The sequence below is a fragment of the Stagnihabitans lacustris genome, from assembly GCF_025950525.1.
Lineage (GTDB): Bacteria > Pseudomonadota > Alphaproteobacteria > Rhodobacterales > Rhodobacteraceae > Stagnihabitans.
The window spans coordinates 1-54955 of record NZ_JAPDGS010000007.1 but is presented as its reverse complement, the minus strand read 5'-3'; the positions used below and the strand labels follow the sequence as shown (position 1 = coordinate 54955).

Annotated in this window: 58 protein-coding genes (1 of these 58 cut by a window edge); 26 read left to right on the top strand and 32 right to left on the bottom strand. The window is 65.0% G+C overall.

Annotated features, from left to right (window positions below; all coding sequences use genetic code 11):
* The 7 genes from puhB to NX862_RS15560 all read left to right on the top strand — a co-directional run.
* On the top strand, window positions 1-330 hold the 3' portion of the coding sequence (puhB, locus tag NX862_RS15590; RefSeq protein ID WP_264494858.1) for a photosynthetic complex putative assembly protein PuhB. The gene continues 288 nt to the left of window position 1, outside the view; the window shows 330 of its 618 coding nt (coding positions 289-618); the start codon falls outside the window, past its left edge; its stop codon occupies window positions 328-330.
* A 4-nt stretch (window positions 331-334) separates the two neighbouring features.
* A complete protein-coding gene (gene puhC, locus NX862_RS15585; RefSeq protein WP_264494857.1) occupies window positions 335-793 on the top strand; it encodes a photosynthetic complex assembly protein PuhC in 459 nt (152 codons plus the stop codon).
* Between the two features lie 11 nt (window positions 794-804).
* The gene (locus tag NX862_RS15580; protein WP_264494856.1) at window positions 805-1101 is read left to right on the top strand and encodes an O2-dependent cyclase accessory protein; all 297 of its coding nucleotides are present in this window, start codon (window positions 805-807) and stop codon (window positions 1099-1101) included.
* A gap of 38 nt (window positions 1102-1139) precedes the next feature.
* Window positions 1140-2192: a magnesium-protoporphyrin IX monomethyl ester (oxidative) cyclase gene (gene acsF / locus NX862_RS15575; protein WP_264494954.1), complete on the top strand. Its 1053-nt coding sequence runs from the start codon at window positions 1140-1142 to the stop codon at window positions 2190-2192.
* 142 nt (window positions 2193-2334) lie between these two features.
* The gene (gene puhE / locus NX862_RS15570; RefSeq protein WP_264494855.1) at window positions 2335-3144 is read left to right on the top strand and encodes a putative photosynthetic complex assembly protein PuhE; all 810 of its coding nucleotides are present in this window, start codon (window positions 2335-2337) and stop codon (window positions 3142-3144) included.
* Window positions 3145-3146: 2 nt separating this feature from the next.
* A complete protein-coding gene (gene hemA / locus NX862_RS15565) occupies window positions 3147-4349 on the top strand; it encodes a 5-aminolevulinate synthase (protein ID WP_264494854.1) in 1203 nt (400 codons plus the stop codon).
* Between the two features lie 81 nt (window positions 4350-4430).
* Window positions 4431-4865, top strand: coding sequence for a c-type cytochrome (locus tag NX862_RS15560; protein WP_264494853.1), 435 nt, complete (start codon window positions 4431-4433; stop codon window positions 4863-4865).
* 101 nt (window positions 4866-4966) lie between these two features.
* Here NX862_RS15560 and NX862_RS15555 read toward each other — a convergent pair whose 3' ends face one another.
* From NX862_RS15555 to NX862_RS15545, 3 genes are all read right to left on the bottom strand, one after another.
* The gene (locus NX862_RS15555; protein ID WP_264494852.1) at window positions 4967-5218 is read right to left on the bottom strand and encodes a hypothetical protein; all 252 of its coding nucleotides are present in this window, start codon (window positions 5216-5218) and stop codon (window positions 4967-4969) included.
* Window positions 5219-5693: 475 nt separating this feature from the next.
* The gene (locus NX862_RS15550) at window positions 5694-9344 is read right to left on the bottom strand and encodes a vitamin B12-dependent ribonucleotide reductase (protein WP_264494851.1); all 3651 of its coding nucleotides are present in this window, start codon (window positions 9342-9344) and stop codon (window positions 5694-5696) included.
* A gap of 420 nt (window positions 9345-9764) precedes the next feature.
* Window positions 9765-10646: a DMT family transporter gene (locus NX862_RS15545; RefSeq protein WP_264494850.1), complete on the bottom strand. Its 882-nt coding sequence runs from the start codon at window positions 10644-10646 to the stop codon at window positions 9765-9767.
* 99 nt (window positions 10647-10745) lie between these two features.
* On the opposite strand from NX862_RS15545, the gene NX862_RS15540 reads away from it, so the two are divergent.
* The 4 genes from NX862_RS15540 (at window position 10746) to eno (ending at window position 14815) form a co-directional block, all read left to right on the top strand.
* Entirely contained in the window at window positions 10746-11744 is a 999-nt protein-coding gene (locus NX862_RS15540) for an alpha/beta hydrolase (protein ID WP_264494849.1), read from the top strand.
* Window positions 11745-11932: 188 nt separating this feature from the next.
* Window positions 11933-12340, top strand: a complete 408-nt coding sequence (locus NX862_RS15535; RefSeq protein ID WP_264494848.1) for a Fur family transcriptional regulator — start codon at window positions 11933-11935, stop codon at window positions 12338-12340.
* Window positions 12341-12584: 244 nt separating this feature from the next.
* Window positions 12585-13442, top strand: coding sequence for a DMT family transporter (locus tag NX862_RS15530; RefSeq protein WP_264494847.1), 858 nt, complete (start codon window positions 12585-12587; stop codon window positions 13440-13442).
* Window positions 13443-13537: 95 nt separating this feature from the next.
* Entirely contained in the window at window positions 13538-14815 is a 1278-nt protein-coding gene (eno, locus tag NX862_RS15525) for a phosphopyruvate hydratase (RefSeq protein WP_264494846.1), read from the top strand.
* A 211-nt stretch (window positions 14816-15026) separates the two neighbouring features.
* On the opposite strand, the gene NX862_RS15520 is transcribed toward eno, so the two are convergent.
* Window positions 15027-15608: a transglycosylase SLT domain-containing protein gene (locus tag NX862_RS15520; RefSeq protein ID WP_264494845.1), complete on the bottom strand. Its 582-nt coding sequence runs from the start codon at window positions 15606-15608 to the stop codon at window positions 15027-15029.
* Between the two features lie 194 nt (window positions 15609-15802).
* On the opposite strand from NX862_RS15520, the gene gatB reads away from it, so the two are divergent.
* On the top strand, window positions 15803-17314 hold the full coding sequence (gene gatB, locus NX862_RS15515) for an Asp-tRNA(Asn)/Glu-tRNA(Gln) amidotransferase subunit GatB (RefSeq protein ID WP_264494844.1): 1512 nt from the start codon (window positions 15803-15805) through the stop codon (window positions 17312-17314).
* A 138-nt stretch (window positions 17315-17452) separates the two neighbouring features.
* Complete coding sequence (locus NX862_RS15510) at window positions 17453-18118, top strand: glutathione S-transferase family protein (RefSeq protein WP_264494843.1); 666 nt, start codon at window positions 17453-17455, stop codon at window positions 18116-18118.
* Here the strand turns inward: NX862_RS15510 and rarD are convergent.
* Window positions 18091-18999: an EamA family transporter RarD gene (gene rarD / locus NX862_RS15505; protein ID WP_264494842.1), complete on the bottom strand. Its 909-nt coding sequence runs from the start codon at window positions 18997-18999 to the stop codon at window positions 18091-18093. The two genes, NX862_RS15510 and rarD, sit on opposite strands and share 28 nt — an antisense overlap.
* A 60-nt stretch (window positions 19000-19059) precedes the next feature.
* Window positions 19060-19926 carry a fatty acid desaturase gene (locus NX862_RS15500; RefSeq protein WP_264494841.1) on the bottom strand — a complete coding sequence of 289 codons (867 nt, stop codon included), beginning with the start codon at window positions 19924-19926 and terminating at the stop codon, window positions 19060-19062.
* Between the two features lie 146 nt (window positions 19927-20072).
* Between NX862_RS15500 and NX862_RS15495 the strand changes: the two genes are divergently transcribed.
* Complete coding sequence (locus tag NX862_RS15495; protein WP_264494840.1) at window positions 20073-21068, top strand: NAD(P)/FAD-dependent oxidoreductase; 996 nt, start codon at window positions 20073-20075, stop codon at window positions 21066-21068.
* Here NX862_RS15495 and NX862_RS15490 read toward each other — a convergent pair.
* The 8 genes from NX862_RS15490 to NX862_RS15450 form a co-directional block, all read right to left on the bottom strand.
* Window positions 21040-21468: a cupin domain-containing protein gene (locus NX862_RS15490; protein ID WP_264494839.1), complete on the bottom strand. Its 429-nt coding sequence runs from the start codon at window positions 21466-21468 to the stop codon at window positions 21040-21042. The two genes, NX862_RS15495 and NX862_RS15490, sit on opposite strands and share 29 nt — an antisense overlap.
* Window positions 21469-21473: 5 nt before the next feature.
* Window positions 21474-22058 carry a pseudouridine synthase gene (locus NX862_RS15485; protein WP_264494838.1) on the bottom strand — a complete coding sequence of 195 codons (585 nt, stop codon included), beginning with the start codon at window positions 22056-22058 and terminating at the stop codon, window positions 21474-21476.
* A 121-nt stretch (window positions 22059-22179) separates the two neighbouring features.
* Window positions 22180-24729, bottom strand: coding sequence for an aminopeptidase N (pepN, locus tag NX862_RS15480; RefSeq protein ID WP_264494837.1), 2550 nt, complete (start codon window positions 24727-24729; stop codon window positions 22180-22182).
* A gap of 267 nt (window positions 24730-24996) precedes the next feature.
* The gene (locus NX862_RS19395) at window positions 24997-25884 is read right to left on the bottom strand and encodes an SRPBCC domain-containing protein (protein WP_319800889.1); all 888 of its coding nucleotides are present in this window, start codon (window positions 25882-25884) and stop codon (window positions 24997-24999) included.
* Window positions 25884-26351 carry an SRPBCC domain-containing protein gene (locus tag NX862_RS15465; RefSeq protein ID WP_264494836.1) on the bottom strand — a complete coding sequence of 156 codons (468 nt, stop codon included), beginning with the start codon at window positions 26349-26351 and terminating at the stop codon, window positions 25884-25886. The genes NX862_RS19395 and NX862_RS15465 overlap by 1 nt, the downstream gene beginning before the upstream one ends.
* Complete coding sequence (locus NX862_RS15460) at window positions 26341-26691, bottom strand: ArsR/SmtB family transcription factor (protein ID WP_264494835.1); 351 nt, start codon at window positions 26689-26691, stop codon at window positions 26341-26343. Before NX862_RS15460 ends, NX862_RS15465 begins: the two co-directional genes overlap by 11 nt.
* Window positions 26692-26907: 216 nt before the next feature.
* The gene (locus NX862_RS15455; RefSeq protein WP_264494834.1) at window positions 26908-27651 is read right to left on the bottom strand and encodes an EcsC family protein; all 744 of its coding nucleotides are present in this window, start codon (window positions 27649-27651) and stop codon (window positions 26908-26910) included.
* Window positions 27652-27880: 229 nt separating this feature from the next.
* On the bottom strand, window positions 27881-28369 hold the full coding sequence (locus NX862_RS15450; protein ID WP_264494833.1) for a GNAT family N-acetyltransferase: 489 nt from the start codon (window positions 28367-28369) through the stop codon (window positions 27881-27883).
* A gap of 144 nt (window positions 28370-28513) precedes the next feature.
* Between NX862_RS15450 and NX862_RS15445 the strand changes: the two genes are divergently transcribed.
* The 3 genes from NX862_RS15445 (at window position 28514) to NX862_RS15435 (ending at window position 31296) form a co-directional block, all read left to right on the top strand.
* A complete protein-coding gene (locus tag NX862_RS15445) occupies window positions 28514-29089 on the top strand; it encodes a flavin reductase family protein (RefSeq protein ID WP_264494832.1) in 576 nt (191 codons plus the stop codon).
* Window positions 29090-29363: 274 nt separating this feature from the next.
* Window positions 29364-30149, top strand: a complete 786-nt coding sequence (locus tag NX862_RS15440) for a hypothetical protein (RefSeq protein WP_264494831.1) — start codon at window positions 29364-29366, stop codon at window positions 30147-30149.
* A gap of 280 nt (window positions 30150-30429) precedes the next feature.
* Window positions 30430-31296, top strand: coding sequence for an S-methyl-5'-thioadenosine phosphorylase (locus NX862_RS15435; RefSeq protein WP_264494830.1), 867 nt, complete (start codon window positions 30430-30432; stop codon window positions 31294-31296).
* 194 nt (window positions 31297-31490) lie between these two features.
* Here NX862_RS15435 and NX862_RS15430 read toward each other — a convergent pair whose 3' ends face one another.
* Together NX862_RS15430 and NX862_RS15425 are read right to left on the bottom strand one after the other, a co-directional pair.
* A complete protein-coding gene (locus NX862_RS15430; RefSeq protein ID WP_264494829.1) occupies window positions 31491-32144 on the bottom strand; it encodes an MT-A70 family methyltransferase in 654 nt (217 codons plus the stop codon).
* A complete protein-coding gene (locus NX862_RS15425) occupies window positions 32141-32755 on the bottom strand; it encodes a BglII/BstYI family type II restriction endonuclease (protein WP_264494828.1) in 615 nt (204 codons plus the stop codon). The genes NX862_RS15430 and NX862_RS15425 overlap by 4 nt, the downstream gene beginning before the upstream one ends.
* A 199-nt stretch (window positions 32756-32954) precedes the next feature.
* Here NX862_RS15425 and NX862_RS15420 point away from each other — a divergent pair, with 199 nt between their 5' ends.
* Window positions 32955-33485 (top strand): adenine phosphoribosyltransferase, encoded by a 531-nt coding sequence (locus tag NX862_RS15420; RefSeq protein WP_264494827.1) that lies wholly within the window; start codon window positions 32955-32957, stop codon window positions 33483-33485.
* Window positions 33486-33977: 492 nt separating this feature from the next.
* Here NX862_RS15420 and NX862_RS15415 read toward each other — a convergent pair whose 3' ends face one another.
* The 13 genes from NX862_RS15415 to coxB form a co-directional block, all read right to left on the bottom strand.
* The gene (locus NX862_RS15415; protein WP_264494826.1) at window positions 33978-34526 is read right to left on the bottom strand and encodes a hypothetical protein; all 549 of its coding nucleotides are present in this window, start codon (window positions 34524-34526) and stop codon (window positions 33978-33980) included.
* Entirely contained in the window at window positions 34523-35926 is a 1404-nt protein-coding gene (locus NX862_RS15410; RefSeq protein WP_264494825.1) for an FAD-binding oxidoreductase, read from the bottom strand. The genes NX862_RS15415 and NX862_RS15410 overlap by 4 nt, the downstream gene beginning before the upstream one ends.
* Before the next feature lie 14 nt (window positions 35927-35940).
* Window positions 35941-36717 (bottom strand): MBL fold metallo-hydrolase, encoded by a 777-nt coding sequence (locus NX862_RS15405; RefSeq protein WP_264494824.1) that lies wholly within the window; start codon window positions 36715-36717, stop codon window positions 35941-35943.
* A gap of 34 nt (window positions 36718-36751) precedes the next feature.
* Window positions 36752-37327, bottom strand: a complete 576-nt coding sequence (locus NX862_RS15400) for a DUF1697 domain-containing protein (RefSeq protein WP_264494823.1) — start codon at window positions 37325-37327, stop codon at window positions 36752-36754.
* 235 nt (window positions 37328-37562) lie between these two features.
* Window positions 37563-38147, bottom strand: coding sequence for a GNAT family N-acetyltransferase (locus NX862_RS15395; protein WP_264494822.1), 585 nt, complete (start codon window positions 38145-38147; stop codon window positions 37563-37565).
* A complete protein-coding gene (locus NX862_RS15390) occupies window positions 38147-39406 on the bottom strand; it encodes a M16 family metallopeptidase (protein ID WP_264494821.1) in 1260 nt (419 codons plus the stop codon). The genes NX862_RS15395 and NX862_RS15390 overlap by 1 nt, the downstream gene beginning before the upstream one ends.
* Entirely contained in the window at window positions 39403-40803 is a 1401-nt protein-coding gene (thrC, locus tag NX862_RS15385) for a threonine synthase (RefSeq protein WP_264494820.1), read from the bottom strand. Before thrC ends, NX862_RS15390 begins: the two co-directional genes overlap by 4 nt.
* A complete protein-coding gene (locus tag NX862_RS15380; protein ID WP_264494819.1) occupies window positions 40803-41462 on the bottom strand; it encodes an SURF1 family protein in 660 nt (219 codons plus the stop codon). Before NX862_RS15380 ends, thrC begins: the two co-directional genes overlap by 1 nt.
* 158 nt (window positions 41463-41620) lie before the next feature.
* A complete protein-coding gene (locus tag NX862_RS15375) occupies window positions 41621-42475 on the bottom strand; it encodes a cytochrome c oxidase subunit 3 (RefSeq protein ID WP_264494818.1) in 855 nt (284 codons plus the stop codon).
* 30 nt (window positions 42476-42505) lie between these two features.
* On the bottom strand, window positions 42506-43075 hold the full coding sequence (locus NX862_RS15370) for a cytochrome c oxidase assembly protein (RefSeq protein ID WP_264494817.1): 570 nt from the start codon (window positions 43073-43075) through the stop codon (window positions 42506-42508).
* Window positions 43075-43278, bottom strand: a complete 204-nt coding sequence (locus tag NX862_RS15365; protein WP_264494816.1) for a cytochrome c oxidase system small membrane protein — start codon at window positions 43276-43278, stop codon at window positions 43075-43077. The genes NX862_RS15370 and NX862_RS15365 overlap by 1 nt, the downstream gene beginning before the upstream one ends.
* Window positions 43275-44192 carry a heme o synthase gene (gene cyoE / locus NX862_RS15360; RefSeq protein WP_264494815.1) on the bottom strand — a complete coding sequence of 306 codons (918 nt, stop codon included), beginning with the start codon at window positions 44190-44192 and terminating at the stop codon, window positions 43275-43277. The genes NX862_RS15365 and cyoE overlap by 4 nt, the downstream gene beginning before the upstream one ends.
* A gap of 64 nt (window positions 44193-44256) precedes the next feature.
* A complete protein-coding gene (gene coxB, locus NX862_RS15355; RefSeq protein WP_264494814.1) occupies window positions 44257-45114 on the bottom strand; it encodes a cytochrome c oxidase subunit II in 858 nt (285 codons plus the stop codon).
* A 241-nt stretch (window positions 45115-45355) separates the two neighbouring features.
* Between coxB and tldD the strand changes: the two genes are divergently transcribed.
* Window positions 45356-46777 (top strand): metalloprotease TldD, encoded by a 1422-nt coding sequence (gene tldD, locus NX862_RS15350; RefSeq protein ID WP_264494813.1) that lies wholly within the window; start codon window positions 45356-45358, stop codon window positions 46775-46777.
* A 48-nt stretch (window positions 46778-46825) separates the two neighbouring features.
* On the opposite strand, the gene NX862_RS15345 is transcribed toward tldD, so the two are convergent.
* The gene (locus tag NX862_RS15345; protein ID WP_264494812.1) at window positions 46826-47683 is read right to left on the bottom strand and encodes a hypothetical protein; all 858 of its coding nucleotides are present in this window, start codon (window positions 47681-47683) and stop codon (window positions 46826-46828) included.
* A 121-nt stretch (window positions 47684-47804) separates the two neighbouring features.
* The gene (gene ychF / locus NX862_RS15340; RefSeq protein ID WP_264494811.1) at window positions 47805-48902 is read right to left on the bottom strand and encodes a redox-regulated ATPase YchF; all 1098 of its coding nucleotides are present in this window, start codon (window positions 48900-48902) and stop codon (window positions 47805-47807) included.
* A 132-nt stretch (window positions 48903-49034) separates the two neighbouring features.
* On the opposite strand from ychF, the gene trpA reads away from it, so the two are divergent.
* Genes trpA through NX862_RS15315 form a run of 5 tightly spaced genes read left to right on the top strand, consistent with a single transcriptional unit; the run spans window position 49035 to window position 52846 of the window.
* Window positions 49035-49826 carry a tryptophan synthase subunit alpha gene (gene trpA / locus NX862_RS15335; RefSeq protein ID WP_264494810.1) on the top strand — a complete coding sequence of 264 codons (792 nt, stop codon included), beginning with the start codon at window positions 49035-49037 and terminating at the stop codon, window positions 49824-49826.
* Window positions 49807-50247 (top strand): MEKHLA domain-containing protein, encoded by a 441-nt coding sequence (locus tag NX862_RS15330; RefSeq protein ID WP_264494809.1) that lies wholly within the window; start codon window positions 49807-49809, stop codon window positions 50245-50247. Before trpA ends, NX862_RS15330 begins: the two co-directional genes overlap by 20 nt.
* 39 nt (window positions 50248-50286) lie before the next feature.
* Entirely contained in the window at window positions 50287-50856 is a 570-nt protein-coding gene (locus tag NX862_RS15325) for a TMEM175 family protein (RefSeq protein WP_264494808.1), read from the top strand.
* A complete protein-coding gene (locus NX862_RS15320) occupies window positions 50856-52019 on the top strand; it encodes an alpha-hydroxy acid oxidase (RefSeq protein ID WP_264494807.1) in 1164 nt (387 codons plus the stop codon). Before NX862_RS15325 ends, NX862_RS15320 begins: the two co-directional genes overlap by 1 nt.
* A complete protein-coding gene (locus tag NX862_RS15315; RefSeq protein ID WP_264494806.1) occupies window positions 52016-52846 on the top strand; it encodes an alpha/beta hydrolase family protein in 831 nt (276 codons plus the stop codon). Before NX862_RS15320 ends, NX862_RS15315 begins: the two co-directional genes overlap by 4 nt.
* 194 nt (window positions 52847-53040) lie before the next feature.
* On the opposite strand, the gene NX862_RS15310 is transcribed toward NX862_RS15315, so the two are convergent.
* Complete coding sequence (locus NX862_RS15310) at window positions 53041-53502, bottom strand: Lrp/AsnC family transcriptional regulator (protein WP_264494805.1); 462 nt, start codon at window positions 53500-53502, stop codon at window positions 53041-53043.
* Window positions 53503-53652: 150 nt separating this feature from the next.
* Here NX862_RS15310 and cobA point away from each other — a divergent pair, with 150 nt between their 5' ends.
* A complete protein-coding gene (gene cobA, locus NX862_RS15305; protein ID WP_264494804.1) occupies window positions 53653-54414 on the top strand; it encodes a uroporphyrinogen-III C-methyltransferase in 762 nt (253 codons plus the stop codon).
* Window positions 54411-54713, top strand: coding sequence for a DUF2849 domain-containing protein (locus tag NX862_RS15300; protein ID WP_264494803.1), 303 nt, complete (start codon window positions 54411-54413; stop codon window positions 54711-54713). Before cobA ends, NX862_RS15300 begins: the two co-directional genes overlap by 4 nt.
* Window positions 54714-54955 lie beyond the last annotated feature (242 nt).

The following is a 54955-nucleotide window of genomic DNA, read 5'->3' as shown; positions in this document are numbered from 1 at the left end:
GCCTCGATCTATACGATCACCACGGAGCGCGTCATCCTGCGCATCGGTGCCGCGCTGCCGATCACCTTTACCATCCCCTTCCGCCGCATAGGCTCTGCTGCGCTGACCGTCGATGCCCAGGGGACCGGCACCATCGCGCTGGACCTGACGGGGGATGTGCAAATGTCGGCGCTGATCTTGTGGCCGCATCTGCGCCCGGGGTTCGTCAAAAAGACCCAAGCCGCGCTGCGCTGCATCCCCGAGGCCACCGCCGTCGGTCGCCTTTTGTCGGATGCCGCCCAGACCAGCCTTGCGACGCCGGAAATCTCTTTGGCCCTTGCGGCGGAGTAGTCCCATGGCAACCCTCTCTCCGCCCCGCCGCCTCGACCGCGAGATGATCCCCAAGGGCCTGCTTTATGCGATGTTCGCCCTGGTTCTGGCCGCCCTGGCCCTGACGACCTTTGCCGTGGCAACCAAGCGCCCGCATGAAGGCACGCCCGCGGCCAGCACCGTGCAGAAAGAAACCTGGCTGATCTTGGAAGGCCAATCCGCCCAGTCCGTCACCGTGCGCGACCGCGATGGCAAGCTGTTGGCCGACCTGCCCCATGGCGGCTTCATCACGGTCATCCAGAACGCCATGACCCGCGCCCGCACGGTCGCAGGCGTCACCGGCAACCCGCCCATGAAAGTGGTGCGCTATGAGAACGGTCGCCTTGTGGCCGAAGACCCCGCAAGTGGATGGAGCGCAGAACTCTACGCTTTCGGGCAAGACAACAAAGCCGCGTTCGAACGGCTGCTGTCCTCACAAGAATAGGGAAATCAGAGATGCCACTTTTCACCAAGCAAACCGAACAGGTCCCCTGCACCGTCGAGGTCAGCCATCTGTTCGAAAGCCTTCACGCCCATGTCCGCTTTGACAACGGCGCCGTGATCCACCCCGGCGACGAAGTCCAGGTCCATGGCGCGCCGATCCTGGCCGCCTATGGCGAGGTCATCATCGAAAGCCGTCAGGCGACGATCACCCGCGCCTCGCGGTTGGAACGGCTGTGGACGCGCATGACCGGCGATTTCGACTTCATGGAACTGTGCGAGTTCTCGTTTTCAGAGGAGATCGCGTTGTGAAGGACCATGCAACCACCCATGACGAGCTGCACGCCGAAATGTCGGACGCTTTCGACACGACGGCCATGGCCACGCAAACCACCCTGCTGAACCCGCGCTTTTACACCACCGATTTCGACGAGATGGACCGCATCGACGTCACCCCGGTGCGCGAGGACTGGGACAAGCTGTTGGCCCAGATGAAATCCGACCCGAACAAGGGGCATTTCAAGAAAAATGCCGATTGGGACACGGTCGATTGGGCGGGGATGGACCCGGCCTTGCGGGTCGAGTTCATCGACTTTCTGGTGTCAAGCTGCACGGCCGAATTCTCGGGCTGCGTGCTGTATAAGGAAATGAAGCGCCGCGGCACGAACCCCGACATCTGCGAGCTTTTTTCCTATATGTCGCGCGACGAGGCCCGGCACGCCGGCTTCATCAACGACGCCCTGCGTGAGGCGGGCGTTGCGGTGAACCTGGGCTTTCTGACCAAGGCCAAGAAATACACCTACTTCCGGCCGAAGTTCATCTATTACGCCACCTATCTGTCCGAAAAGATCGGCTACGCGCGGTATATCACGATCTATCGCCACCTGGAGGCGCATCCCGAACAGCGCTTCCACCCGATCTTCAAGTGGTTCCGCGAATGGTGCAACGACGAGTTCTCTCATGGCGAGGCCTTTGCCCTTTTGATGCGGACCGATCCCAAGATCACCGGGACCTGGGCGGCACGGATGTGGATCAGGTTCTTTCTGACCGCGGTGTATTCGACCATGTGGGTGCGCGACCATGCGCGCCACGACTTCCACAAGGCCCTGGGCGTCAACATCGACGACTATGACCAAGAGGTCTACCGCAAGACCTCGGCCATCGCGCGGCAGGTCTTTCCGGTGGAATTGGACATCGACCACCCGCGCTGGTTGCCGGGCCTGCGGGCGATGAATTCCGCGATGATCGACATGGAGCGCGCCAAGAAGAAGGGCGGGCTTGGCGGCTGGACCCTGCACAAACTTGCTGCCGCCCGCGCCCTGACGGCCTTTGCCGGCCTTTATCTGATCCCGGTCAAGCGCAACACCCCCCCGGCGTCCTGCCGGATGGAGCCGTCGTATTGACCGATGCACCCCATACCGCTGTTCCGGCAGCGGGTTGGGCCCTGGGATGGGCGCGTCCCGGGGCCCCTCTGCGGCCCCCCGTCAAACGGGGGCCGCAGCAGACCCTTTCGCTTCGCGGCCCCCTGTCAAATGGGGGCCGCATATGACCAATCCCTGGAGTGTCGCGCTGTTTGCCGTGTTCCTCTGGTGGCTGTCCACCGGGCTGATCATGCTGCGGGTGCGACGCGCTGATCTTGGCGGGCCGGATGATCACATCTGGTCGGTGCTTCTGGGCCTGCCGCTGTTGATCGGCGGCGGCCTTGGGCTGGACGCCACCGCGGATCAGTCGACGCCCCTGGGCGCGGTCTGCGCCTTTCTGGCCGCCATCGCGGTCTGGGGCTGGATCGAGCTGGCCTTTCTGTCGGGCGTCATCACGGGGCCGAACCTGAAGCCCTGCCCGCCCGGCCTGCCCCTGGGCCAAAGGTTCCTGCGCGCGACGGGAACGGTCCTGTATAACGAGATCCTTTTGGCGCTTGGCCTTTTGGTCATCGCAAAAGTCACCTGGGGAGAGGCCAATGAATTCGGCCTCTGGACCTATGCCGTGCTGTTCTTTGCCCGCATCTCGGCCAAGCTGAACCTGTTCCTTGGCGTGCCCCGCATCCATACCGAATTCCTGCCCCGCCCCCTGACCCATCTGGAAAGCCATTTCCGCCGCGCCGCGATGAACGGCTTCTTTCCCGTCTCGATCACGCTTTTGACCTTTGCCACCGCCTGCTGGCTGGAGCGCGCCGCGGGGGCGCAAACCGAAGCCAGCCTGACCGGCCATGTCCTGTTGACCGTCCTGACCGCACTTGCGTTGCTGGAACACTGGTTCATGGTCCTGCCCCTGCCCGACCAGAAGCTTTACCGCTGGATGTTGCCCAAGCGCCCCAAGACGCATGAGCCTAGCCCGAACCTTGAACAAAGGACCTGACCATGGATTTCCAAGCCCATTTCTCTGCCCGTCTTGGCGCCCTGAAAGACGAAGGCAATTACCGCATCTTTGCCGATATCACCCGCCGCCGCGGCGCCTTTCCCACCGCCGGATGCGAAGGCGTGGGCGATGTCACCGTCTGGTGTTCCAACGATTACCTGGGCATGAGCCAGCACCCGCAGGTCGTGGGCGCCATGATCGAGGCGGTCGAGGCCTGTGGCACCGGCGCGGGGGGCACGCGCAACATCTCGGGCAACACCATGCACCATCTGGCGCTGGAGGCCGAATTGGCCGATCTGCATGGCAAGGAGGGGGCTTTGCTCTTTACCTCGGGCTATGTGTCGAACTGGGCCTCTTTGTCGACTTTGGGGTCGCAAATCCCGAATGTGGCGATCTTTTCGGATGAAAAGAACCATGCGTCGATGATCGAAGGCATCCGCCATTCCCGCGCCGACAAGGTGCTGTGGCGCCACAACGACTGGCGCGACCTGGACCGCAAATTGCACGCCGCGGGGGATCGGCCCAAGCTGGTGGCCTTCGAATCCGTCTATTCGATGGATGGCGACATCGCGCCCCTCCGCGAGATCGTCGAGGTCTGCGAGGCCCATGGCGCGCTGTCCTATATCGACGAGGTCCATGCGGTCGGAATGTATGGCCCGCGCGGCGGTGGCGTCTCGGAGGAACTTGGGCTGGCCCACCGGATCGACCTGATCGAAGGCACCCTGGGCAAGGCTTTTGGCGTCGTTGGCGGCTATGTCACGGGGTCGGCGGCGCTGTGCGACTTTATCCGGTCCTTTGCCAGCGGGTTCATCTTTACCACCGCCCTGCCGCCTGCGGTGGCCGCCGCGGCCAAAGCCTCGATCATGCATCTGAAGGGCTCGGCCAGCGAACGCCGCCTGCAGCGCGCCCGCGTGGCGGAACTGCGCGCCAAACTGGACCGCGCCGGCATCCCGCACATGCCCAATGACAGCCATATCATCCCGGTGATGATCGGCGACCCGGTCAAGTGCCGGATGATCAGCGATATCCTGATGCGCGACCACGGCATCTATGTGCAGCCGATCAACTACCCCACCGTCCCCAAAGGGACCGAGCGTTTGCGCATCACCCCCGGGCCGCTGCATGGCTCGGCCGAGATTGACCATCTTGTGAACGCGCTGTCGCAGCTTTGGGCGCATTGTGCGCTGTCGCGTGCTGTCGCCTGAGAATTCCACGGCGCCCGTTGCCAAGACCCGCGGGCGTCCTAGGTGCTGAACGTAATGTTCCAAATCCAAACGGAGGATAGGATGAAGACGCTGATCGGGGCATTTGCCCTTTCGTTGCTGGCCCTGCCCGCGCTCGCCGAAGGCGATGCGGCCAAGGGCGAGAAAGTGTTCGCCAAATGCCAGACCTGTCACGCCATGGTCAACGAGGCCGGTGAGGTCGTCGCCGGCAAGGGCGCCAAGACCGGGCCGAACCTTTACGGCATGCCGGGCCGCGTGGCGGGGACTTACCCCGAGTTCAAATACGGCGATGACATGATCGCCCTGGGTGCGACCGGCTTTGCCTGGAACGAGGCGGATTTCGTGACCTATGTCGCCGATCCGTCCAAGTTCCTGCAAGAAAAGCTGGGCGACAAATCGGCCCGCGGCAAGATGATGTTCAAACTGGCCAAGGCCGAGGATGCGGCCAATGTCTGGGCCTATATCTCGTCCCTGTCCCCCGCCCCCGCGGCACCCTAAGCCCATGAAAAGACCCCGGGGGCCATATGGCTCCCGGGGTCTTTGCTTGTCCCGCGCGGTGTGGGCCCGCCCTCAGTGCGGACGCGCTTTCAGCGTAGCCCTCAGTGCAAATCGCGCCGCGGCCCGGCGCACACCAGCGTGACCGTCGTATCCTGCCCCGACATCTCGATGGCGGTGACGCTCATCGGGCGGCGGTCCAGGTCGCCGCCGCTCATCTCGATCGAGCCCTTGCCGCGGAAGGTGGCATCCAGCACCGCCTTCAGCGCCTCTCCGCGCAGCGTGGCAATGACCCCCCCCGCAAAAGGATGGATCGCCTGAGGCGTGATGCGGTCAGTGCCGATGATGATGTCCATGGCGGGGTCCTTCAGCGTATTTGTCAATGCACTCGGGCGGGAGCAGATCACGCCCGAGCATTTGTTAAGAAGAGGTCAGGAGTTCTTCGTGTCCCGACCGTCAGGCTCTTTAGCGACACCCTTGAACGGCTTTCCATCGTCTTTCACAGACATGAATTGGCCGCTCCGTTCGTCACGTTTCTGCCAGTTCCCGTCTTCCCGCTGGAACTGGGTGCGAGCAGTAACCGCGCCGCGGCGATAGTCATTTCCAGTATTTTTGGCCAAGATGGCCTCCCTATACTTATCCACAGGTGTCCCTATGTTTTCTGTGGGAAAGTCCTGTAGAGACGAACACGCCATTGTAGCTGCATCGGAAGTTGGTCAGATAAATTCATCGACCCTTGTGGCCGACACAGCTTCTCCCGCAGCGTGCACAACAATGCGGGAAAGCTGGGGCGCGGAACTGGTACTTCCGCGCCCCAACCTCAATCTCAAATCAGCTGCAACCGCTCGTGCCGCCGCAGGTGTTGCACTTCATGCAGGTGCCGTTGCGGACCAGCGTGTAGTTGCCGCATTCGCCGCAAGGATCGCCCTCGTAGCCCTGCATCTTTGCCTTGGTGCGCAGGTCCATCGACACGGTGCCGGTCGAAAGCGCGGTCGCGGTATAGGTCGTGGCGGCCTCCGAGAAGCCCACCACGGGCCCCGTCCCCGTCATCATCCCGCCCTGCAAAGCCACCAGGCCCTGGGGCATCCGCTTGCGCAGATAGCCGGTCGACGAGATCGACTTCAGCAGCTCCACCGACTTCGAGGCGGCCGACTCGGAAACCTCCGAGACATTGCGCTTGCCCTCTTCGTCGCCATGGCCCAGGTCGTCGAAAGCATGGCCCTGCGGTTTGACATGGGCCAGATCGGTGCGGTCCAGATAGGACACGGCCAGTTCCCGGAAGATATAGTCCAGGATCGAGGTCGCGTTCTTGATCGAGTCGTTGCCCTGCACCATGCCTGCCGGTTCAAAGCGGGTGAAGGTGAAGGCCTCGACATATTCTTCCAGCGGCACGCCATATTGCAGGCCAACCGAAATCGCGATGGCGAAGTTGTTCATCATCGCCCGGAAGCCCGCGCCTTCCTTGTGCATGTCGATAAAGATTTCGCCCAGGCGACCGTCACCATATTCGCCGGTCCGCAGGTAAACCTTGTGCCCGCCGACGATGGCCTTTTGGGTGTAACCCTTGCGCCGCTCGGGCAGCTTTTCGCGGTTGGTGCGGATGATTTCCTTGTAGATGATCTTCTCGACGATCTTTTCGGCAATCACCGCGGCCTTTTCTTGGGCCGAGCCGGTGGCCATGATCTCTTCGGCCTCTTCGTCGTCCTCGATCAGGGCGCTTGCCAAGGGTTGCGACAGTTTCGACCCGTCGCGATACAGCGCGTTGGCCTTGATCCCAAGGCTGTGCGACAGCTCATAGGCGGCCAGGGTTTCGGCGATATTGGCCGAATTCGGCATGTTGATCGTCTTGGAAATCGCGCCCGAGATGAAGGACTGCGCCGCCGCCATCATGTGGATGTGGCTTTCCACCGACAGATAGCGCTTGCCCCGCTTGCCGCAGGCATTGGCGCAATCAAAGACAGAGTAGTGATGCGTCTTCAGATGCGGCGCGCCTTCCAACGTCATCGTGCCGCAAACGTGGTCATTGGCCGCCTCGATCTGCGCCTTGGTAAAGCCAAGGTGACGCAGCAGGTCGAACCCTGCGTCGTTCAGGCGTTCGGCCGGGATGCCCAGGGTCTTTTGGCAGAAGTCCTCGCCCAGGGTCCACTGGTTGAAGACAAAGCGGATGTCAAAGGCGGTGGGCAGCGCCGCTTCGATCTTTTCGATCTCGCGGGGGCCAAAGCCGTGACCGATCAGGGCCGTGTGGTTGATCGCAGGCGCCTGCGCAATCGAGCCATGGCCCACGGCATAGGCCACGATCTCGGCGATCTGATGGCCGGGATAGCCGAGCGTTTCCAAAGCGGCCGGAACCGATTGGTTGATGATCTTGAAATAGCCGCCACCGGCCAGCTTCTTGAACTTGACCAGGGCGAAATCGGGCTCGATCCCGGTCGTGTCGCAATCCATCACCAGGCCGATGGTGCCCGTCGGCGCAATCACCGTGGTCTGGGCGTTGCGGTAGCCATGGGCCTCACCCAGGGCCAGCGCCTCATCCCAGGCGCCGCGCGCCAGCTGGACCAGGTCGGCATCGGGGCAGTTGCGGGCGTCCAAGCTCACCGGATCGACGTTCAGGCCCTCGTAGGCCTGCGACCCATGGGCGGCCGCGCGGTGGTTGCGGATCACGCGCAGCATGTGATCCCGGTTGCGGTCATAGCCTGCAAAGGCGCCCAGCTCACGCGCCATCTCGGCCGAGGTCGCATAGGCGATGCCGGTCATCAGCGCGGTCAAGGCCCCACACAAAGCCCGGCCTTCGCGGCTGTCATAGCCCAGACCCATGTTCATCAACAGGCCGCCGATATTGGCGTAACCCAGGCCAAGGGTGCGGAAATCATAGGAATTCTGCGCGATTTCCTTGGAGGGGAACTGCGCCATCATGACCGAGACTTCCAGCGTCACCGTCCAAAGGCGGCAGGCGTGGATATAGGCTTCGGCGTCAAACTTGGAGCCCTTCTGGAAGGTCAGCAGGTTCAAGGACGCCAGGTTGCAGGCCGTATCGTCCAGGAACATATATTCCGAACAGGGGTTCGACCCGCGGATCGCGCCGTCTTCGGGGCAGGTGTGCCAGGCGTTGACCGTGTCATGGAACTGGATGCCGGGGTCGGCGCAGGCCCAGGCGGCGTGGCCGATCTGGTCCCACAGCTCACGGGCCGAGACGGATTTCGCCACTTTCCCATCGGTGCGGCGGATCAGCTCCCAGGGCGCATCGGCCTTGACGGCCTTGAGGAAAGCATCCGTCACGCGGACCGAATTGTTGGAATTCTGGCCCGACACCGAATTATAGGCCTCGGAATCCCAATCGGTGTCATAGGTCGGGAATTCGATCGAGGTGAAGCCCTGACGCGCATATTGCAGCACGCGGTTGGTGTAGGTGTCGGGGATCATGGCCTTTTTCGCGGCCCGGATCGCGCCCTTCAGGCCTGGGTTCTTGGCCGGATCAACGCTGTCTTCGCTGGACCCATCCCACTGACGGATCGCGGTGAAGATGTCGTTCAGCCGCGCTTCATGCGCCTTGGACCCGGCCACCAACGAGGCGACCTTTTGTTCTTCGATCACCTTCCAGTTGATGAATTCCTCAATATCGGGGTGATCCATGTCGCAGATTACCATCTTGGCGGCGCGGCGCGTGGTGCCGCCCGACTTGATGGCGCCCGCAGCCCGGTCGCCAATCTTCAGGAAGCCCATCAGACCCGAGGACTTGCCGCCGCCCGACAGCTTTTCGCCCTCACCGCGCAGGCTGGAGAAGTTCGTGCCGGTGCCCGAACCATATTTGAACAAACGCGCCTCACGCACCCACAGGTCCATGATGCCGCCATCCGACACCAGGTCATCCTTGACCGACTGGATGAAGCAGGCATGCGGCTGGGGATGCTCATAGGCCGAGTCCGAGCGGGTCAAAACGCCAGTCTTGTGGTCGACGTAATAATGGCCCTGCCCCGGACCGTCGATGCCATAGGCCCAATGCAGGCCGGTGTTGAACCACTGCGGGCTGTTCGGCGCGGCCATCTGGCGGGCCAGCATATAGCGCATCTCGTCATAATAGGCCTTGGCGTCGGCCTCGGTGGTGAAATAGCCACCCTTCCAGCCCCAATAGGCCCAGGCCCCGGCCAGACGGTCAAAGACCTGCTTGGCCGAAGTCTCGCCCACAAAGCGCTTGTCGGCGGGCAGATCGGCCATCGCCTCTTCGTCGGCCACATGGCGCCACAAGAAGCGCGGCACGCCCTTTTCCTGCACGCGCTTGGTCACGGCCGGAACGCCCGCACGGCGGAAGTATTTCTGCGCGATCACGTCGGCTGCGACCTGCGACCAGCCTTGGGGCACCTCGACCGCCTCGTTGCGGAAGACCACCTTGCCATCGGGATTGCGGATTTCCGAGGTCGTCAGCTGGAACGTCAAAGCGCCATAGGCACCGTCATCCACCGTCGTAAACTTCCGCTCGATCTTCATGACCCAAATCCCTGATGCGCGAGACTGCCCCGCCGTGATGCCCGGGAACACGGCGCAAGAGATCACCCGCCCAGGCTATTGGCCTGGCGTTGCCGGAAAGGCGAAATGAACTGCTCGGTCTGTCCCCATCGGCCATGGGTCTTGTGGAACGCCCGCCGCCGACGAGAGGGAAATTGGCGCAATCCCAAGGCGACGGCAACGGATTTTTTACTATTCGCCCCCAGATTTTGTGCTTGACCCCCAAAGCGCCTCTAGGGGTGGCGTTTCTGCGGGCGCATCCTGGCCTGTGGATGAACTTGTGTGCAAGTCGGGGGGGCCTGTGGATGGCGCGGCAATTTCCGTGTCAGCAGGGGGGTTTGGGGCTTGGGACTAATCTGCCGTCTGAAGGGCGCCTTGCAGGTGGGCGTTGATTCTGTCGGCTCAACTCGCCTTTCGGTTGATCATAATAATGCCACAAGACACCAGGCCCGCCGCCCCGATCACCCCAAGGGATAGCGACTCACCAAAGACCAGATGGCCAAAAAGAATCGCGAGGATCGGGGTCAGGAAGGAAAACGAGGCGACGGTAGAGGTCGGATAGACCGACAAAAGCCAAAGCCAGGCGATGAAGCCGCCCGCCACGACGATTCCCGCCTGGGCCACCAGCCAGGCCCAATGGACCGGCTGGATGTCGCGCAACAGCGGCCCGAAGGCGGGGGCGAGGACGATCAGGATCGGGGCCGAGACCAGGACCATCCAGAACAACTGCGCCTCGGGGCCTGCGTGGCGCAACCGCGAGACCCGCGCGATAAAGGCCGTGCCCGCCCAACCCAGCGCACCCACCAAGGCGCAAAGGTCGCCCAGAAGGCTGGCCTGACCGCCCGAGGATTTCGACAAGATCGCCATGGCGGTGCCGGCAAAGGCCAGCCCCAGGCCAAGCGCCTTCAGCGGCGTGGCGCGCTCACCCGGGATGAAGAAATGCGCAAGCACCCCCATCCAGACCGGCATGGAATACATGATCAGGCTGGCATGGCCCACGGTCGTCAGGTCCAATGCCATGAAAAGCCCGATGAATTCGGCAGCGAAGACCGTGCCGATCAGCAGCCCGGGGCCAAGGTCGGTCCGCCTGACGCGCGGCCAAAGCCCGCGCAGCCACAGCCACAGCCCGACAAAGACCACCGCCAAGGCGCTGCGCAAGCCCGCGAAAAACACCGGCTGCAGCCCGTCATTCACCAGCTTGATCACGATCTGGTTGCCCGCCAGCAGCAGCGTCACCGCCAAAAGGACCGCCAGCCCCTTTCCGTCCAGCCTGTCCTTGCGCATGTCGCCCCCCTTTTGCAGCGCACGCCGCGCCAAGGCCAAATTAATCATTTGCCAACCATGATCGCCCCGTCCCGGGAAGTCCCGTCACAGGAGGCGCCGATGTCCAGCTATCTCATCACAGCCCGCAAAGGCCAAGGCAAGGGCTTCACCTCTGACCCCGGCCCCGTGCAGTTCCTGCGCCTGCCCGAAACGGATGCGGTCTATGACAAAAGCCATGTCGTGCCGGTCAAGACCTGGGTCGCCGAGGTGCGGGGTCTGGCGGATGGCGATCTGAACCCGGTCTCGATCTCGCCGGCGGGGGACGTGCTGATCTTTGTGCATGGCTATAACAATGACATCGCGGCGGTGGTGGACCGGACCCGCGCGCTGGACCGCAACCTTCGGGCGAGCGGCTGGCGCGGGGTTGTGGTGGGATTCGACTGGCCCTCGGCCAATTCGGTGCTGAATTACATCGAGGATCGGCGGGATGCGGCTTCGGTGGCTGGGGCCTTGGTGGCGCGGGGCGTGCGGCTTTTGGCCGAGGGGCAGCGCGCGGGCTGCGTGACCAATGTGCATCTTCTGGGCCATTCGACCGGGGCCTATGTGATATTGGAGGCCTTTGCCGCGGCGGAAAAAGAGGGGGCCTTGTTCAAATCCGACTGGCGGGTGGGGCAAGTGGCGCTGATCGGGGCGGATATCGCGGCCGACAGTCTGGGCGCGGGGGCGGCCTGGAGCGCGCCCCTGATGCGGCGCGCGATGCGGGTGACGAATTATTCCAACGGCGCGGATGCGGTGCTGGCGGTGTCCAATGCGAAACGGCTGGGGGTTTCTGCGCGGGCCGGTCGGGTGGGTCTGCCAGCGGGGGCGCAGGCCAAGGCGGTGAATGTCGATTGCACGGGCCATTTCCGGGCGCTTGCGCCGGCGCCGGGGGCGGGGATGGCTTGGTGTCACGGTTGGCATTTTGACGATCCGCGCTTCGGGCTGGACCTGGCGCTGACGCTGGAAGGCGCGCTGGACCGCCATGCGATCCCGGGCCGGGTGCTGGGACCGCGCGGGCTGGAGCTGGGGGTGGAAGCTGCGCGGCCTGCGGGGATGGCGCTGTGGGGCATCAAAGCCTGAGGCGCCTGATGGCCCGAGGGTCCTGCCGACTGACACCGCGCGCCAAGGTCAGAGGCCGCGCCCTGCCGACGGCACCCGGGCTTGACGTCCTGCACCGTCGCCCAGCCGACTGACAGGCCTTGCGGGCGGCTATGTCTCCCCTTCCCAAAACCGCCGCCTCTGGCTAAAGCGGCGACAGGAGGTGGCCCATGGCTGACATCATCGCCCGCTGCGAGGCCCAAGGCCTGCGCATGACCACCCCGCGCCGCGTCATCGCCCGGGTTCTGTCCGAGGCCGAGGACCACCCGGATGTCGAAGAGCTGCACGCCCGCGCCGTGCGGCTGGATGCGGGGATCTCCTTGGCCACGGTCTACCGGACGGTCAAGCTGTTCGAAGAGGCGGGCATCCTGGACCGGCTGGAATTCGGCGATGGGCGGGCGCGCTATGAGGATGCCGAACGCGACCACCACGACCACCTGATCGACATGGGCACGGGCGAGGTGATCGAATTCGTCGACCCCGAGATCGAGGCCCTGCAAGAGCGCATCGCCGCCCGGCTGGGCTATCGGCTGATCGGCCACAGGCTTGAACTTTACGCCAAGCGGGTGAAGGATTAGCGGCGCAATCGGCAGAGCCGCGGCTCAGCCGGGGCATCCCTGACAGTCGGCACGCTTGGCCGCGCAGATGCAATCGGCCGGGCCCATCTGTCGGCAGGGCGCCCCCGTCATCGGTCACGTCCCCATGGGTCGGCGCGGCCTCCGCCCCAAGGGGCAATGCGGCAGTCCAGTCGGCAGGGCCCTTCCCTTTCCCCATTTGATCAAATACCCAAGGCCCAAACGCCCTTGCCCCGTGAAAGCCTCCATGCGCCATCCCGAAAATCTGCGCGGCATCATCCTGATGACGCTGGCCATGGCGCTTTTCGCGGCCGAGGACCTGTTTCTGAAACTGGCGGCCCAAACCCTGCCGACCGGAGAGATCCTCTTGATCACCGCGCTTGGCGGCACGGCCTTTTTTGCGGCGCTGGCCAAGTCGCGCGGCCAAAGCCTGACGCGGGGCTTTTTGCATCCCGCGATCCTCGCCCGCAATGCCGGCGAGATGATCGGCACGCTGGCCTATATGACCGCGCTGGCCTCGGTGCCTTTGGCCACGGTCTCGTCGATCCTGCAGGCCATGCCCATGGTCGCAGCCCTTGGCGCGGCGCTGTTCCTGCGCGAGGCGGTGCCCTTGCGGCGCTGGCTTGCCATCGGGGCGGGATTTGCCGGCGTCCTCCTGATCATCCGCCCGGGGATGGCGGGCTTTGACCCCTTGGCGCTGTGGGTTCTGGTCTCGGTCGCGGGGCTGGCCTTGCGCGACCTGGCCGCCCGCAAGATCCCCGCCGAGATCACAACCGAGCAAGTCACCACCTGGGGCGTCGCCTCCATCATCCTTCTGGGCGCGGCGATGATCCCGTTTCAGGGGTTTCAAACCCCCACGCTGGCGCAAAGCCTGTCGCTGGCAGGCTCCATCACCTTCGGCACGGCGGGATACTGGGCGGTGACGCAAGCGACCCGCATCGGAGATGTCTCGGTCGTGGCGCCCTTCCGCTATTTCCGCCTGCTGTTTGCGCTGGTCGTGGGCCTGGCCTTCTTTGCCGAAGTGCCCGACGCCCTGACCCTGACCGGCGCCGGCCTGATCATCGGGGCGGGCCTTGTGGGGGTTCTGGCCGAACGGCGGCGATAAGGCTTTTTTCCAAGCACGGCAGCAGGCTCTTTCCTCTGTCACAATCCCCGGCTAAACGGGAGGTTGAGAGCAAACTTCTGCCATAGGAACACTCCATGAGCACGATCATCGACATTCACGCGCGCGAAATTCTGGATAGCCGCGGCAATCCCACCATCGAGGTGGATGTGATCCTGGAAAGCGGGGCCATGGGCCGCGCGGCCGTGCCCTCGGGCGCATCCACCGGCGCCCATGAGGCGGTCGAGCGTCGCGATGGCGACAAGTCGCGCTATATGGGCAAGGGCGTGTTGGAGGCGGTCGCCGCCGTCAACGGCGAGATCGCCGAAGAGATCATCGGCTTTGACGCCACCGAACAGGTCGGCATCGACATGACGATGATCGAAATGGACGGGACCCACAACAAGGGCCGTCTGGGCGCGAATGCGATCCTCGGCGTGTCTTTGGCCGTGGCCAAGGCCGCCGCAGAATACACTTCGCAGCCCTTGTATCGCTATGTCGGCGGCACCTCGGCCCGCATCCTGCCGGTTCCGATGATGAACATCATCAACGGCGGCGAACATGCCGACAATCCCATCGACATCCAGGAATTCATGATCATGCCGGTGGGCGCGGACAACATCCGCGACGCGATCCGCATGGGCTCCGAGGTGTTCCACACGCTGAAGAAAGAGCTGCAGGCGGCGGGCCACAACACCGGGATCGGCGACGAGGGCGGCTTTGCGCCGAACCTGTCCTCGGCCCGCGATGCCTTGGACTTCATCCTGAAGTCGATCGAAAAGGCCGGCTATCGCCCTGGCGAGGACATCTACCTGGCGCTGGACTGCGCTGCGACCGAATATTTCAAAGGCGGCCGCTATGAGATGAAGGGCGAGGGCAAGTCGCTGTCCATCGAAGAGAATGTCGATTTCCTGGCCGGTTTGGCTGCGGATTATCCGATCATCTCGATCGAAGACGGCTGCTCGGAGGACGACTGGGCGGGTTGGAAGCTGCTCACCGACAAGCTGGGCAAAAAGATCCAGCTGGTCGGCGACGATCTGTTCGTGACCAACCCCAAGCGTCTGCATCAGGGCATCCAGGCCGGTTGCGCCAATTCCATGTTGGTGAAGGTCAACCAGATCGGCACTTTGACCGAGACCTTGCGCGCCGTCGATATGGCCCACCGCGCGGGCTATACCAATGTCATGTCGCACCGTTCGGGCGAGACCGAGGACAGCACCATTGCCGATCTGGCAGTCGCCACGAACTGCGGTCAGATCAAGACCGGCTCGCTGTCGCGCTCGGACCGGTTGGCCAAGTATAACCAGCTGATCCGCATCGAAGAGCTGCTGGGCGATATCGGCGAATATGCCGGCCGTTCGATCCTGAAGGCGTGAAGGGTGGGGGAAAGGTGCGTGAAATCACGCACCCTACCCCGTAACTGACCCCAAAGGACTGCGCCCAAAAATTAAGGCCCCGTTTGCGCGGGGCCTTTCCTTTTGGGCGCGTCTTGCACCGGTTCAAACGAAAAGACAGCGACCACAAACAAAAAGCGGCCCCGGACCGGAGCCGCCTTTGAACAAGCTGACACAGCCCTTAACCTGCCGATCAGGCCCGGCAATAGCTTTGGGCGCGGGTCCATTCCGCCATGGCGGCGCGCTTTTTGGACGAGGCCCAGGGGCCCCAATCCCGCGCAATGCCGCGGTTGCCCTTGCCCGCCAGCATCCCGTCCGCCGCCACCTTGGGTGCGGCGATCCGGATCGCGCAGGACAGATTGGCCGCGCCATCCTTCAGCTCGGCCACCGAGGTCGCCTCGCAGCCCGAATGTTTGGCCGTCGCCGGCATGATCTGCATCAGGCCGATATACCGCCCCTTGCCGCCCACGGCCGCCTCGTTGAAACTGCTTTCATATTTCGCCGTCGTCGACAGCACCGCCACCCAGAAGGCCCGACGCTCATCAACCGAGGCATCCTGATAGCCGGGGCAATAGGCCTCGATATCGGCCGGGATCACATCCGCCAACTGGTCGTCATGCGCGGCCACCGCGGCAAGCGCATGGCGTGTCCAGTCGGCTGCCTCCTGTGCCTGATCCCACCGCATCGCGGGCAGGACCTCTTTCTTTTGACGCGCCTCGGCCATGGGGACCAGCGCGAGGGAAAGGGCGAGGGCGGAGAGAGCAAGTTTGAACATCGGACCAGTAAGCTGCCGTCGCATTGCGTGCGACCCGGTGCTTTTGACGACATTCCGGGTTAATTCCGAGTCAATCGCACGCCGCTTTCAAACAATGGGCGAAAATCCGCGCAAGACCTGATGGCGCAAAGCGCAAGCCGCCTCTTGCGGCAGGGGGGCCGGGACCCTAAAAGACCTGCAAACGGAGGCCGATGATGCTGGATCTGACCTATGAAGCGCCCAAGCCCAAGGTGATCGCCGGGGCGAAACACGACTGGGAACTGGTGATCGGGATGGAGATCCATGCCCAGGTCGCAAGCCAGTCCAAGCTGTTTTCTGGCGCCTCGACCCAGGTGGGCGCCGAGCCGAATTCCAACGTGGCCTTCGTCGATGCCGCCATGCCGGGCATGCTGCCGGTCATCAACGAGTTCTGCATCGAACAGGCGGTCCGTTCGGGGCTGGGGCTCAAGGCCGCGATCAACCTGCGGTCTGCCTTTGACCGCAAGAATTACTTCTACCCCGACCTGCCGCAGGGCTATCAGATCAGCCAGCTGTATCACCCCATCGTGGGCGAGGGCGAGGTTCTGGTGGAACTCGCCCCCGGTGTCGCGCGCCTGGTGCGGATTGAACGCATCCACCTGGAACAGGACGCCGGCAAATCCATTCATGACATGGACCCCGCCATGTCCTTCGTCGATTTCAACCGCACCGGCGTGGCGCTGATGGAGATCGTCAGCCGTCCCGACATCCGCGGGCCAGAGGAAGCCGCCGCCTATGTGGCCAAGATCCGCCAGATCCTGCGCTATCTGGGCACCTGCGATGGCAACATGCAGAACGGCAACCTGCGGGCCGACGTGAACGTGTCCATCTGCCGTCCGGGCCAGTATGAGAAATACCAGGCGACGCAGGATTTCTCCCATCTGGGCACGCGCTGCGAGATCAAGAACATGAACTCGCTGCGCTTCATCCAGGCGGCCATCGACTATGAGGCGCGCCGTCAGATCGCCATCGTCGAGGATGGTGGCGCGGTGCTGCAAGAGACACGGCTTTACGACCCCGACAAGAACGAGACCCGGTCGATGCGCAGCAAGGAAGAGGCACATGACTACCGCTATTTCCCCTGCCCCGACCTTTTGCCTTTGGAGATCGACCAGGCTTGGGTCGATGATATCGCGGCCCGTATGCCCGAACTGCCGGATGCGAAAAAGGCGCGGTTCATGGGCGATTTCGGCCTGACCGATTATGACGCCAATGTGCTGACCGCCGAAGTCGCCAATGCCGCCTTCTTTGAGGACGTGGCCCAGGGCCGCGACGGCAAGATGGCCGCCAATTGGGTGATCAACGAGCTGTTTGGGCGCCTGAACAAGGAAGGCCTGTCCATCGCCGAAACCCCGATGAGCTCGGCCCAGTTGGGCGGGGTCATCGACCTGATCGCCAAGGGCGAGATCAGCGGCAAGATGGCCAAGGACCTGTTCGAGATCCTCTGGACCGAGGGCGGCGATCCGGCGGAACAGGCGGCCAAGCACGGCATGAAGCAGGTCACGGACCTTGGCGCCATCGAGGCGGCCTTGGATGCGCTGATGGCGGCCAATCCGGATCAGGTGGAAAAGGCGCGGGCCAATGCGCGGCTGGCGGGCTGGTTCACTGGTCAGGTCCTGAAGGCCACCGGCGGCAAGGCGAACCCGGCGGTGGTGGGCCAGATGGTCAACCAGAAGCTTGGGTTGTAAGCGGCTTGGGGGCGCTGCCCCCAAACCCCCGGAGTATTTGGGTCAGTATGAAAACAAGCGCGTCGGGAAACCGGCGCGTTTTTTCTTGCGCTTGGGCGCGGGGCCGTTAATTTGATATCAAATCTATTGGAGCCCCGCATGATTCTGCATGTCTCGCGCAATCCCAATCCGCGGCTGGCCCTGACGGTCGCACGCTTTTTGGGCGCCCCGGTCGCCGTCCAATACGCCGAACCCTTTGCGCCCCATCAGGCCGCGACCTACCGCGCGCTGAACCCCTCGCAGCTGATCCCGATCCTGGAGGAGCCGGGCCATCCGCCGCTGTGGGAGGCCGATGCGATCTGTTGCAGGCTGGCGATGGGGGGCGATCTTTGGCCGCTGGATCGGCGCCTGCCCGAGGTGATCCGCTGGATCTCTTGGGGCAAGGCGACTTTCGTGGCCGCGACGGAACTGATCCATTGGGAGCTGGGGACCAAGCAGCGCTATGGCATCGGCCCGGTCGATTGGGCGGGGGTCGAGCGCGGCTTGGCCGATTTCCACCGCGCCGCCGCCCAGTTGGACGCCCATCTAAGAGGCCGGGAGTTCCTTTTGGGCGCGCTGAGTTATGCCGATTTCCGCATGGCGACCTTCTTGCCCTATGACGATGTCACCGAGCTGCCCTTGACCGATTACCCCGCGCTGCAGGCCTGGGCCGGGCGCATGGGCGCGCTGCCCCATTGGGCCGATCCCTTTGCGGGGCTGGACATGCCCGCCCTGCCCCAAGCGCCCGCACGCAGCAGTTACCGCCGCCACAGCCCAGCAGAGTAAACCGCCAATGCGGCCCAGATCATCGGAAAGGCCACCAGTTGCGCCGGGGCCAGGTGCTCGTGAAACACCAGCGTCGCAGTCACCAGGATCATCGTCGGCGAGATATATTGCATGATGCCGATGGTCGACAGGCTTAGCCCCTTGGCGCCATTGGCATACAGCATCAACGGCACCGCCGTCACGACGCCCGCGGCCAGCAAAAGCCAGGTCGTGGGACTGTCGGTCCAGAACACCGCCTGCCCCGTGGCCTGCAGCCAGACCGCATAGGCCAGCGCAAAGGGCGCCAAGATTAGCACCTCCAGCGCGAAGCCCTCGTTTGCGCCGATCGGCATCCGCCGCTTCAGATAGGCATAAAGCCCCCAGGTCAGCGTCAGGCCAAGCGCCACCAGCGGCAGGCGCCCGGCCTCATAGGTCAGCACGGCCACGGCGCCCGCTGCCAGGGCTATCGCCGCCAGCTGCGCCCGGTTCAGCTTTTCGCGCAACAGGACCGCGCCCAGAAAGATCGAGAACAGCGGGTTGATGTAATAGCCAAGCGCCGCCTCCAGCGCGTGACCCGACCCGATGGCCCAGACATACAGCCCCCAGTTGACCGAGATCAGCGCCGAACAGGCCAACGCCAGCACCAGCTTGGGGCTGCGCAGCACGGCCACCAGCGCGGACCACCGCCCCGACCAGACCACGACGGCCAGCGCGATGGGCAAGGACCACAGCACGCGGTGGGCGATGACCTCGGGCGGGGGGACATGGGCCAGGGCCTTCATATACAGCGGCAGGAAACCCCAAAGCAGATAGGCGCCCAGGGCAAAGAAGAACCCCGCCCGCGTGTCCTGTGAGGGTTTGGCAGGGCTTGGGATCGCGGGGGCTGACAGGTCTTGGCTCATGAGGCGCGGTCTATCCTGCGCGGCCTTCTGCTGCAAATTCCGTTTTGTGATCCGGCGGGGTTACAGCCTGCGCAACTGGTCGCGGGCAAAGGCCACATAGCCCGCGGCGGTGGTCTTCAGATCGGCCCGCATGGCCTGATGCAGCCGGGGCAACTGGTGAAACGGGACCTGCGGCAGGCTGTGATGTTCGATGTGATAGGGCATGTTCCAGGCCAGAAAGCGCACCAGGCGGTTTGTCAGCGTGGTCCGGGTGTTCTCCAGCATATCGGCCACCTGGGGGCAGTCGCCATGTTCGGCCAGCAGATACAGCCGCAGGAAGGGTTGGGTCAGGACCATGGGCAGGACCCAGAACCACAGGACCAGCCCCGGCGCCAGGGCGAAGCCCAGGGCATAGATCGCCAGCATGCCGCGCGCCTCGGTCACGGCACGCGGGCGGGCGGAGGCGGGCAGGAAGGCATCCCCGCCCCCCAAGGCGAGCCGTCCCAGCAGCCGGATGGCGGCCCACCAGTAGGGCAGGCCCGAGACATGCAGCGCCCATTGGCCCCGCGTTCGGGGCTTGGGGCTGGCAAGCTCGGGATCGCCCGGCTGATTGGTGTGGCGGTGATGGGCCATGTGAAACCAGCGGAACCACTCGAAGGGCAGGACCAGCACCAGGCCGCAGACCCGCCCCACCCCGTCATTCAGCGCCCCCCTGAAGGGCGTGCGATGGGTACATTCATGCTCCAGCGTGAAAAGGAAGGTCAGCAACAGGCCCAGCGGCACCAGCCCCAGGGGCGACACCGCGGCCAGGCCCGCCGCCACGGCCATCGCCGCCAGATACAGCGCCAGATGGCGCAGGCCCGGGCCGTTGCTGACCCGGGACAGATCGGCGCGCAAGGCCGGGTCAAGCCGGGAGACGACAAGGCGGTGATCAGGGGTTTGGCTCATGTCCGCCAGAAAACCACCCCGGCGCGCCCGCGTCTTGCCCCTTTGCGACATGCCAAGCCCGCGCCGCCCCCCCACGCCCGCCTTCGGCACCCTGTGGCCTTCCCACCCCCCTTGCCTTTCCCGCCGCGCCCGGATTTCCTGCGCCGATGACAACCGCCCTTATCCTTGGCGCCGGCGTGACCGGAGCTTGCCTCGCCCTTGCCCTGTCGCGGGCCGGGGTCTGCGTCACCGTGATCGACCAGGCCGCCCCAGCCTCGGGGGCCTCTGGCGCCTCCTTTGGCTGGATCAATGCCAGTTATTCCCTGACGCAAGCCCATTTCGCCCTGCGGGCCGAGGGGATCGCGGCGCATCACCGGCTTTCCCGGCGGCTTGGGACGCATCTTTGGGACTGGCCCGGCTGCCTGTGGTTCGACGACCCCGCCGCCCTGCCCGAGGGTTATGACGCCATCCCCCTGACCGCCGCCCAGGTCCGCCAGCGCGAGCCCCTGGCCCCCGACCTGCCCGCGCTTTTGGTGCCCCAGGAAGGCGCGGTCGATGTGGCGGCCCTGACGCTTGCGGCGCTGCGGGCCTCGGGGGCGCGGGTGCTGTGCGGGGTCAAGGCCGAGGCCGTCGCCCCGGGCCACGTCTCCACCGCGGTCGGAGATTTCACCGCAGATCACGTGATCCTGGCCAATGGCTGCGGCGCGGCGCCGCTTGTGGGGCTGCCGATGCTGCGGCGGCCGGGGCTGATGCTGATCTCGCGCCCCCTGCCGCGGGTGTTGCGCCATATCCTGGCCCTGCCCGGCCAAGACCTGCGCCAGGACCGGACGGGTCGGCTTTTGGCGCCCTTGGCCGCGCAGCACCAATCCGACACCGCCGAGACGGTCGCCGATATCCCGGGCCGTATCGCCGAGGCCGAGGCGGCGCTTTCGGCGCTCTTGTCCCATCCGGTTCAGGCCGAAAGCGTGACCCTGGCCTTCCGCCCCGTGCCGGGCGATGGCCTGCCTGCGGTGGGGGCGCTGGCGCCGGGCCTTTGGCTGGCCGTCATGCATTCCGGCGCGACCCTGGCCCCCGTGGTGGCCGAGGGCCTGACCGCGCTGATCACCGGCGGGACGGCGCCCTTGCTGGAGCCCTTCAGCCCGGCGCGACTTCTGGAAGCGTGAAATCGGGGGCGGCCAGTTCAAAGCCCTCGAAGCGGAACCCGGGCGAGACGGTGCAGGACACCAGCGTCCAGTCCCCCTGGCTCTCGGCCGCCTGCCAATGCCCTGCGGGGACCAGAGCCTGAACCTCCTGGCCGCCCAGCACATCCGGACCCAGCGTCACGGCGCGGGCGGCGTGCTCTCCCAGCCGCAGCGTCAGGGGCGCGCCAGCGTTCCAGATCCAGATCTCGTCGGCATCGACCCGGTGCCAATGGCTGCGCTCGCCCCGCGCCAAAAGGAACAGGATCGCCGTGCCCGAGGCGCGACCCTCACGGTCAGGACCCAGCCAGGTCTGGCGATACCAGCCGCCCTCGGGATGGGGCTGCAGGCCAAGCTTTACAATGATGTCAGCGGCTTGCGTCACGATCCTTATCCTTTGCGTGAGGCTTTGCCACCCAGGGGGGCGATTTCGGGGGCGGCCACGTCGCGCCATTTTCCGGGGGCCAGGCCCTGCAATGTCCAATCGCCCACCGACCAGCGGATCAGCCGCAGGCAAGGCAGGCCCACCGCCGCCACCATGCGACGCACCTGGCGGTTCTTGCCCTCGCGGATGGTCAGCTCCAGCCAGCCATCCGGCACGGTCTGGCGCACCCGGATCGGCGGTTCACGCGGCCAAAGCCACTTCGGTTCCTCGACCGCGCGGGCCTGGGCGGGCAGCGTCAGCCCGTCCTTCAAAAGCAGCCCCTCGCGCAGTTGGGCCAGGGCCGCGTCTGTCACCTCGCCCTCGACCTGGACGAAATAGGTCTTGGCGAACTTCGCCCCGGGCGAGGAAATCCGCCCCTGAAGCACGCCATCATCGGTCAGGACAACCAGCCCCTCGCTGTCCCGATCCAGCCGCCCCGCCGGATAGACCGAAGGCACAGGGATGAAATCCGCCAGCGTCTGCCGCCCCACCTCATCGGTGAACTGCGTCAAGACGTCATAGGGTTTGTTGAACAAGATCACGCGAGCCATGAGTTTCTTTCTGTAAGTTCCAAGAAGGCGGGGTTTCCAAAGGGGCCCGCGGGCCCTTTAGGCGGGGGGCCTTACTCCGGTCGGGCGCAAGGGCGTCAGCCCGCAGCCGTTTGACCAAACCTCACCCCATCATCCGCCCCACCATTTCCCCAAGATCGCGCGACAGCCCCGCTGTCGCAGCGATCCGCTCCAATTGCGCCCGGGCCAGCGCGCGGCGCCCGGTGTCATAGCGCCCCCAGGTTTCAAACGCCGTCGACATCCGCGCCGCGGTCTGTGGGTTCATCGGGTCCAGCCGCAAGAGCCAATCGGCCAAAAGCCGATAGCCCGCGCCCGAGGCATGGTGGAACCCCGCGTGATTGCCCGAAAGCGCGCCCAGCACCGCGCGAAAGCGGTTGGGGTTCTTCCAGTCGAACAAAGGATGCGCGGTCAGGCTTTCGACCACCGCCGCGGTTTGATCGGGCGCGGCAAGCCCCGCCTGCAGCGCGAACCACTTGTCCATCACCAGCCGGTCGCCCTGCCATTTCGCCTCAAATGCCGCGACCTCCTCCGCCCCCGCGCCGTTTTCCAGCAGGATGGCCAGGGTGCCGATCTCTTCGGTCATGTTATCGGCCGACAGATGAGCCGCCTGCACCGCCCCCAGGTCGAACCGGCCCAAAAGGCCCAAAGCCGCCAGCCGCAGCGCCCGCAAGCCCGCCTGCGCCGCCGAGGGCGCAAATTGCCCCCTCAAAGGCGCCGCCAGCCCGGGCAGATCGGCGCGCAACGCCTCGGCCAAGGCCAGATGCAGCGCCCGCCGCCGGGTGCGGATCACATCCGGGTCAGGCACCAGGCCCCGCCCGGCCAGGGTCGCGGCCATCTCGTCATCGCTCGGCAGCCGCAAGGCCAGCGCCTTGAAGGCCGGATCATGGTCGCCCTGCATCAGCCGCACCATGCCTTGCACCCAAAGCCCGGCCTCGGCCCTTCCCTCCAGGACCTCGCGGGCCAGCATCCGCCCCGCCTCCCAGCGGTTGAAGGCGTCGGTGTCATGGGCCAGCAAAAAGGCGCGCTCTTCGGCCGCCACCGCACGCTCCAGCACGACAGGCGCCGAGAACCCGCGCAGAACCGAGGCCACGGGCCGCGCGGCCAGCCCCTCAAAGCGGAAGCTTTGCCGCGCCGTGGTCAGTTCCAGCACCTGCGTGGGCCGCACCTCGTCGCCGTTGGGGTTCAACAGCCCGACCGCGACCGGAATGACCTTGGGCGCCTTGTCGGGCTGACCGGGCGTCGGCGGGTTTTCCTGCGACAGCGTCAGGGTAAAGACGCCATCGGCCCAGTCCTCGGCCACCGTCACCCGCGGCGTGCCGGCCTGCGAATACCACAGTTTGAACTGGGTCAGATCGCGGCCCGTGGCATCCTGAAACACCTGCAACCAATCCTCGATCGTCGCCGCGTCCCCGTCATGGCGGGTGAAATACAGGTCCAGCGCCTTGGCGTAACCCGCATCCCCCACCAAAAGCTTCAGCATCCCGATGACCTCGGCGCCCTTTTCATAGACGGTCGAGGTGTAGAAGTTGTTGATCTCGATAAAGCTTTCGGGCCGGACCGGATGGGCCAAGGGTCCCTGATCCTCGCGGAACTGACGGGCGCGCAAGGCCATGACATCCTCGATCCGCTTGACGGCGTGCGACCGCATGTCGCCGGTGAACTGGTGGTCGCGAAAGACCGTCAGCCCCTCTTTGAGGCACAGCTGGAACCAGTCGCGGCAGGTGATCCGGTTGCCGGTCCAGTTGTGGAAATACTCATGCGCAATGACCGCCTCGATCCGCCCATAGTCGTCGTCGGTGGCGGTTTCCGGGCTGGCCAGCACCAGCTTGGAGTTGAAGATGTTCAACCCCTTGTTTTCCATCGCCCCCATGTTGAAATCGTCCACCGCCACGATGTTAAAGACATCCAGGTCGTATTCGCGGCCATAGACCTCTTCGTCCCAGCGCATCGACCGGATCAGGCTGTCCATGGCATAGGCACAGCGCCCCTCGTCGCCCGGACGCACCCAGACGGCCAGATCGACCGCGCGCCCCGAGGCCGTGGTAAAGGCGCTCCTGTGCGCCTGCAGGTCGCCCGCGACCAGGGCGAACAGATAGGCCGGCTTTGGCCAGGGATCATTCCATTCCGCCCAGCCAAGGCCCTGCGCCCCCGGATTGCCGTTCGACAGCAACACCGGCATGTCGCTTTCGATCCGCACGCGGAACGGCGCCATGACATCGGGCCGGTCGGGGTAAAAGGTGATGTGGCGAAAGCCCTGCGCCTCGCATTGCGTGCAATACATGCCGCCCGACATATAAAGCCCCTCGCAGGAGAGGTTCTCCTCCGGCGCGATTTCCACCTCGGTCTCCAGCACGAATTCCCCCGGCGGGATCAGGGTGGCGGGGATGGTCAACCCCGTCGGATCGGGCGTCAACGCCAGCGCGTTGCCGTTGATCCGAAGCGAGATCAGCCGCAGCCCCTCGCCATCCAGCCGCAGATCGACCCCGCCGCCTTGCACCACCCGATCCGGCGCCAGGGTCAGCCGCGAGATCACCCGCGTGGCCTTGGGCGCCAGACGGAAGGTCAGCTCGACCCCGCGCACCACAAAGGGAAAGGGCTCGTAATCCCTAAGGTAAACCGGGATCGGCGCGGCTGTGGCGGCGGCATCTGTCATGGGCGGCACTCCTTTGCGCCAAAACTAGCCCCCAATCCCGCCCTTGGCCAGAGCCCGCAACCAAGGCGAGGGCCGCCCGGTATCCCGGGTCTTGGCCACGCCGCTTGATCCCGTCCCTTGCCCCGGTCGCAAGACGTTCCACAGTCCCGGGGTATACCCCGGGCTACGCGGCGGACACAGAGGCCATCCCTGACGGACAGTCCCGCGTGCCCGAGGTCGCTGCCCCCAGTTTCACCGGCCCACCCCCATCAGGCGGGCTGCGCCGCCTTAGCCCTCTGCGACGGCAGCCAGCTTCCCCAAGGTCTCCATCCCCTTCTCCGAGGCGCCATAAGCCATGGCGCCAACCTTCATGGCGGCATCGGGGAACATCACCATATGGGTGATCCGCGTGCCTGCGCCCTCGGGCGCCAGTGTCACCGTCACCTCCATCGAAGGCTCTGCCCCGCCATCCATCAGAAAGGAAATCCGCCCGTCCCGCAGCACGCTATAGCGGTGGCGGTTGGGCCAGACCTCGCCGTGACCCACCATGTCAAAGGTCCACTCGCCGCCCTCGCGCAGGTCGATGGATTTCGTCTGGCACGCATAACCCGCAGGCCCGAACCACCGCGGCAGGATCGCCGGATCGGTCCAGCACCGCATCACCTTTTCCACCGGCGCCGCGATATGGCGAGTGATCACCATGGTCCGCGTCTCCAGCTCTTGGGCAAAGCCCTCCAGCTGGCCCGCCACCGTGCCCCAACCGTCAAAGAACCCCATCTGGCGGTGGCTCTCGGCCGCCTCGGGGTTGCGGTGGCGCGCCACGGCCCGATAGCGCGACATGCCGCCGCCCAGATCCTCGAACGAGACGATGGCGGTCATGAAGGGCTCGGGCGCAGGCTTCCACCCGGCCTGATAAGTATCTGTAAAGACAAGCTTTTCGCCCGGGATCACCTCCAGATAGACGCCCTTGTTCTCCATCAGGGTGCCTTCGATGTCAAAGGTCGTGTTGCAGGCGCCGCCGACCCGAAGGTCCAACTCGCAAGAGGCGACCTTGTGAGGCCTTGGCACAAACCAATGCGGCAGATGCCGCGGGTCGGTCCAGCAGGCCCAAAGCAGCGCCTTGGGTGCGCGCAGATCGCGCACCAGTTCCAGGTCGGTCGCAGGGTCCAGTTCCATCACAGCAGTCCTTTCGCATAAATCCCCAGCTGATCGGCCACCGCGCCCCAGCCGTCGTGAAATCCCATCTCGGCATGGCGGGCCGCATCCGCAGCCCGGGCATGGCGCGCCGTGGCCCGGTAGGTCGTGCCCCCCAGCCCGCCCGGAACTGCCGTCACCGCCAGTTCGCCGACAAAGCCGAAAAAGGGCGCCTCGACCGGCTGAAAGCCCGCGGTCATCAGGTCGGTGAACAGCAGGCGGTGGTCCGCGGCCTGCAGGATCATCATCTCCATCGGGACTTGGGCGCCATCCTCCATGACCATGACATAGCCGAACCTGCCGCCGGGGCGCGCCTCGATCACCATGGCCTCGATCCGCACCGGCGCGGGAACCCACCAGCGCGCCAGATGCTGCGCCTCGGTCAGGCAGCGCCAGACCACATCCAGAGGCGCGTCAAAGACCCGCTCCACCACCAGTTCACGCGTCATCGCCGCCCCCTTGCTCCATCAAGCGCATCACATAATCCTCCAGCCGGTCGGCCCGCGCCTCCCAGATCGCCCGCTGCTGGCCCAGCCAATCCACCGCCGCGCCCAGGGTTTCGGGGCGCATGTGGCAGATGCGGACCCGGCCCTGTTTCCGGGTGGCAATCAACCCCGCCTCTTCCAGCACGCCCAGGTGGCGCATGACCGTGGGCAAAGCCAGCCCCGTGGGCCGCGCAAGATCACTGACCGGCACCGCGCCCTGACCCAGGGCCGCCAGCATGGCGCGCCGCGTCGGGTCCGACAGGGCCTGAAACACAAGGTTCAGATCGGGGTCATACTTAGCCATTACGCTAAGTAACACGACGCGGTGATTCCGCAAAGCCCCTTTCGCGCGGTGGGTGCGTTTTCACCCTCGGCAAGGCGCCGATATGCCGCCCCGCACCAAGGCCGCCCCCATTTCATCTTTTCCGAAATATCCCACGGGGTTCTCAGGGGCCGTGAAGGCCCCTGAACTGGGGGGCTTGGGGGGACTGGTCCCCCCAACTTCGGCCCCAAATCGCGGTCACAACGCCGGCAACCGCTCCGCGCGTTTCCAGCCCTCGACGACCGCGCCGACCCCATGGACCTCGGCCAAAGCCATCAGGCCAAAGCGCACCCGGGCCAGGCCGCGGTAATGCGCCGCCCAGGCGCGGTTGGCCAAGGCGCCGCCAAGGGCGCCCACGACGGGCACCGCCCCCGCGGCCAGGCGCTGCCCCAGCACCGGCGCCAGGCGCGGCACAAGGCGCGCAGCCCAGCCCGAGACCATGGGCCCTGCAAGCCCCAGCCGGGCGTTCAGGAAAGACGCCTCCAGCGCCTCTTCGGCCCCCATGACCTTGCCGCGCAACAGGATATCGACCGCCGCCATGCGCACGCCTTCGCGGTCGGGGTCAAGGCCTGCCGCCTCGGCCTCCTCGCGGATGGCCTGCAAGAACAGCACCAGGCTGACCGGAAGTTCCGCCAGCGCACCGGTGATGCCAAAGGCGCCCCCCAGCGCGCCCGAGACCATGACCGCGCCCCGTGGCGCACGGACCCGGGTGGCAAAGCCGCGCTCCAGGGCGGCGACGATGCGGGTTTCGACCTCGCGGCGGACAGCGGGGGGCAAGCGGCTCCAGCCGCCATCGCCCGAGACCATACCTTGCAGCCGCGCCGTCCAGGACCCGCGCAAACGGCCCTGCTCATGGGCCAGGGCGGCCAGGCGCAAATCCAGGTCGCTGCGCAGCGCCGGCAGCTGCGGGTGGTCAGGGGGCGGGGTGTCGGAATGGGCCATGGGTGGAATATGGGAAGGCCGCGGGCAAATGCAAAGCCCAAGCCGGTTGGCCGCAGGACAGAGGCGAGAGATCATCTTGCGGCGGCACGCCGCGCCTTTGGGTCAGGGGGTGCAATCGGGGCAACCGGACGCTGCAGGGCAAGGTCAGGGAAAATCGCCGCCGTCAGGCCCCACCCTCAGGCCGCCCAATTTCAGGCCGTCCAGGTTCACGCCCCCCAAGCCGCCCCCGTCACGCCCCCGCCGCCTTGGTCACTTTGCCCGTCACGCCCTTCCAGGCCCCGGACTTCAACTCCAGCCCCAAAACGCGGTCGGGGTTGGTCGGCGGAGGCATCTCGACCCCCTCCAGCTTCCAAAACCCAAAGCGTTTGTAATAGGGCGCATCACCGACCAGAAGCACGCGCTCCCAGCCTTGGCGCCGCGCTTCGCCCAGGCTTTCGTTGATCAACAGCCCGCCCAGGCCCTCGCCCTGATGGGTCGGATGGACCGCCACAGGGCCCAACAGAAGCACATCCTCTCCCCCGACCTCGACCGGCCAATAGCGGATCGCGGCCACCAGATTGCCGTCCTGCCGCATCACCAGACACAGGGCGGCCACCGTCGGCACCCCGTCGCGCAACCGATAAGACGACAAGGCCGTGCGCCCCGGCGAAAAGCAGAGGTCATACAGCGCCTCGACCTCCCACCAATCGGCCTCGGTCTCTTCGTCCAACTGATACATGGGGCCGTCGCGTCGGTTCGGGGGAATCATCTGGGAACGCCCGTAACATGGGACTATGACAGCAGCAATTCGCTTTGTTTCCGGCCGGCCCGACCCATCCGATCCCCCGCCCGCCCCTGTCCCCTCCGCCGAAAGACCCGACCCATGTTCTACCGCCCCGCCGAGGGTCACACCCTGCCCCATTCCCCCTTCAATGCCATCGTGGCGCCCCGGCCGATCGGCTGGATTTCCACCCGCGGCAGCAAGGGCGACAACCTCGCCCCCTATTCCTTCTTCAACGCGGTCGCCTATAGCCCGCCGCAGGTGGTCTTTGCCGGTGGCGCCAAGGACAGCCTGCGCAACATCCGGGAAACCGGGGTCTTTGCGGCCAATGTGGTCAGCCGCGCCCTGTGGCTGCAGATGAACGAAACCTCGGCCCCTCTGCCGCATGGCACCGACGAATTCACCCATGCGCAGGTGGAAAAGGCCGAATGTCACGAGATCGACTGCCCGCGCGTGGCGCTGTCGCCGGCCACGCTGGAATGTCGGCTGCAACAGGTCGTGACGCTGGAGGGCGGGGCCGATTTCCTGGTCATCGGCACGGTGATCGGCGTCCATATCCGCGACGAATTCCTGACCGATGGCCGGTTTGATGCGGTCAAGGCGGGCGTGATGGCCCGGCTGGGCTATATGGATTACCTGCAGGTCACAGAGCTTCAGGAGCTGGACCGCCCGAAATGAGGCCTGGCCCCCTCATCCCCGGGCCCCCTCCTCCCCGGGCCCCCTCCTCCCCGGGCCCCCTCATCCCCGGGCCCGGTGTCCTCCCCAGGCCCCCGCCTCCCCGGGCCAGACTGCCCAAGCCAAGAGCCCCTGGCCCTCCCGGCTGGCCCGCTCCCCCCAAAAGGCCCATGATGTGCGCGTTTGTCGCCCCCCCCTCATCGTTTCCACCCTCATCGCCCTTACCCTCCCTTCCCTGGCGGTCCTTCCCGCCCGGGCCGAGGACCGCCCCGAACCCATGGTCCTGATCGAGCCCACCCCGCGCCTGCCCTGTTCCGGCACCGAACCGGGAGCTGAGCCCGCCTGCAAGATCAACGCGGCCCTCCTCGCGCTTGACCAAGAGGCGCTGGCGCTGCCCTGCGGCCTTCTGGACGATGCGACCATCGCGGCCCAGGGCCTCGACCCCGGCCGCAACCCCTTGCAGATGTGGTATGCCCATTGGGTCGTTGTGACCCATCAGGGAGCGAGCTTCTACAGCCTGACCCTGCATGCTGACGCCTTTTGCCCCGGCGGCGCCCATGGCTGGACCGAGCAGAGCGCCGTCCTCTTCGACCTGACCACGGGGGCAAAGGTCGATCCTTTCACGCTTCTGCCCGTGGCCTTGCGCCCCGACACGCCGTTTCCCCCCGCCCCCCTTGACCCCGTCCCGCTTGACCCCGTCCCGCTTGACCCCGTCCCGCTTGACCCCGCCCCGCTTGCCCCAGACGGCCAAACCCCGCCCCCCCTCACCGCGCCTCCCCATACCCTGCCCCCTCTCACCGCGCTCTACCTGGAGGTCCTGGCCAAGACCGACCCGACGGGAGCGGCGGACTGCGCCGGGACGATCACGCAACAGCAAGCCCTGACCCCCGATCAGACCATGGATTTCCTGCTCTACCCCGAAGCCGCGACGCGGTCCCTGATCCTGACACCCCAGGGCCTGGCCCATGCCGCGCGCCCCTGCGAGATCGGCGTCCCCCTCGACCTCCCCCTGCTTGAAAGCCTTGGCGCCGACCCGCGCCTGATCGTCGATCTCCAGCCTTGATCGCTTTCAATTTGGCCCAAATATCTCCGGGGTAAGGCCCAAGGGGCCGAGGGGCAGCGCCCCTCCTTCCTGGCCCAGGCCAGACCCGAGGCACTCCCAAACCCCAGGCAACCCCAAACCCCAGGCCCTTCCAAATCCCTGCCAAACGCCATCCGTCCAAGGCCCGCCCCAAGCCCAAGGCTGGACATCCAACCCCGCCCGCCCCTAGGCTTGCCCAAAACCGCAAGGCCAAAACCGCAAGGCCAGTACCGCAAGGCCAGTACCGCAAGGAGAGACCATGATGAACCCAGTCCAACCCAAGATCGGCATCATCGGCGGCTCGGGTCTTTACCAGATCGAGGGGCTGGAGACCTCGACCTGGGTCAGCCTTGACACGCCCTGGGGCAAGCCCTCGGATCAGATCCTGACGGGGCGGCTGAACGGGGTCGAGATGGCCTTCCTGCCGCGCCATGGGCGGGGCCATGTCCACACGCCCTCCTCTCTGCCCTATCGCGCCAATATCGCCGCGCTGAAGTCGCTGGGCGTCACCGATATCCTGGCGGTCTCGGCCGTGGGCTCTTTGCGTGAGGACTTCGCCCCGGGGGATTTCGCGCTGGTGGATCAATATATCGACCGCACCTTCGCGCGGGAGAAAAGCTTCTTTGGCCCCGGCCTTGTCGCCCATGTCTCGGTGGCCCATCCGACTTGCCCGCGGCTGTCGGACCAGGTGGCCGCGGCCGTGCGGGGCCCGCGCCTGCACCGGGGCGCGACCTATCTGGCGATGGAGGGGCCGCAATTCTCGACCCTGGCCGAAAGCCGGCTTTACCGGCACTGGGGCGCCGATGTGATCGGCATGACCGGGCAACCCGAGGCGAAATTGGCCCGCGAGGCCGAAATCGCCTATGCCTGTCTGGCCATGATCACGGATTACGACTGCTGGCACCCCGACCATGGCGCGGTCGATGTGGCCCAGGTCATAGCGACCCTGACCGCCAATGCCGGGGCCGCGCGCGACGTGGTGCGCAAGCTTGCGGCCCCGCCCCGCGCCGCCTGCCCCTGCGGCTGTGACCGGGCGCTCAGCCACGCCGTGATGACCGCCCCGGACAAGCGCGACCCGGCGATGGTCGCAAAGCTGCAGGCCGTGGCAGGCCGGGTGCTTGCACCATGAGCCCGACCGAATTCCTTGGCGCGATCCCAACGCTAGTAACCTGCTTCGCGTGTCGCATTAGTCCATCGGCCCAAACGACTGGCAGAAACATCACTCGCTGCACTGCGCGCAGACTTGACCAGCGATAGCTTAGGGGCGCGTCTCAGGCATTGAGTGCCCGCTTCCAGTTGAGCTCCCTGACCACGCCCATGCGCTCAGGTGGCGACTATCTTGGCCGCCGCCAACTCAGTTGCCGCCTGCGAGTGATTGGAATACGTGTCCCAAGTCGGCGTATACTCGTCCGCCTGATTACCCCAAACAGTCCACCCAAGGCGGGGACCGCGCGCGAACATTTCAAGCCTCGGCCCTTTGCTGCACCCTTCTATGAGCGGATATTGCTCGTCCGGTTTGCGGCTGTGTTCTCGCTTTTGCGATGAAATGATGTTCTCTTGCGTCCGGCCAAGCTGCTCAGTTCTAGCGTTTTTGCCCCTGATGCCAAAAAGCAAGACCTCGGTCACATTGCGAAAGTAAAAACCCACACCACGCCGATCTGGCCCGCCATCCTTGCGGATTTTATACCAGATGATGTTGCTTTTGTAGGAAAATCCCCAGCGCTCCATGACCTTCAGACCTTCAGGCAAAAGCGCATTCGGCACCCACATGTATAGATGTGCAGGGTCCGCAGCGACCTGGGCCACGGGCAGGTCGCAAATCTCTTGCAGGGTCATCGTCGGATATCGCGACAGGCGCTTATGTTCGGGAGCCATCTTGCCCGTCCGGTTCTCGAACTGCCAAGGAGGGTCCGCGAGGATAGTGCGGAACTTGGTCTGTCCTGCGCGATGCAAAAAGTCGTCAGCGGCGGTCATCATGCCTTATCCTCAATCTCTTCGCCCATGTCATCGACGAAGAGCGCACTTCGGATCCCGAAGACCAAAAGCGGACACCCAGCACCCCCGCCACCCTCGATCCGAGGCAGTAGCTTTGACATATGAGTCGTCGACATGCCATAGGACGATCCTCGTCCAAGTTGGTTAAAGATGTCTTGCAGCTCATCGGACCGGGTGAGGATCACACCGACGCTGACCGCGCGCAAGTCAAAGAGCAGCCGAAAGTTGTTCAGGTCCCTGTCAAAAAACGGGTCCTTGTTGTTCCATTCAAGCTCGAGGGCGACCTTGTTTTTGAAGCAATCTACCTTGTGGGTCGGTGAATCTATTCTGTAGCCGTCCACCTCGATGGCCGTCTGAAACTGCTTTTCCCGCCACCCCCGATCCGAGAGAAACTCGTCGACGAAAACAGCCAGCTGCGATTTATTGCCGCCGCCCTTCACAATCCACGATTTGCGCAGGCGCAAGACGGTCAAGAGGTCCATCAGATCGGACCATTCATGTTGGAAATCTTGGGACAAGATGGCGCTGGCGTGCTTCCACTCGTGGCATTCATAGTTTTCGCGCACGAAATGCGGCAGACGAGTCATCAACATAGTGTGCCTCTTTTCTCGTCCCTCACTTTAGCTTGACAGTGAAAGGTTCGGCAATCGCAATCCTCCCCCACAGCCTCTTCGGCTCCAAAATTTTTTTGGGCAGGATACCGGACTTTGTGTCGCGGTTCGCGAAAATCTGGCTCATGTTCTGTCAGCTACCGCTTTGGTAAAAGCATCGCGAACCGCAAAAGGAAACCGAGTGAAGACCGTCAAGGACTATATCCGCACCATCGTCGACTTCCCGCATGAGGGGATCTTGTTTCGCGATGTGACCACGCTGTTTTCCGATCCGCGCGGGTTTCGCATGGCGGTCGACCAGCTTTTGGCGCCCTATGCCGGGTCGCGCATCGACAAGGTCGCGGGGCTTGAGGCGCGGGGCTTCATCCTGGGCGGGGCCGTGGCCCATCAGCTCTCGACCGGGTTTGTGCCGATCCGCAAGAAGGGCAAGCTGCCGGGCGCGGTGATCTCCGAGGCCTATCAGCTGGAATATGGCGAAGCGGTGGTCGAGGTTCATGACGACGCGCTGATGGCCGGCGAGCGGGTGCTTTTGGTCGATGACCTTCTGGCCACCGGGGGCACGGCCGAGGCCGGGATCAAGCTGATCGAGCGGCTGGGCGGCGTGGTCGTGGGCTGCGCCTTCGTGATCGACCTGCCCGACCTTGGCGGCAGGCGCCGGCTTGAGGCGATGGGGATGGAAGTTCACGCGCTATGTGCCTTCGAGGGGCTTTAGCGGCCCATCTGTTCAGGCCCGGGCGCGCCTTGCCCCCCAAGGCGACTGCCATGTGCGGGCTCAGGCCTTGCGGGCTCAGGCCTTGCGGTTGCGGGGCTGGCGGTTGCGGGGCTGGCTGTTGAGGGGCTGGCGGGCCATGGCACCGCCGAAACCTAAGGTTTACGACGAAATTTACCAGTTTCCGGGGAGGGGGGCGCGTTCGTTAACCAATCAGTAACCCGAATCGGAATAGTCATTGGGCATCCGGGATTACCCACCCGGACGGGCGCTGCTTGCAACACGTGACCCACCTACCCACCCCAGCGCCCTGTCGGCATATCCGGCAGGGCGTGCGGTTTTTTGGCTTGTGCGTCAAGGCTGGCTCTGCCGACTGCGCCGCCAGCGCCCCAAGGCCTGACGTCGCCCCGCCGACTGATGGGTCAGGACCTGGTCGCCAGACGGCCCCCGCAGGGATGACCCCACAGTCGGCAGCTCAACATCCCACCTTGAGCGCTATCGGCACAGTCGGCAGGACACCCCCACAGTCGGCAGGACCACGGGCCGAGGCAAGGGCGCAACGGTCCAGTCGGCAGAGCCCCAGAGGCTGCAACTCCACAGGCTACAGCTCCGATCGGCGCCCCAACCAGGTCCGACAGCTGACTGCCGCCCCCTGAACGACAAAAAGCCCAAGGCCCAGACAAAAAGCATCGGCGGCCAGACGAAGAACAAGGCCCCAATCACAGCACCGATGACCGAACCGATCCCCGGGGCCAGCATCGTTCCGCCGACGAAGCCTCCAAAGACCGAACAGAGCCACGCCGCCGCCAAAGCCCTGCTCCAACCGCCAGGCCCCGAGCGGCCGATCCAGCCGGACATGGCCACAGCAAGGATCCCCCCGCCTGCCCCTGTCCAGCCCGCGATCCAGAGTTTCACCTCGGTCGGATCCCCGGAGTTGGCCGTCATCTCATAGGTCAGGGCCACCAGGGCCCCTGCCGCGGCCACCATCAGGGCAAAGGTCAATCGCAAAAGCCAGGCATCAGGTTCTTGCGGCGCCGCGGTCATGATCTCAGAACGGCACCGGGGTTCATGATCCCCAAGGGGTCCAGCGCCGCTTTGATCGCGCGCATGGCGGCCAGTTTCGCAGGCTCCCCCCAGCGTTCCACGTCGGCGACCTTCAGCCGCCCCACGCCATGTTCCGCACTGAAGGACCCGCCACGATCCACCGTCATCTGGTGAACCAATTCCTGAACTTCACCAGACAAGGCCTTGAACTCGGAGGCTTTTCGCCCCTCGGGTGGGAAGACGTTGAAATGCAGGTTGCCATCCCCCAGATGGCCAAAGCAATTGATCCGGAAGGGCGCCACCGCCTGCAAGGCCGCTGTCGCCGCAGGAATGAAGCCCGGGATTTCGGACAGCGGCAAAGAGATGTCATGGCTGGAAATCGCCCCGATCGCGCGGTTGGCCAGCGGGATCGTCTCGCGCAGGTCCCACAAGGCCGCCCTCTGCGCCGAGGATTGCGCAATGATCCCGTCCAGCACCAGCCCCGCTTCGGCCCCCGCCTCATACAGCGTCAAAAGCGCGGCCTCGGTGTCTTGGGTCAGGCCCAGATCGACCAGCACCATCCAGTCGGGCCGATCGGCAAAGGGCTGGCGGATCTGCGGCATGGTCTGGGCCAGGAAGTCCAGCCCTTGACCCGAGATCAGCTCGAAGGCCGAAAGCCCCGGGCCGACCTGGTCCTGGGCCAGCGCCAGAAGTTGCAAGGCCTCGGCCGGGCCGGGCACGACCAACAGCGCGGCCCCCTCGGCGCGCGGCCGGGGGAAAAGCCGCAAGGACGCCGCCGTGATCACCCCAAGCGTGCCCTCGGACCCGATCATCAGCCCCCGCAGGTCATAGCCGGTGTTGTCCTTGCGCAGCCGCCGCAGCCCGTCCCAGATCGTGCCATCGGCCATCACGACCTCCAGCCCCAGACACAGGTCGCGCGCATTGCCATAGCGGACCACATTCACCCCGCCCGCATTGGTCGCAAGGTTGCCCCCGATGCGCGCCGTGCCCTGGCTGGCCAGCGACAGGGGAAAGACCCGGTCGACCGCCTCGGCCGCGGCATGGACCTCGGAAAGCGTCATCCCCGCCTCGACCAGCATCACGTTTTCCGATGGATAGACACCGCGGGTCCGGTTCATCCGCTCCAGCGAGAGGACCAGGGGCAAGGGGCCATCGCCCATGACCTGCCCCGCCACCAGCCCCGTCCCGCCGCCCCAGGGCACGATGCCCACGCGCGCGGCGGCACAGGCGCGCACCACCTCGGCCACCTCCGCGGTGCTGCGCGGACGCGCCACGGCGCCGGCCTGACCCGGCCATTTGCCGCGCGGTTCCTCCAGCCAGCGCGGCTCGGGCGCGGTCAGGATGTCGGGAAGGCGCGCCGCAAGGCTGGCCACGAAATCAGGAGAGCAAGGGTTCAGCATGGCGCCTTTTACCCTTAATCCCCCGGCGGGAAAAGGGCGGGCGACAAGATGATGATGCGCGGCTCTCCCAGTGTCTCGCGGGTCACGACCAGATCCGGGCCGGGCAAGCGCGTCACGGGCAGGTCTGGCATGGCGGCCAGAAAGCCCGCAAGCCCGGCCTCAGAGAACCAGTGCATCGGCAGGATGATGCGCGGATGCAGCGCGCGGATTTCGGCGGCCATGGCATCCTGGCTCATCGTATAGCCGCCATCGACCGGGGCCATCAGCACATCGACCCGTCCGATCATGGCGCGTTTGGCGGGCGACAAGGCCTGATGCAGGTGGCCCAGATGGACGATGCACAGCCCCTCGGCCTCGAAGATGAAGATCGAATTGCCGTCCTGCGCGCCCCCCTCGCCAAAGGGGCCGCGGGTGTCGGTGGTGACATTGCGCAGCCGCAAGGGGCCAAGGTCGATGTCCACGGCGGCGGGTTGGCCAAAGCTTCCCCAACCGGGCACGACCAAAGGGATGCGCGGGTCGGGGGTCGGGGTGAAATGCGTGTCGTGATAGTGGTTCATCGTCACCACACCCGGCACCGTATCGCCGATATCTCCGTTGTAATCCGTCACCGCCATCAGCCCGCCCGGTAGCGTCAGCGCGAACATCGCGTGATCCAGATAGCGGATCGCCACGCCCTTTTCCGGCGCATAGGTGGCGGGGATCACCTGGGGCTTCAGCCCGGACAGCGCAATGCAATCGGATTGCGCCAAAGCGGGTGCGGTCATCAGGACAAGGGCGGCCATCCAGCGCATGGCCCATCCTGCCATGCGCGGACGGCGGCGGCGTTCACCCTTGCGTGAGGCCGCCTTCCAATTCGCCCTCCAGATCGCGCCCCATTTCCAGCAGCGCAAGGCAGGTGCGCCAGTTGCGCGCCGTCTGGTCGCCCTTCAGGTGGCGCGGGACCTGAAGGGCCAGCTTGGACCGCCCCATGCCATGCGGCAGATGCAGGTAAAGCGCACCGGGAGCGGCGGTCAGCCCCTCGCCCTCGACCGCATGGGCCGAAAGCGCCCCGCCCAACACGGCACTCAACACGGCGCGGTGAAAGACGACATGGACCTTGGCCCCGTCCTGCGCCCCTTCGGCCTGCCAGGGACAGGCGGCCAGGATCGCCTGATACTCCGCCAAAGGGTAAAGGAAGACAGCAAGATCAAGGCCAAAGCGGGCAAGCAGGCCTGCGCTGATCGTGGCGGCAAGAGGCTCGGTCGCACCGGCCTTTGCGCGAAAGACTGCATTGCCGGATTGGATATGGCTGGCCACGCTCTCCAGCCCAAGATCCACCAGAAAGGCGCGGAAATCGGCCATGGGCAGACGCACGCCCCCGACATTCACCCCGCGCAACAGCAGAACGAAAACCTCCGTCATGGCCTGTCTTTCAAAGAACCTGTCACGACATGTCTTTCATACTGACCCAAATATCCACGGGGATTTTCAAGGGCTTTGCCATTGGTTTCGCCATTGGTTCAAAAAACCAATGGCATGGCGCCCCTTGAAGCGGGGGGTCCGGGGGGTATGCCATTTGTTTCGCCACTGGTTCGAGAAACAAGTGGCATGAGCCCCCCGGTGGGGCGACCGGGCGAAAGCCCGGGCGCAATCCCTCTTAGCCAATCTCGGTCCGCCCGCGCCGGTCATGGCGCAGGTTCGCGTAAAGCACGTGATTGCGCCAGCGCCCGTTGATCTGCAGATAGCTTTGCGCCACGCCCTCGTATTTGAAGCCGCAGCTTTCCAGCACCCCACGAGAGGCCGCGTTTTCCGGCAGACAGGCGGCCTCGATCCGGCTTAGGTCCAGGGCGGTGAAGGCGTGATGCACCATGCCGGTGATCGCCTCGCGCATGTAACCTTGGCGGGCGAATTCCGCACCGATCCAATAGCCCAGAGACCCCGATTGCACCGGGCCGCGGCGGATATTGTCCAGCGTGATGGCGCCCATCAGCCTTTGATCCCCGCGCCGCACCAACATCAGCGCCAGCGCCGTGCCCTGCGCCTCGGCGCGGGCCGCCCAATAGACGCGGTTGGTGAATGCCTTGCGGCTCAGGTGGTCTTCCGACCGCACCGGCTCCCAGGGGATCAGATGCGCCGCACTGGCCTCGCGGACCTGCGCCCAGCCGCGCCAGTCGCCATGGACCGGCAGGCGCAGCACCATGCGCTCGGTCTGGATGGCCAGCTTGCGGCGCAGGCCAAACATCAGGCCCGCAACCTCTCGCGGATCGCGTCCAACCCCGGCGCCGCCGCGACGGGACCGTAAAGCGCCAGGGCCGCAGGCGCCGTGGTCAGACGTTCGGCAAAGGCGCGGACATCGCCGAGGTTGACCGCGTCGATCTTGGCCACGACCTCTTCGACGCCGGGCACACGGCCATGGATCGCCAAAAGCCGCGCGATGCGTTCGGCACGCGAAGAGGCCGATTCCAGCCCCATCAGCATCCCGGCCTTCAGCTGCGCCCTGGCCCGCGCCACCTCTGCCTCGGTCATATCCTCGGCCGCACGTTTCATCTCGTCCACCGTCAGCGCGACCAGATCGCCGATCTCGTCCTCCGACGTGCCGGCATAGAGCGTGATCTGGCCCGCATCCTCGGAGGCGCCGGCCTGAGCGAAGATCGAATAGCACAGGCCGCGCTCTTCGCGGATTTTCTGGAACAGCCGCGAGGACATGCCGCCGCCCATCACCATCGCATAGACCTGCGCCGCATGAACCATCGGGTCGCGGTAGCCTGGGCTGTCGAAGGCCATGGCGAAATGGACCTGCTCCAGGTCCTTGACCTCGCGGCGTTCGCTGCCCGAAAAGCGCGCCGGTTCAAACCCCTGCCCCGGACGCGCGGCAAGGCCCGCAAACATCGTCTCGGCCTGTTTCACCACCGCGTCATGATCGACCGCACCCGCCGCCGCCAGGATCATGTTGCCCGGCGCGTAATGCTGGCCGACAAAGCCCTGAAGGTCGCCACGCCCAAAGGCGCCCACGCGTTCCTCCGGCCCCAGGATCGTGCGGCCAAAGGCCTGATCGGGATAAGACGCCTCATGCAGCCAGTCAAAGACGATGTCATCGGGCGTGTCCAGCGCCTGGCCGATCTCTTGCAAGATCACATGGCGCTCGGTCTCGATATCGGCTTCGTGGAAGGCCGGGTTCAGGACGATATCGCCCACCACATCCAGCGCGAGGCCGACATCCTCTTGCAGAACCCGGGCGTAATAGGCCGTCGTCTCGCGCGAGGTATAGGCGTTGATATAGCCGCCGACATCCTCGATCTCTTCGGCGATCTGCAGGGCCGACCGCCGCGCCGTGCCCTTGAAGGCCATATGCTCCAGGAAATGCGCGATGCCGTTTTGCTGCGGCGCCTCGTGCCGCCCGCCCGCCTGGACCCAGATCCCCGCCGAGGCCGATTTCAGCCCCGCCATATCCTCGGTCACGACCCGAAGGCCATTGTCCAGCGTCGTGAGCCTGACGGTCAAATCGCAATCCTTTCACGCACCAGCGCCATCAGCGCCTGAAGATCGTTGGGAACCAGCGTCACCCTTTCAGGGCGCTGGTAAAGGTCGGCCATGCGCGGCGGCAGGGGCGGACGGATGCCCGAGGCCTGTTCCACCGCATCGGGGAATTTCGCGGGATGGGCGGTGGCCAGAGTCACCATCGGGCCCCTGTTTGCGTCATGGGCGCCCATGTGGTCTTCGGCCACCTTGACCCCCACCGCGCCATGCGGGCACAGCAGCTGGCCGCTGTTGGCCAGGGTGGCGCGGATCGTGGCCAGGGTCTCTTCCTCGGAGCAGCGGCCCGAGGCAAAGGTGGCGCGCAACATCGAAAGCGCGCCTTGGGAAATCCGGAAGCCGCCGGATTTCAGCTCGCCCATCAGCGCGTCGATGGCCGCCCCATCGCGGCCATAGGCATCAAACAGCGCGCGTTCAAAGTTGGACGACACCGCGATATCCATCGAAGGCGAGATCGAGGGCCGCACGCCATCGGTCTTGTAGTCCCCCGAGCGCATGGCACGGTCCAGGATGTCATTGTGGTTGGTGGCGATCACCAGTTGGTCGATGGCCAACCCCATCTTCCGCGCGATATAGCCCGCGAAGATATCGCCGAAGTTCCCGGTCGGCACGGTGAAACTGACCTTCCGCGCCGGCGCCCCCAGGTTCACCGCCGCATAGACGTAATAGACCACCTGCGCCAGCACCCGCGCCCAGTTGATCGAGTTCACCCCCGCCAGCCGCACCCCATCGCGGAAGGCGAAGTCGTTGAACATATCCTTCAACCGCGCCTGGGCATCGTCAAACGACCCGTCAATCGCCAGGGCATGGACATTCGCCTCCGTCGGCGTGGTCATCTGGCGCCGCTGGACCTCGGACACCCGACCATGCGGATACAGGATAAAGACATCGACATTCGCCAGGCCCCGGAAGGCCTCGATCGCGGCCGAGCCCGTATCGCCACTGGTCGCGCCGACAATGGTGATCCGCTCGCCCGACCGCGCCAGGGCCGCCTGCATCATCTGCCCGATGATCTGCATGGCGAAGTCCTTGAAAGCCAAGGTCGGGCCGTGAAACAGCTCCAGCAGGAAGTGGTTCGGCGCGATCTGCACCAGGGGGGCGCGGGCGGCATGGCCAAAGCCCGCATAGGCCCGGGTCAAAAGCCCGCGGAACTCGGCATCGGTGAAGGTATCCCCGATGAAGGGCTTCATCACGGCAAAGGCCACGTCCTCATAGGACTGACCTGCCAGGGCGGCAAAGGTCTCGGGCGCGAACACCGGCACCACCTCGGGCACATAAAGCCCGCCATCGCGCGCCAGGCCCGTCATCATCGCCTGTTCGAACGTCAGAACCGGGGCCTGCCCCCGCGTGGAGATATAGCGCATCATCCTGCCCTTTGGTTTTGCCGCCTGATACGCCACATCCACGCCAGTGTCATCACGAACCAGACAAGGGCCAGCGAAAACCAGGTCAAAGCATAGTTCCAGTGGTCATTGGGGATAGAGGAGGTATCGACCGGCACCGCGACAATCCCGTCAACAACGGGTCCACCCGCGACAATAAGTGTCGGCTCGGCCTTCAGCGTCGCCGCCATCGCGGGAACATCACGGGCAAACCACAGGTCCCCATCGGGCGCGGGCGTGTAGCTGTCGGTCTCTTGCGGCATGTCCAGATTGCCAGTCAGGCTGATGCGCCCCGCCAGCGTCACCGTATCGCCCTCGGGCAAGATGCCAAGGTCAACCATGACCCGCCGCCCCTCGGTCTCCAGCACCGCAATCACCCGCCGCCCCGGCCCCTGACCGCGCAAACTGTCCAGCTTGTAGACCGCCTCGCCCGTCAGAACCCCCGCAACCGTCACGGCGCGGTAGCGATCCCCGGGCCCCACGACCGCGGGCAAAGCCACGGCGGCGGCGCCGATCATCGCCTCGATCTCGGCGATCTTGGCCTCTTTCAACGCCAGTCGCTGCAGCTGCCATGTGCCCAATGACACCAAGATCGCGACCCCCACGACACCAAAGACCAAAGGCCCGATCACCCGCCGCATCTTTCCTCCAAAGCAAAGGGCGCCCATCCCAGGCGCCCCGATTTCATCTGTTCAAACTGTCCACGGGGTTTCCAAAGGGGAGCGTGCTCCCCTTTGGCGCGGGGGTCCGGGGGGCGGCAGCCCCCCGGTGGGGCGACGGCGTCAGCCGGCGCAATCCCTCAGCCCTGGCCCCAGACATAGACGGCGGCGAAAAGGAACAGCCAGACCACATCGACGAAGTGCCAATACCAGGCCGCCGCCTCAAAGCCGACATGCTGCTCGGCCGTGAAGTCGCCCTTATAGGTCCGGATCAGGCAAACCGCCAAAAAGATCGTCCCGATAAAGACGTGAAAGCCGTGAAAGCCCGTCGCCATGAAGAACGAGGCGCCATAGACATTCCCGGCAAAGCCAAAGGCCGCATGGGAATATTCATAGGCCTGGAAGAACGAGAACACCCCGCCCAGGATGATCGCCAGCCACAGGCCGTTCTTGATGTCCTGACGGTTGTTGTTGTCATGCACAAGCGCATGGTGCGCCCAAGTCGCCGCAGCCCCGGAACACAGCAGGATCAGCGTGTTGATCAGCGGCAGGTGCCAGGGGTCAAAGGTCTCGATCCCGACCGGCGGCCAGACGCCGTCGATGATCGGCGAGGCCGGCCAGACCGCATTGCCATCGGCATCGACGATGGGTTCCATCGGATACATGCGGTGCTTGAAGAAGGTCCAGAACCAGGCGGCAAAGAACATGACTTCCGACATGATGAACATGATGAAGCCCATGCGCAGCCCGATCCGCACCACAGGCGTGTGATCGCCGGTGTTGGCCTCGTGGACCACCGCGGACCACCAGCCATACATGCAGAACAAGACGCCGACAAAGCCCGCCAGCATGACAAAGGGCGTGCCGCGCTCGCCGCCGTGGTTCATCCACACGACCGCGCCGTAAAGCATGACGAAGGCCGACAGGGCGCTGGCAAAGGGCCAGACCGAGGGCGGCAGGATGTGGTAATCGTGGTTCTTGGCGTGGTCGGCCATCGCTTCGGGCTCCCTCGTATCTTCTGGGTATCAGTTTACCGGCTTCGGGGCGGCAGGCGCAAGCGACGCCTCGGCCTCGGGCAGCGGAATTTGGTGGAAAGTATAGGACAAGGTGATCTCGGGAATGAATTTCGCCTCGCGGTCGCGGGCGATCTCGGGATCGACATAGAAGGTCACGGGCATCTGCACCGTCTGGCCAGGCTGAAGCACCTGTTCGGTAAAGCAGAAACACTCGATCTTGGTGAAATAGCCGCCCGCCTGGTCGGGGGTGACGTTATAGCTCGCTTGCCCCGCCACCGGGTGATCGGCGGTGTTGGTCGCCTCATAGAAGGCCAGTCCGGTTTCGCCGATCCGGATCTCCATCACGCGCTGCACGGGTTTGAAGACCCAGGGCATATCGCGTTCCTTGGAGGCATCAAAGCGGATGCGGATCGTCTGATCCAACACCTCAGAGGGGGCGACCTCGGACACGGCGGTCGTGCCGCCAAAGCCCGTCACCTGACAGAACCAGCGGTAGAAGGGCACCGCGGCAAAGGACAACGAGACCATGACCAGGGCCACAAGCGCAAGCCAGCCTGCCGTGCGGTTCCTGCGGTCCATCAGTTGCTTCCCTGCAGGGCGGCATCTTCGGGGGCGACCGCATGGCCTTCGCCGCGGATCGCCTTCATCGGATTGCCCTGCGTCACCTTTTCCACCGTCAGGAAGAAGGACAGGATCACGAAGCCGCCAAGGGCCACGGCAAGACCGAGGTTCCGGCTGAACCGGCGGCGGTGGATTTCGTGTTCGGGTTTGAAGAAACTCATGCCAGACCCCGCAGCATCGCTTCGACCATAAGCGCGCCGAAGTGAAGGAAAAGATAAGCCAGAGAGAAGGTGAAGACCCGCTTTTCGGTCTTGTAGCGGTCGGCGCCGGCCTGATCCTCGTTGCGCAGCCAGATGGCCACCGCGCCCAGGATAAAGCCCGCGTTCAGCACGGCCGAGGTCGCCAGATAGACCCACCCGCCGATCGAGGTGAAACCAAGCGCCAGCGCCAGCGGCGCCAGGATCAGCGTATAGGCCAGGATATGATTGCGCGTCACCTTCTTGCCATGCGTGACCGTCAGCATCGGCACCTTGGCCGCGTCGTAATCGGCGTTCATGAACAGGGCCAGCGACCAGAAATGCGGCGGCGTCCAGACGAAGATCAGCGCGAACATCAGCCAAGCCTCGACCGAGATGCTTCCGGTCGCGGCCACCCAGCCGATCATCGGCGGAAAGGCCCCGGCCGCGCCGCCAATGACGATGTTCTGCGGCGTCGAGCGTTTCAGCCACATCGAATAGACGACGACATAGAAAAAGATCGTAAAGGCCAGCAAGGCCGCCGCAAGGGCATTGGTCGCCAGCCACAGCATCACGACCGAGATGGCCGACAGCGCCATGCCAAAGCCCAAAGCCTCACCGGGGGCGACCTTGCCTGCCGGGATCGGGCGGCGGGCGGTGCGCTTCATCACCGCGTCGATATCGGCATCCCACCACATGTTCAGCGCGCCCGAGGCCCCTGCCCCCAGCGCGATGAACAGGATGGCGGTGAACCCCGTCACCGGCGCCAGATGCACCGGCGCCACGATCAGCCCGACCAAGGCAGTAAAGACCACCAGCGACATGACCCGCGGCTTCAACAGCTGCAGGAAGTCATTCGCGCCGGGTTCGGCGGACGTGTCGATCTGGGTGTCGGTCATGGCTTGGCCCCTTCAAGACGACAGGCCCCCCGTGCGGAGGGGCCTGCCCAAAATGTTCAAAGGCTCAGTTCGAAGCCAGCTGGTAGTTGCCGCCCTTGGCGCCCTCGACCCATTTGGCATAGGCCTCTTCCGAGACAACCTTGACCGCGATGGGCATATAGGCATGGCCTTGGCCGCACAGCGTGGTGCATTGGCCGAAATAGATGCCCTCTTGCGTCGCCTGGAACCAGGTCTCGCCCAGACGGCCCGGAACGGCCGAGTGCATCACGCCAAAGGCCGGAACGGCCCAGGCATGGATCACATCGGCGCCGGTCATCTCGACCTTGACGATCTTGTTGACCGGAACCACCAGGGCGTTGTCGACCGCCAGCAGGTAGTCGGACTGCGCATAGCCCGCGGCCTCCAGTTGATCCCGCTCCAGCAGCACGGAGTCGAAGGCGACGCCGGCATCGGGGTATTCATAGGACCAATACCACTGGTTGCCCGTGACCTTGACGGTCAAATCGGCCTCGGGGATCTCGACCTGGTTGAACAGCGCCGGCAACGAGAAAGAGCCGATGAACACCAGAACCAGGATCGGAACCAGGGTCCATGCCACTTCCAGCGGCGTGTTGTGCGTGAACTTGGCCGGGGTCGGGTTCGCCTTGGCGTTGAACCGGACGATGACCCACAGCAGAAGGCCGCAGACAAAGACCGTGATGGCGCCGATGATCCACATGACCATGTGTTCCAGCGCCTGGGCCTGGACGGCGACAGGGGTAGCGGCGGGTTGGAAGGCGGTGCCCATGGGCACCGGCACGCCGATCTTTTCCAGCGCCTGGGCAAAGGCGCCGCCGGCGCTCAGGGCCAAAGCACTTGCGGCCAAAGCACCGAAGGCCATACCGCCAAAGAACTTCCCGCGAAGCGAGGTCTTGAAGCTCATATCAAATTCCCGTTCCCTGCGCGGCGCTTTCGCCGCCTCTTGGGACCCTGCCCCTGACGGACAGAATCCAACTCTTTCCCGAAGTGGTGAAACCATATCGCCGCTTTGGGGGCAAGCGAAACGTGGGGCGCTGCGCCTTGAAATCCAGCCCATTTTCCCCATGCCTTGCGGTTTTCCCCCGGCCCCCCTAGCTATGAGGTCAAAGGGGCCGCATCTGCCCCGCCATGGAAAGCCCCAGATCATGACCGAAGCCCCCTTCCGCCCTTTCGAGACCCATCTTGACGAGGGCGCCGCCCTGGCCCTTCTGCGCGAGGCCGTGGCGGGGGCGGATGATGGCGAACTCTTCCTGGAACGCCGCCGGTCAGAGGCTTTGGTGCTGGATGACCGGCGGATCAAGACGGCCAGCTATGATGCCTCCGAAGGGTTCGGCCTGCGCGCTGTGCGCGGCGAGGTGGCCGGTTACGCCCATGCGACCGAGGTGTCGGAGGCCGCTTTGCGCCGCGCCGTGGGAACCGCGCGGCTGGCGGTGGGGGCGGGCGGCGGTGTGCTGGCTGCGGCGCCTCCGGGGACGAATGTGAAGCTTTATGGCGACCGCGACCCGATGGAGGACGCGGTGTTTGCCACCAAGATCGACATCCTGAAAGAGATCGACGCCTATGCCCGCGCTTTGGACCCCCGCGTGATCCAGGTGTCGGCGACCATTTCGGCGGGCGTGCAAGAGGTGGTGATCCTGCGCCCCGAGGGCGGCCTTGTCAGCGATTTCCGTCCGATGGCGCGGCTGAATGTCTCGGTCGTGGTCGAAGAGGCCGGCCGCCGCGAACAGGGCGGCACCGGGGCGGGCGGGCGCCATGGGTTGTTGCAACTGATGGAGCCCGCCTTCTGGCAGGCGCAACTGCGTGAGGCGTTGCGGATCGCGGTGGTCAACCTTGGCGCGGTGCCTGCGCCTGCGGGGGCGATGGATGTGGTCCTGGGGCCGGGCTGGCCGGGGATCTTGCTGCACGAGGCCATCGGTCACGGGCTGGAGGGCGATTTCAACCGCAAGGGGACCTCGGCCTTTGCGGGGCTTTTGGGGCAGCGGATTGCGTCGAAGGGCGTGACGGTGCTGGACGACGGCACGATCCCGGATCGGCGGGGGTCGATTTCGGTCGATGACGAGGGCACGCCCTCGGCGAAGAATGTTCTGATCGAGGACGGGATTCTGGTGGGCTATATGCAAGACCGCCAAAATGCGCGGCTGATGGGGGTTCGCCCCACCGGGAACGGGCGGCGCGAGAGCCACGCCCATATCCCGATGCCGCGGATGACGAACACTTATATGCTGTCCGGGAACGAAGAGCCCGAAGCCATCGTGGCCTCGCTGAAAGACGGCATCTATGCGGTCGGCTTCGGCGGCGGCCAGGTGGATATCACCAATGGCAAGTTCGTTTTCTCCTGCACCGAGGCCTACCGCGTGAAGAACGGCGTCATCGGGGCTCCGGTCAAGGGCGCCACCCTCATCGGGGATGGGGCGACGGCCTTGAAGGGCATCCGGGCGATTGGCAATGACCTGTCGCTGGACCCCGGCATCGGCAATTGCGGCAAGGCCGGGCAATGGGTGCCGGTTGGGGTGGGGCAACCGACGCTGATGATCGGCGGGCTGACGGTGGGCGGCGCGGGGGGGTGAGCGGTGCGCTAAAGCGCAAACTACGCGGGCGGCGAGGCAAGACAGGACTTAAGGTTGCGGCAGCCAGTCGGGCCAGTTGACCTCCGGCATCGACAAGTCAGGGAGCGCGATATCCGGCCAGGAAATATTCGGAAGGTCGGGCATTTGGACTGGCAAGGAGGTCAGCACGGCCTGTGACGCCTCCCAGGCCCGCGCCGGGCTGGACTTCACCATCTGCCAGATTTCGTCCACGCTCGGCACCTTCATGCCGCAGACCTTGCTCGTCTCGGCTCCCGTCGCTTCGGTCGGCACAAGCGCCAGCTGAAGCGAGTCCAACTCTTTCATCAGATCACAAGTCATCGCCAAGTCGAGCCCGACATCGGCCACCGCGACCGCCGTTCCTGCATAGGGAATCGCCTTGCCGACCAGCGAAGACAACTTGTCACCCGCCCAACGCGCCATTTGCCGCCGCGCCACCGTCCCGAAACGCAGAACCACCTCCCGTGCCCTAAGCCAGGCTCGCGACACCACGGCAAGTTCCGCCCTGACTTGACGCAACTCGATGTGACGGGCGACGAGCTTGCCATAGTATTCCTTGGCCTTGAGCGTCTGCAGCGCGAGGGCTTTGGTCAGGCGCGCCTCTCGCACGGTGCTGGCTGCCAGCTTCTCGGCGATGCGGGCCTCGCGTGCCGTGGCCTGGGCCAGCTTGACCTCTGCCTTTGCGGCCCGGGTGCTGGGCAGGTCGATCCCGCTTATCGCGGAAATGCCGTTCCCGACAGCGGAGGCAACCTCTCCGCCGATCCAGAAAGCGAGATTCAAAGAGAGCGAGATCAGGAAGAACACCAAGAAAAGGTATCGCCCGACGCCTCGTGCCAATTCAGCCGTGATTTGAAAGGCCCAATGCACCATCCCGCCTGAACGCTGCATGGCTCTCTCCTCAAATGAACTTCGGACGAAGGCTAAGTCCCAATGTACGCCGCCGCAAACCAAAACGGCCGCCCCATCGGAGCGGCCGCGTCACCTCGTAGGGTGCGCTTCACCCCACCGCTTACGCGTTGAACAGGAAGTGCAACACATCCCCGTCCTTGACCTCATAGGTCTTGCCTTCGACACGGAACTTGCCGGCCTCCTTGGCGCCCGCTTCGCCCTTGCCGGCCACGTAGTCGTCATAGCCCACGGTTTCCGACCGGATGAAGCCCTTCTCGAAATCGCCATGGATCACGCCAGCGGCTTGCGGCGCCAGCGTCCCCTTGGTGATCGTCCAGGCGCGGGCCTCTTTCGGGCCCACGGTGAAATAGGTCTGCAGGCCCAACAGCGCATAGCCCGCCTTGATCAGGCGATCCAGACCCGCCTCGTGCAGGCCCATTTCCTCCAGGAACATCACCGCGTCGTCGGCGGGCATCTGGGCCAGTTCTTCTTCGATCCGGGCCGAGATTACAACGGTCCCCGCGCCTTGCGCCCGCGCCATCTCCGCCACGCGGTCGGACTGAGAATTGCCCGTCGCGGCCTTGGCCTCTTCGACGTTGCAGACGAACAGCACCGGCTTGGAGGTCAAAAGCATCAACTGCCGCCAGAGGCGCTGATCGTCCTCGGCCACCTTCACGGTCCGCGCGGGCTTGCCCTCGTTCAGCACGGCCAAAGCGGCGCGCAACAGCCGATCTTGGTCCAACGTGTCCTGATCGCCGCCGCGCAGCTTTTTGCCCAAGGCGGTCAGGCGGCGTTCGATGCTTTCCATATCGGCCAGCATCAATTCGGTTTCGATGGTCTCGGCGTCGGCGACCGGGTCGATGCGGCCCTCGACATGGGTGATGTCGCCGTCTTCAAAGCAGCGCAGCACATGGGCGATGGCGTCACATTCGCGGATATTGGCAAGGAATTGGTTGCCCAGGCCCTCTCCCTTGGACGCGCCGCGCACGAGGCCCGCGATATCGACAAAGGTCATGCGCGTCGGGATGATGGTCTTGGACCCGGCAATCCCCGCCAACACGTCCAGGCGCGCATCGGGGACGGCCACTTCGCCCACATTGGGCTCGATCGTGCAAAAGGGGAAATTGGCCGCCTGGGCCGCCGCCGTCCGGGTCAGCGCGTTGAACAGCGTCGACTTGCCGACATTCGGCAGACCCACGATCCCCATCTTGAAACCCATCACATTCCCCTTTGTCCCGCTGTTGCCCCGCGCAATAGGCGCGCGGGCGCTGCGGGTCAAGCCCGCCTGCGCCTTGCCTTTCGCGTCGCCCGCGTGCAAACCCTGTGGCCAAAGACCATTGGGAGGCCAATCATGACCCGAATCGACGCCAAATTCGCCAGCCTGAAGGCTGCGGGGAAAAAGGCCTTCGTCACCTATATCATGGCGGGCGACCCCGATGAGGCCACGACCCTGGCCGTGATGCAGGGCCTGCCGGGCGCTGGGGTCGATGTCATTGAACTGGGCCTGCCCTTCACCGATCCGATGGCCGATGGCCCGACGATCCAGCTGGCCGGTCAACGCGCGCTGGAAGGCGGCATGACGCTGGACAAGACGCTGGCCCTGGTGCGCGCCTTTCGGACGGGTGACAACACGACGCCCATCGTGCTGATGGGCTACTACAACCCGATCTATTCGCGCGGTGTGGACCTTTTCCTGACCCAGGCCAAGGCGGCCGGGATCGACGGGCTGATCATCGTCGACTTGCCGCCCGAAGAGGACGACGAACTGTGCATCCCCGCGCAAAAGGCCGGGCTGAACTTCATCCGGCTGGCCACCCCCACGACCGATGACAAACGCTTGCCCAAGGTGCTGCAGAACACCTCTGGTTTCGTCTATTACGTCTCGATCACCGGGATCACCGGGGCCGCCGCCGCCCGCCCCGAGGACGTGGCCCCCGAAGTCGCCCGGATCAAGCGGTCGACCGACCTGCCGGTCATCGTGGGCTTTGGCATCAACACCCCCGAAAGCGCGCAATCTATCGCTGCGATTGCCGATGGCTGTGTCGTGGGCTCTGCCATCGTCAAGCAGATCGGCGAGGGCAAATCCGCGGCCGAGGTCCTGGCCTTTGTCAAATCGCTGGCCGATGGCGCGCACAAAGGGTGAAACGGGGGCTGATCCGGACCCCGGCTATGCGGCGATCCTGGCCGCAAGCCATCTGGCGCTGACGGGGGGTGTGATTTCACCCTGGCAGGACCCCTGCCCCATCGTCTCCCATGGCACCCAGGCCGACCCGGTCTTTCGCTGGGCCAATCCGGCGGCTCTGGACCTGTGGGAGACCGATTGGGCGCGCTTCACCGCCCTGCCCTCGCGCCTGTCCGCCGAGGACGACCCTTCGATCCAAAGCGACCGCAGCCGCTATTTGGCCGAGGCCGCGGACCGGGGCTTTGTCAGCGACTACCGCGGCATAAGGATATCAACCGAGGGGCGGCGGTTCCGCATCAGGGCGACGATCTGGACCGTGAAACAGGGCGCAATCCTGATGGGCCAGGCCGCAAGGATCACCGCGGTAGAGAGGCTTGATTAACCACGCCTTCCCGGTCAATCTGGTCCTCGGGGGTGCCGCATGACCAAGGGACGGATCGAGGCCTTTTCGGACGGCGTCATCGCCATCATCATCACGATCATGGTGCTGGAGCTGAAGATCCCGCATGGCCATGACATGTCAGCCCTGCTGCCCCTGCTGCCGGTCTTTTTGTCCTATGCCCTGTCCTTCGTGAACGTCGGCATCTATTGGAACAACCATCACCACATGTTCCACGCCGTCTCTCATGTCGGCGGCTGGGTGCTGTGGGCGAACCTCAACCTGTTGTTCTGGCTGTCGCTTTTGCCCTTTGCCACGGGGTTCATGGGGGAAAACGACTTCGCCCCGGTGACGGTCTTCGTCTATTGCCTGGACCTGTTGCTATGCGCCCTGTCCTATCTGCTGCTGGAGGTGGCGCTTTTGACCCAGCATGGCCGTGACAGCGCCTTTGCTCGGGCCATCGCCAAGGGGGTCAAGGACAAGGTGTCCTTTGCGCTTTACCTTGGGGCGCTGGTGGTCTCGACCTTTCAGCCCTTTGTGGCGCTGGGGATCGTGGCCCTGGTGGCCGCGCTCTGGATCGTCCCCGACCGCCGTTTTGCGAAAGCCCTGTGATGCCGCCGATCACCTGTATCGAAGACCTGCGCCAGATGCACCGCCGCGCCGTGCCGCGGATGTTCTGGGACTATTGCGAAAGCGGCAGTTACACCGAACAAACTTGGCGCGACAACGAAAGCGACTTTGCCCGCATCCGCCTGCGACAACGCGTGGCGCGCGACCTGTCGGGCCGCAGCACCGCCATGCCGATGCTGGACCGGATGCCGGTGATGCCGGTGGCGCTGTCGCCTGTGGGGTCCTGCGGGATGCAAGCGGCGGACGGAGAGATCAAGGCCGCGCTGGCCGCCCGCGATTTCGGCGTGCCCTTCACCCTGTCGACCTTTTCCATCTGTTCGATCGAGGACGTGGCCGAGGCGACCCGCGCCCCCTTCTGGTTCCAGCTTTACGTCATGCAGGACGAAGATTTCGTCGATGGCCTGATCGAACGGGCACGCAAAGCGGGGTGTGATGCGCTGGTCATCACGCTGGACCTGCAGATCCTGGGGCAACGCCACAAGGACATCAAGAACGGCTTGACCGCCCCGCCCAAGCTGACGCCGCGCAACCTGCTGGATATGGCTTTGCATCCGCGCTGGTCGCTGCAGATGCTGGGGACCCATCGCCGGACCTTTCGCAACGTGGTGGGCCATGCCAAGGGGGTCCATTCGCTGCAGGCTTTGAACGATTGGTCGAACAAGAACCTGGACCCGCGGCTGGACTGGGACAAGGTGCGCAAACTGCGCGACAAATGGGGCGGCAAGGTGATCTTGAAGGGCATCCTTGACCCCGAAGACGCGCTTGCGGCGCTGGATGTGGGGGCCGATGCGATCCTGGTGTCGAACCACGGCGGGCGGCAACTGGATGGCGCGCTGTCGACCATCCGCGCGCTGCCGGGCATCGTTCAGGCCGTGGCGGGGCGGACCCAGGTTTTTCTGGACGGCGGCATCCGCTCGGGCCAGGACGTGCTGAAGGCGCTGGCCCTTGGCGCCGATGGCACCTTCATCGGCCGCAGCTTTCTGTATGGGCTGGGCGCGATGGGGCAACAGGGCGTGACCGAGGCCCTGAGCGTCATCCACAAGGAAATGGACACGACTTTGGCTTTGTGCGGGGTGCAACAGGCGCGGGATTTCGGGCGCGACCATGTGTTGGTCCCCGAGGGTTTTTCAGGGAAATGGGAATGATCGAGACGCTGTTGAACACCACCGTGGCCGGCCAACGCCTGCAAGGGACGCTGTGCCTGCCCCAGGGCGGGCCCGCGCCTTGCGTGCTGATGCTGCATGGCTTTACCGGGTCGCGCGACGAACAGGTGATCGCGGGAGTGGGTGAGGGCGTCTTTTCCCGCACCGCCCGCCGCTGGGCCGCGCGCGGCATGGCCTCCTTCCGCATCGACTTCCGCGGCAGCAGCTTCCTTGGCGGCGGCTCTGACGGCGATTTCGCCGATACGACTTACGAATCCCAGATTGCCGATGCCCATGCCGCCTGGGCCGCGCTGGAGGACGACCCCCGCGTCACCCCCCTGGCCGTGCTGGGCTGGAGCCAGGGCGGCCTGGTCGCGGCCTCTTTCGCCGGCCGCAGCCACAAACCACGCGCCACCGCACTTTGGGCCGCCGTGGCCGATCCGCGCGAAAGCTTCGCCGGGCTTTTGGGGGCGGATGGGCTTCAGCGCGGCCTGGCCGAGCCCGGGCCGCACCGTGTCGACCTGTCCTGGGGCAAGACCGTGCATCTGAAGCGCCCCTATTTCCAGGGCGTGATGAACAACCGCCCGACCGAGGAAGTCGCCCATTACCCCGGCCCGCTTTTCGTGGCCCATGGCACCCGGGACGAGGCCGTGGCCCCCCAGGCCGCCGACCTTTACCTGGCCGCCCACAAGGGGCCGCACCAATCCTGGATCGCCGAGATGGATCATTCCTTCAACGCGACCCAGGGCGCCGAGATGCTGGATAGCCTGGCCGATGCCACGCTGGATTTCATAGTCAAATCAACCGGCCAAGGCGCAAGGCTCACCTGAAAGGCCACCTTCCGGCGCCATGGGCACGTGCCGCCAGGCCCAACCCCACCTGAAAGCCCCCCCGCCTGCACGGATCACCCCAGACGCGCCCTTTCATACTTGCCCAAATACTCCCTTGCGCACGGCACAAACACACCCGCTGCTTTCAATTTGGCCGAAACACCCACCTTGCGACAGCACCGCAAAGGCGCCGTTCACAGGGGCAGCGCGGTCGTCATCTTGATCTCTTCCATGCTTAGCAAAGCCGTGACGTTATAGATCTTCACCTCGGCAATCAGCGCCTGGTAAAAGGCGTCATAGGCGCGGGCGTTTTTCACCCAGACCTTCAGGATATAGTCGACGTCGCCTGCCAGCCGATGCGCCTCCAGCACCTCTGGGCGGCGACGCACGACATCCAGGAACCGCTTCTCCCAGCCCAACTCATGTTCCGAGGTCCGCACCAGGACAAAGAAACAGGCCTCCAACCCCAGCCCCTCGGGGTCGCAAATCGCCGTGGTGCGCTTGATGATCCCGGCCTCGCGCATCCGCTTGATCCGGTTCCAGACCGGCGTCTTGGACGATCCCACCTTGCGGGCGATCTCGTCCAGGCTCTGCTCGGCATCGACCTGCAATTCGGCCAGGATCTTGCGGTCCAACTCGTCCACTTGGGCAGCCATTCCAAATCCCCCCGGTTTCACGGAACCGTATTCTGCCCGCAAACCTCTAGTAAACGAACTTCCTTATTGTCCAGAGCCTATGGCGCAGGCCCGGGAAATTATTCTATATACCGCCGCAACAGAAGCCGCCGCGAAACCTTGGGACTGCCCATGACCGACCTGCCCCCCCGCGCGCTGTCGCCCGTCACCTTCATCGGTGCCGGACCGGGGGCGGCTGCGCATCTGACGCTGGGGGCCTTGGCGGCCTTGCAGGCGGCGGATGTGGTGATCCATGACCGGCTGGTCGGGCCCGAAATCCTGGCGCTGATCCCCACCACGGCGCAAAAGATCGACATGGGCAAAGAGGGCTTTGGCGCCCACACCCCCCAGGCCGAGATCAATGCGGCGCTGATCCTGCACGCCCGGGCCGGCCTGCGGGTTGCGCGGCTGAAGGCGGGGGATTGCGGCATCTTTGGCCGTCTGGACGAGGAAATCGAGGCGCTAGAGGCCCATGGCCTTGCCTTCACCATCCTGCCCGGCCTGACCGCCAGCACGGTCGCCGCCGCCGAGATCGGGCAAAGCCTGACCCGGCGCGGTCGCAATGCCCAAGTGCGGATTGTCACCGGTCATGACATGGCGGGCTTTGCCGAACAGGATTGGCATGGTCTGGCCGCCGTGGGTCAGGTCGCGGCGATCTATATGGGCAAGAAATCCGCCCGCTTCGTCCAGGGCCGCCTGATGATGCATGGCGCCGATCCCGCCACCCCGGTGACGCTGGTCGAAAACGTCTCGCGCCCCGATCAGCGCGTGATTGCCGCCACGCTGGCCACCCTGCCCGAGGCAGCAAGCCGCGCCACGGGCCCCGCCGTCATCCTTTACGGCCTCGCGCCCCGCGAAGCCCTGTCCTTCTCCTTGCAAGAGGCCCTGCCATGAGCCGCCGTTTCACCCCCAAAGTCGTCACCGCCAACCGCCTGCGCGAAGGCGATGTGGTCTATCTGAACGCGGCAGGCGAATGGACGCCCCATCACCACGAAGCCGCGCTGTTGGAGGACGAGACCCGGGCCGCCGAATTCCTGGCCCTTGCCGCCAAGCAGCCGCTGTATGTCGTGGGCCCCTACCTTGCCGATGCGCGTCCCGGCGCGAAGGGTCCCGAACCCACCCATTTCCGCGAAGAGTTCCGCACCCGTGGCCCGTCGAACTATGCCCATGGCAAACAGGTCGATCTGACATAAACCCGGGGTATACCCCGGGCTACGCAGCGTCGCGCAAGCCCCGGGTTCTCATCCGGCACGACCCGAACATCCGCTTAGCCCGGGGCCCATACCCCGGGATCTCCCCAAAAGCCCGCGCCAAAGAGGCAAGCCATGTATTCCTATTCCGAATTCGACGAAGCCTTCATCGCCTCCCGCGTGGCGCAGTTCACCTCTCAGGTGGAACGGCGGCTGGATGGCTCGCTGACCGAAGACGAATTCCG

Coding starts and splice junctions, on each gene's coding strand:
- NX862_RS15400 (WP_264494823.1), bottom strand. CDS start 37,327: ATGACGGAGGTTTTCGTTCTGCTGTTGCGCGGGGTGAATGTCGGGGGC.
- coxB (WP_264494814.1), bottom strand. CDS start 45,114: ATGAGCTTCAAGACCTCGCTTCGCGGGAAGTTCTTTGGCGGTATGGCC.
- acsF (WP_264494954.1), top strand. CDS start 1,140: ATGTCGGACGCTTTCGACACGACGGCCATGGCCACGCAAACCACCCTG.
- NX862_RS15455 (WP_264494834.1), bottom strand. CDS start 27,651: ATGGCCCATTCCGACACCCCGCCCCCTGACCACCCGCAGCTGCCGGCG.
- NX862_RS15500 (WP_264494841.1), bottom strand. CDS start 19,926: ATGAGCCAAACCCCTGATCACCGCCTTGTCGTCTCCCGGCTTGACCCG.
- NX862_RS15310 (WP_264494805.1), bottom strand. CDS start 53,502: ATGGCTGCCCAAGTGGACGAGTTGGACCGCAAGATCCTGGCCGAATTG.
- puhC (WP_264494857.1), top strand. CDS start 335: ATGGCAACCCTCTCTCCGCCCCGCCGCCTCGACCGCGAGATGATCCCC.
- NX862_RS19395 (WP_319800889.1), bottom strand. CDS start 25,884: ATGGAACTGGACCCTGCGACCGACCTGGAACTGGTGCGCGATCTGCGC.
- NX862_RS15320 (WP_264494807.1), top strand. CDS start 50,856: ATGCCGCCGATCACCTGTATCGAAGACCTGCGCCAGATGCACCGCCGC.
- NX862_RS15365 (WP_264494816.1), bottom strand. CDS start 43,278: ATGAGTTTCTTCAAACCCGAACACGAAATCCACCGCCGCCGGTTCAGC.
- NX862_RS15495 (WP_264494840.1), top strand. CDS start 20,073: ATGACAACCGCCCTTATCCTTGGCGCCGGCGTGACCGGAGCTTGCCTC.
- gatB (WP_264494844.1), top strand. CDS start 15,803: ATGCTGGATCTGACCTATGAAGCGCCCAAGCCCAAGGTGATCGCCGGG.
- NX862_RS15550 (WP_264494851.1), bottom strand. CDS start 9,344: ATGAAGATCGAGCGGAAGTTTACGACGGTGGATGACGGTGCCTATGGC.
- NX862_RS15380 (WP_264494819.1), bottom strand. CDS start 41,462: ATGCGGCGGGTGATCGGGCCTTTGGTCTTTGGTGTCGTGGGGGTCGCG.
- NX862_RS15430 (WP_264494829.1), bottom strand. CDS start 32,144: ATGATGACCGCCGCTGACGACTTTTTGCATCGCGCAGGACAGACCAAG.
- pepN (WP_264494837.1), bottom strand. CDS start 24,729: ATGACAGATGCCGCCGCCACAGCCGCGCCGATCCCGGTTTACCTTAGG.
- NX862_RS15545 (WP_264494850.1), bottom strand. CDS start 10,646: ATGCGCAAGGACAGGCTGGACGGAAAGGGGCTGGCGGTCCTTTTGGCG.
- NX862_RS15330 (WP_264494809.1), top strand. CDS start 49,807: ATGGCGCGCACAAAGGGTGAAACGGGGGCTGATCCGGACCCCGGCTAT.
- NX862_RS15375 (WP_264494818.1), bottom strand. CDS start 42,475: ATGGCCGACCACGCCAAGAACCACGATTACCACATCCTGCCGCCCTCG.
- NX862_RS15485 (WP_264494838.1), bottom strand. CDS start 22,058: ATGGCTCGCGTGATCTTGTTCAACAAACCCTATGACGTCTTGACGCAG.
- NX862_RS15510 (WP_264494843.1), top strand. CDS start 17,453: ATGATTCTGCATGTCTCGCGCAATCCCAATCCGCGGCTGGCCCTGACG.
- NX862_RS15415 (WP_264494826.1), bottom strand. CDS start 34,526: ATGACCGCGGCGCCGCAAGAACCTGATGCCTGGCTTTTGCGATTGACC.
- NX862_RS15535 (WP_264494848.1), top strand. CDS start 11,933: ATGGCTGACATCATCGCCCGCTGCGAGGCCCAAGGCCTGCGCATGACC.
- NX862_RS15540 (WP_264494849.1), top strand. CDS start 10,746: ATGTCCAGCTATCTCATCACAGCCCGCAAAGGCCAAGGCAAGGGCTTC.
- NX862_RS15440 (WP_264494831.1), top strand. CDS start 29,364: ATGGTCCTGATCGAGCCCACCCCGCGCCTGCCCTGTTCCGGCACCGAA.
- NX862_RS15395 (WP_264494822.1), bottom strand. CDS start 38,147: ATGTTTGGCCTGCGCCGCAAGCTGGCCATCCAGACCGAGCGCATGGTG.
- NX862_RS15580 (WP_264494856.1), top strand. CDS start 805: ATGCCACTTTTCACCAAGCAAACCGAACAGGTCCCCTGCACCGTCGAG.
- NX862_RS15450 (WP_264494833.1), bottom strand. CDS start 28,369: ATGTATCAGTTGGACGAAGAGACCGAGGCCGATTGGTGGGAGGTCGAG.
- NX862_RS15520 (WP_264494845.1), bottom strand. CDS start 15,608: ATGTTCAAACTTGCTCTCTCCGCCCTCGCCCTTTCCCTCGCGCTGGTC.
- trpA (WP_264494810.1), top strand. CDS start 49,035: ATGACCCGAATCGACGCCAAATTCGCCAGCCTGAAGGCTGCGGGGAAA.
- NX862_RS15460 (WP_264494835.1), bottom strand. CDS start 26,691: ATGGCTAAGTATGACCCCGATCTGAACCTTGTGTTTCAGGCCCTGTCG.
- NX862_RS15405 (WP_264494824.1), bottom strand. CDS start 36,717: ATGCGCTGGATGGCCGCCCTTGTCCTGATGACCGCACCCGCTTTGGCG.
- NX862_RS15465 (WP_264494836.1), bottom strand. CDS start 26,351: ATGACGCGTGAACTGGTGGTGGAGCGGGTCTTTGACGCGCCTCTGGAT.
- eno (WP_264494846.1), top strand. CDS start 13,538: ATGAGCACGATCATCGACATTCACGCGCGCGAAATTCTGGATAGCCGC.
- NX862_RS15370 (WP_264494817.1), bottom strand. CDS start 43,075: ATGGACCGCAGGAACCGCACGGCAGGCTGGCTTGCGCTTGTGGCCCTG.
- NX862_RS15560 (WP_264494853.1), top strand. CDS start 4,431: ATGAAGACGCTGATCGGGGCATTTGCCCTTTCGTTGCTGGCCCTGCCC.
- NX862_RS15300 (WP_264494803.1), top strand. CDS start 54,411: ATGAGCCGCCGTTTCACCCCCAAAGTCGTCACCGCCAACCGCCTGCGC.
- puhE (WP_264494855.1), top strand. CDS start 2,335: ATGACCAATCCCTGGAGTGTCGCGCTGTTTGCCGTGTTCCTCTGGTGG.
- cyoE (WP_264494815.1), bottom strand. CDS start 44,192: ATGACCGACACCCAGATCGACACGTCCGCCGAACCCGGCGCGAATGAC.
- NX862_RS15325 (WP_264494808.1), top strand. CDS start 50,287: ATGACCAAGGGACGGATCGAGGCCTTTTCGGACGGCGTCATCGCCATC.
- NX862_RS15425 (WP_264494828.1), bottom strand. CDS start 32,755: ATGTTGATGACTCGTCTGCCGCATTTCGTGCGCGAAAACTATGAATGC.
- hemA (WP_264494854.1), top strand. CDS start 3,147: ATGGATTTCCAAGCCCATTTCTCTGCCCGTCTTGGCGCCCTGAAAGAC.
- NX862_RS15435 (WP_264494830.1), top strand. CDS start 30,430: ATGAACCCAGTCCAACCCAAGATCGGCATCATCGGCGGCTCGGGTCTT.
- tldD (WP_264494813.1), top strand. CDS start 45,356: ATGACCGAAGCCCCCTTCCGCCCTTTCGAGACCCATCTTGACGAGGGC.
- NX862_RS15315 (WP_264494806.1), top strand. CDS start 52,016: ATGATCGAGACGCTGTTGAACACCACCGTGGCCGGCCAACGCCTGCAA.
- thrC (WP_264494820.1), bottom strand. CDS start 40,803: ATGCGCTATATCTCCACGCGGGGGCAGGCCCCGGTTCTGACGTTCGAA.
- NX862_RS15345 (WP_264494812.1), bottom strand. CDS start 47,683: ATGCAGCGTTCAGGCGGGATGGTGCATTGGGCCTTTCAAATCACGGCT.
- rarD (WP_264494842.1), bottom strand. CDS start 18,999: ATGAGCCAAGACCTGTCAGCCCCCGCGATCCCAAGCCCTGCCAAACCC.
- ychF (WP_264494811.1), bottom strand. CDS start 48,902: ATGGGTTTCAAGATGGGGATCGTGGGTCTGCCGAATGTCGGCAAGTCG.
- NX862_RS15410 (WP_264494825.1), bottom strand. CDS start 35,926: ATGCTGAACCCTTGCTCTCCTGATTTCGTGGCCAGCCTTGCGGCGCGC.
- NX862_RS15445 (WP_264494832.1), top strand. CDS start 28,514: ATGTTCTACCGCCCCGCCGAGGGTCACACCCTGCCCCATTCCCCCTTC.
- NX862_RS15555 (WP_264494852.1), bottom strand. CDS start 5,218: ATGGACATCATCATCGGCACTGACCGCATCACGCCTCAGGCGATCCAT.
- cobA (WP_264494804.1), top strand. CDS start 53,653: ATGACCGACCTGCCCCCCCGCGCGCTGTCGCCCGTCACCTTCATCGGT.
- NX862_RS15530 (WP_264494847.1), top strand. CDS start 12,585: ATGCGCCATCCCGAAAATCTGCGCGGCATCATCCTGATGACGCTGGCC.